General features: G+C 42.7%; 37 protein-coding genes (2 of these 37 cut by a window edge). 20 read left to right on the top strand and 17 right to left on the bottom strand.

Annotated features, from left to right (window positions below; all coding sequences use genetic code 11):
* The 3 genes from FO442_RS08955 to FO442_RS08945 form a co-directional block, all read left to right on the top strand.
* A protein-coding gene (locus FO442_RS08955) for an alpha-2-macroglobulin family protein (protein WP_144332819.1) crosses the window boundary here: on the top strand, window positions 1–3,565 show its 3' portion. The gene continues 1,982 nt to the left of window position 1, outside the view; the window shows 3,565 of its 5,547 coding nt (coding positions 1,983–5,547); its start codon lies off the left edge, out of view; the stop codon is at window positions 3,563–3,565.
* 319 nt (window positions 3,566–3,884) lie between these two features.
* The gene (locus FO442_RS08950; protein WP_144332818.1) at window positions 3,885–4,349 is read left to right on the top strand and encodes an Mpo1 family 2-hydroxy fatty acid dioxygenase; all 465 of its coding nucleotides are present in this window, start codon (window positions 3,885–3,887) and stop codon (window positions 4,347–4,349) included.
* A 379-nt stretch (window positions 4,350–4,728) separates the two neighbouring features.
* Window positions 4,729–5,193, top strand: a complete 465-nt coding sequence (locus tag FO442_RS08945; RefSeq protein ID WP_144332817.1) for an Mpo1 family 2-hydroxy fatty acid dioxygenase — start codon at window positions 4,729–4,731, stop codon at window positions 5,191–5,193.
* 284 nt (window positions 5,194–5,477) lie between these two features.
* Here FO442_RS08945 and FO442_RS08940 read toward each other — a convergent pair whose 3' ends face one another.
* On the bottom strand, window positions 5,478–6,221 hold the full coding sequence (locus FO442_RS08940) for a LytR/AlgR family response regulator transcription factor (RefSeq protein ID WP_144332816.1): 744 nt from the start codon (window positions 6,219–6,221) through the stop codon (window positions 5,478–5,480).
* Window positions 6,222–9,212, bottom strand: a complete 2,991-nt coding sequence (locus FO442_RS08935) for a sensor histidine kinase (protein ID WP_186280008.1) — start codon at window positions 9,210–9,212, stop codon at window positions 6,222–6,224. It lies immediately after the preceding gene.
* A gap of 206 nt (window positions 9,213–9,418) precedes the next feature.
* Here FO442_RS08935 and pbpC point away from each other — a divergent pair, with 206 nt between their 5' ends.
* Together pbpC and FO442_RS08925 are read left to right on the top strand one after the other, a co-directional pair.
* On the top strand, window positions 9,419–11,749 hold the full coding sequence (pbpC, locus tag FO442_RS08930) for a penicillin-binding protein 1C (RefSeq protein WP_186280006.1): 2,331 nt from the start codon (window positions 9,419–9,421) through the stop codon (window positions 11,747–11,749).
* Window positions 11,750–11,879: 130 nt separating this feature from the next.
* On the top strand, window positions 11,880–12,185 hold the full coding sequence (locus FO442_RS08925) for a hypothetical protein (protein ID WP_144332813.1): 306 nt from the start codon (window positions 11,880–11,882) through the stop codon (window positions 12,183–12,185).
* Between the two features lie 141 nt (window positions 12,186–12,326).
* On the opposite strand, the gene FO442_RS08920 is transcribed toward FO442_RS08925, so the two are convergent.
* The 4 genes from FO442_RS08920 to FO442_RS08905 form a co-directional block, all read right to left on the bottom strand.
* Window positions 12,327–13,778 (bottom strand): hypothetical protein, encoded by a 1,452-nt coding sequence (locus FO442_RS08920; protein ID WP_144332812.1) that lies wholly within the window; start codon window positions 13,776–13,778, stop codon window positions 12,327–12,329.
* A gap of 168 nt (window positions 13,779–13,946) precedes the next feature.
* Window positions 13,947–15,398, bottom strand: coding sequence for a hypothetical protein (locus FO442_RS08915; RefSeq protein WP_144332811.1), 1,452 nt, complete (start codon window positions 15,396–15,398; stop codon window positions 13,947–13,949).
* 3 nt (window positions 15,399–15,401) lie between these two features.
* Window positions 15,402–15,686: a hypothetical protein gene (locus FO442_RS08910; RefSeq protein WP_144332810.1), complete on the bottom strand. Its 285-nt coding sequence runs from the start codon at window positions 15,684–15,686 to the stop codon at window positions 15,402–15,404.
* Window positions 15,687–15,895: 209 nt separating this feature from the next.
* The gene (locus FO442_RS08905) at window positions 15,896–18,523 is read right to left on the bottom strand and encodes a valine--tRNA ligase (RefSeq protein ID WP_144332809.1); all 2,628 of its coding nucleotides are present in this window, start codon (window positions 18,521–18,523) and stop codon (window positions 15,896–15,898) included.
* Between the two features lie 129 nt (window positions 18,524–18,652).
* Between FO442_RS08905 and FO442_RS08900 the strand changes: the two genes are divergently transcribed.
* Window positions 18,653–19,336 (top strand): TIGR02117 family protein, encoded by a 684-nt coding sequence (locus FO442_RS08900; protein ID WP_144332808.1) that lies wholly within the window; start codon window positions 18,653–18,655, stop codon window positions 19,334–19,336.
* 104 nt (window positions 19,337–19,440) lie between these two features.
* On the opposite strand, the gene FO442_RS08895 is transcribed toward FO442_RS08900, so the two are convergent.
* Both FO442_RS08895 and FO442_RS08890 read right to left on the bottom strand, forming a co-directional pair.
* Window positions 19,441–19,932, bottom strand: a complete 492-nt coding sequence (locus tag FO442_RS08895) for a hypothetical protein (protein ID WP_144332807.1) — start codon at window positions 19,930–19,932, stop codon at window positions 19,441–19,443.
* 44 nt (window positions 19,933–19,976) lie between these two features.
* Window positions 19,977–22,088, bottom strand: a complete 2,112-nt coding sequence (locus tag FO442_RS08890; protein ID WP_144332806.1) for a Tex family protein — start codon at window positions 22,086–22,088, stop codon at window positions 19,977–19,979.
* Between the two features lie 221 nt (window positions 22,089–22,309).
* On the opposite strand from FO442_RS08890, the gene FO442_RS08885 reads away from it, so the two are divergent.
* The 3 genes from FO442_RS08885 (at window position 22,310) to FO442_RS08875 (ending at window position 24,295) form a co-directional block, all read left to right on the top strand.
* The gene (locus FO442_RS08885; RefSeq protein ID WP_186280004.1) at window positions 22,310–22,690 is read left to right on the top strand and encodes a septal ring lytic transglycosylase RlpA family protein; all 381 of its coding nucleotides are present in this window, start codon (window positions 22,310–22,312) and stop codon (window positions 22,688–22,690) included.
* Between the two features lie 112 nt (window positions 22,691–22,802).
* Window positions 22,803–23,864, top strand: a complete 1,062-nt coding sequence (locus FO442_RS08880; RefSeq protein WP_144332804.1) for a CaiB/BaiF CoA transferase family protein — start codon at window positions 22,803–22,805, stop codon at window positions 23,862–23,864.
* On the top strand, window positions 23,861–24,295 hold the full coding sequence (locus tag FO442_RS08875) for a GNAT family N-acetyltransferase (protein WP_144332803.1): 435 nt from the start codon (window positions 23,861–23,863) through the stop codon (window positions 24,293–24,295). The genes FO442_RS08880 and FO442_RS08875 overlap by 4 nt, the downstream gene beginning before the upstream one ends.
* Here FO442_RS08875 and FO442_RS08870 read toward each other — a convergent pair.
* Entirely contained in the window at window positions 24,287–25,786 is a 1,500-nt protein-coding gene (locus tag FO442_RS08870) for a histidine kinase dimerization/phosphoacceptor domain -containing protein (protein WP_144332802.1), read from the bottom strand. The two genes, FO442_RS08875 and FO442_RS08870, sit on opposite strands and share 9 nt — an antisense overlap.
* A 351-nt stretch (window positions 25,787–26,137) precedes the next feature.
* On the opposite strand from FO442_RS08870, the gene FO442_RS08865 reads away from it, so the two are divergent.
* Window positions 26,138–27,916, top strand: a complete 1,779-nt coding sequence (locus tag FO442_RS08865) for an acyl-CoA dehydrogenase family protein (protein ID WP_144332801.1) — start codon at window positions 26,138–26,140, stop codon at window positions 27,914–27,916.
* Between the two features lie 138 nt (window positions 27,917–28,054).
* Window positions 28,055–30,421 (top strand): T9SS-dependent choice-of-anchor J family protein, encoded by a 2,367-nt coding sequence (locus FO442_RS08860; protein WP_186280002.1) that lies wholly within the window; start codon window positions 28,055–28,057, stop codon window positions 30,419–30,421.
* Window positions 30,422–30,627: 206 nt separating this feature from the next.
* Here the strand turns inward: FO442_RS08860 and FO442_RS08855 are convergent, their stop codons facing one another.
* Window positions 30,628–30,987, bottom strand: coding sequence for an NADPH-dependent FMN reductase family protein (locus FO442_RS08855; protein WP_144332799.1), 360 nt, complete (start codon window positions 30,985–30,987; stop codon window positions 30,628–30,630).
* A gap of 89 nt (window positions 30,988–31,076) precedes the next feature.
* On the opposite strand from FO442_RS08855, the gene FO442_RS08850 reads away from it, so the two are divergent.
* From FO442_RS08850 to FO442_RS08840, 3 genes are all read left to right on the top strand, one after another.
* Window positions 31,077–31,685 carry a ribonuclease HII gene (locus tag FO442_RS08850; RefSeq protein WP_144332798.1) on the top strand — a complete coding sequence of 203 codons (609 nt, stop codon included), beginning with the start codon at window positions 31,077–31,079 and terminating at the stop codon, window positions 31,683–31,685.
* 81 nt (window positions 31,686–31,766) lie between these two features.
* Window positions 31,767–33,935 carry a hypothetical protein gene (locus tag FO442_RS08845; protein WP_144332797.1) on the top strand — a complete coding sequence of 723 codons (2,169 nt, stop codon included), beginning with the start codon at window positions 31,767–31,769 and terminating at the stop codon, window positions 33,933–33,935.
* Between the two features lie 10 nt (window positions 33,936–33,945).
* On the top strand, window positions 33,946–36,378 hold the full coding sequence (locus FO442_RS08840; RefSeq protein WP_144332796.1) for a DUF5723 family protein: 2,433 nt from the start codon (window positions 33,946–33,948) through the stop codon (window positions 36,376–36,378).
* A 68-nt stretch (window positions 36,379–36,446) separates the two neighbouring features.
* Here FO442_RS08840 and FO442_RS08835 read toward each other — a convergent pair whose 3' ends face one another.
* The gene (locus FO442_RS08835; RefSeq protein ID WP_246073833.1) at window positions 36,447–36,788 is read right to left on the bottom strand and encodes a winged helix-turn-helix transcriptional regulator; all 342 of its coding nucleotides are present in this window, start codon (window positions 36,786–36,788) and stop codon (window positions 36,447–36,449) included.
* A gap of 113 nt (window positions 36,789–36,901) precedes the next feature.
* Between FO442_RS08835 and FO442_RS08830 the strand changes: the two genes are divergently transcribed.
* A complete protein-coding gene (locus tag FO442_RS08830; protein ID WP_144332795.1) occupies window positions 36,902–37,294 on the top strand; it encodes a DoxX family protein in 393 nt (130 codons plus the stop codon).
* Between the two features lie 95 nt (window positions 37,295–37,389).
* Here FO442_RS08830 and FO442_RS08825 read toward each other — a convergent pair whose 3' ends face one another.
* The 4 genes from FO442_RS08825 to FO442_RS08810 form a co-directional block, all read right to left on the bottom strand.
* A complete protein-coding gene (locus FO442_RS08825) occupies window positions 37,390–39,795 on the bottom strand; it encodes a PKD domain-containing protein (protein ID WP_144332794.1) in 2,406 nt (801 codons plus the stop codon).
* A gap of 20 nt (window positions 39,796–39,815) precedes the next feature.
* Window positions 39,816–40,169, bottom strand: a complete 354-nt coding sequence (locus FO442_RS08820) for a hypothetical protein (protein WP_144332793.1) — start codon at window positions 40,167–40,169, stop codon at window positions 39,816–39,818.
* A gap of 167 nt (window positions 40,170–40,336) precedes the next feature.
* Window positions 40,337–47,239 (bottom strand): Ig-like domain-containing protein, encoded by a 6,903-nt coding sequence (locus tag FO442_RS08815; RefSeq protein ID WP_144332792.1) that lies wholly within the window; start codon window positions 47,237–47,239, stop codon window positions 40,337–40,339.
* A gap of 23 nt (window positions 47,240–47,262) precedes the next feature.
* Complete coding sequence (locus FO442_RS08810; protein ID WP_144332791.1) at window positions 47,263–47,616, bottom strand: hypothetical protein; 354 nt, start codon at window positions 47,614–47,616, stop codon at window positions 47,263–47,265.
* Window positions 47,617–47,818: 202 nt separating this feature from the next.
* Here FO442_RS08810 and lnt point away from each other — a divergent pair, with 202 nt between their 5' ends.
* Window positions 47,819–49,417, top strand: a complete 1,599-nt coding sequence (gene lnt / locus FO442_RS08805) for an apolipoprotein N-acyltransferase (RefSeq protein WP_144332790.1) — start codon at window positions 47,819–47,821, stop codon at window positions 49,415–49,417.
* Window positions 49,418–49,455: 38 nt separating this feature from the next.
* Here lnt and FO442_RS08800 read toward each other — a convergent pair whose 3' ends face one another.
* Together FO442_RS08800 and purB are read right to left on the bottom strand one after the other, a co-directional pair.
* Window positions 49,456–51,003 carry a hypothetical protein gene (locus FO442_RS08800; RefSeq protein WP_144332789.1) on the bottom strand — a complete coding sequence of 516 codons (1,548 nt, stop codon included), beginning with the start codon at window positions 51,001–51,003 and terminating at the stop codon, window positions 49,456–49,458.
* Between the two features lie 31 nt (window positions 51,004–51,034).
* A complete protein-coding gene (purB, locus tag FO442_RS08795; RefSeq protein ID WP_144332840.1) occupies window positions 51,035–52,387 on the bottom strand; it encodes an adenylosuccinate lyase in 1,353 nt (450 codons plus the stop codon).
* 142 nt (window positions 52,388–52,529) lie between these two features.
* Here purB and FO442_RS08790 point away from each other — a divergent pair, with 142 nt between their 5' ends.
* From FO442_RS08790 to FO442_RS08775, 4 genes are all read left to right on the top strand, one after another.
* Window positions 52,530–53,381: an EI24 domain-containing protein gene (locus tag FO442_RS08790; protein ID WP_186280000.1), complete on the top strand. Its 852-nt coding sequence runs from the start codon at window positions 52,530–52,532 to the stop codon at window positions 53,379–53,381.
* A 139-nt stretch (window positions 53,382–53,520) separates the two neighbouring features.
* A complete protein-coding gene (locus FO442_RS08785) occupies window positions 53,521–54,882 on the top strand; it encodes a PD40 domain-containing protein (RefSeq protein ID WP_144332787.1) in 1,362 nt (453 codons plus the stop codon).
* A 66-nt stretch (window positions 54,883–54,948) separates the two neighbouring features.
* Entirely contained in the window at window positions 54,949–56,949 is a 2,001-nt protein-coding gene (locus FO442_RS08780; RefSeq protein WP_144332786.1) for a DUF4139 domain-containing protein, read from the top strand.
* 56 nt (window positions 56,950–57,005) lie between these two features.
* Window positions 57,006–57,671, top strand: partial view of a mucoidy inhibitor MuiA family protein gene (locus FO442_RS08775; protein WP_144332785.1) — the start only. Its footprint extends 1,344 nt past the window's final position; the window shows 666 of its 2,010 coding nt (coding positions 1–666); the start codon lies at window positions 57,006–57,008; its stop codon lies beyond the right edge, outside the window.

Genomic DNA, 57,671 nt, shown 5'->3' with positions numbered 1-57,671 from the left:
TTCGGGTTATGAAACAAGCAAAATCACCAAATCACAGGGAATAAACGGACATTACGACTTCCGGACTTCCACCCGTTCGGATGGAAAAACAGGAATTTACACCGCACGGGTCATGGTTGGGTCCCGCGAATTTATCAAATACCTGAAAGTCGAAACGGTAAAACCAAACCGCTTAAAAATCAAATTGGATGTTCCGCTTAGTTCAGACAGTCTGCTTCGATTGGAATCTTATTGGCTTCACGGTGCTCCGGCCAAAAACCTGCGTGCAACGGTCGATGTGGAATATCAATCTACGAAAACAGTTATTCCGGGATTCCCGAAATTCGAATTCGATTCGCCGATCCGAAAGATCCATTCGGACAAAACCACTTTATTTGACGACGATTTGGATGCAAACGGAAAGGCTTCCTTCAAGCAAGAAGTTTCTTCATTGTCACAGGCTTCCGGAATGTTGAACGCCATTTACACCATGCGCGTTTTCGAACAAGGTGGAAACTTTTCGATCGATCGTTTTTCTAAAATCTATTCTCCTTACAAGCAATACATAGGATTTAGGACACCTGACCTGGAAGCTGACAACTCTTTGATTTCAGGCAAAAAACACACTTTTGATGTGGTCATGGTGAATGCTGCCGGCACGATTTTGAAAAAACCTTCCAAAATCCGTGTGAAGATTTACCGCATGGAATGGAGATGGTGGTACGAAAGCGGTGATGACGACCTTGGAAACTTTATGGCACGCAACGGAAACATGCTCGTTTACGATTCCCTGCTGAATGCTTCGAGCGGAAAAACAGCCTTCCAATTCGGACTCAACGCCACAGATTACGGTCGGTTTTTAGTCACTGTGACCGATGAAGAAGGTTTCCACCAAGCCGGAAAAATCATTTCCATCGATGTTCCTTATTGGAGCCGCGGGAACCAAAAAAACAACGAATATGCTTCCATGTTGAACTTTTCTACCGATAAGAAAAGCTATGTCAAAGGTGAAATCGTGAAACTGAGCATTCCTTCTCCTGCTTCGGGTAAAGCCCTGATATCGGTTGAAACGCGCACGAAGATTGTGAAGAAATTCTGGGTCAACACCATCAAAGGCGAAACAACCTGTTCCTTCGAAACCACAGAAGACATGGCTCCGAATGCGTACGTTCACGTTAGTTTGATCCAGCCGCACAGTGCCACAACCAACGATTTGCCGATACGCATGTATGGAATTGTTCCCATTATCGTGGATGATCCGGCAACGCACCTCCATCCTGAAATTGCTGCAGCAAAAGAGTGGCGGCCAGAATCAACGGCTAAAGTCACCGTTTCCGAAAAAAATGGCAAAGGAATGACTTACACATTGGCAATTGTCGATGACGGTTTATTGGACCTGACGCGCTTCCAAACACCGAATCCCTGGAATACATTCTACGCAAAAGAAGCATTGGGAATCAAAACGTGGGACATGTATGATTATGTGATCGGAGCATATTCTGGGAAGTTGAACCGTTTGTTGAGTATTGGTGGGGACGGATCAGCAGACGATGGTGCAGGTCCGAAAGCCAATCGTTTCAAACCGATGGTGCATTTCTTAGGACCTTTTGTTTTACCGGCAGGATCTTCCAAAACCCACCAGGTTGAACTTCCAACTTACATCGGATCCGTCCGCGTAATGGTCGTAGCTCACTCCGCAACAGCATTCGGAAATGCCGAAGAAACGGTCACCATCAAGAAACCGTTGATGGTTCTCGGAACTTTACCTCGTGTAATTGGTCCAAGCGAGACCATTCAACTTCCGGTAGACGTTTTCGCTATGAAAGACAATATTAAAAACGTCGATGTCCAGGTAAGCTGCAACGACCTACTGGCTGTAAACGGTGCCAAAAACCAGGGAATCAAATTTACTGCAGAAGGAGATCAGATCGTGAACTTCGAACTGAAAGTCGCGAACAAATTAGGCATCGCCAAAATCAAGATCTTTGCAAAATCGGGAGCGGAAACGGCAACCCAGGAATTTGAGGTCGATGTCCGCAGTCCGAATCCGCAGGTATTGGAAAGTGAGACCAAAGTGATTGAGCCCGGTTCTACTGCCAGTTTCACGATGGAACAAGATGGAATTACCGGTTCTCACTCCTATTCTCTGGAGACCAGTCAGTTCAGCTCTATCAATCTCAGCGGACGCATGGACGAACTGATCAATTACCCGCACGGATGCATTGAACAGACCACTTCAGCCGTGTTTCCGCAGCTTTTTGCCATGGATGTCATGCAGTTCAGTGAAAAAGAAAAGAAAGAAATGTCGGCAAACATCAAAGCTGCCCTGATCAGGTACCAGAGTTTCCAGCAATACGAAGGTGGTTTCGCCTATTGGCCAGGCAACCGGGAAGCCAGTGATTGGGGCTCCAATTACGCCGGACATTTCATGATCGAAGCCGAACAACATGGGTTCACACTTCCTGCAAATTTGAAGTCGCGCTGGATGGAATACCAGAAAAACGAAGCAAATAACTGGACAGCAGATTCCTACCAGGGATATTACAATCACGCGGAAGAATCGCACCAATTGATCCAGGCTTACCGTTTGTATACGTTGGCTTTAGCCGGAAAACCGGAATTGGGAGCCATGAACCGACTGAAAGAAAACAGCAAACTGGGAGTTACTGCAAAATGGCGATTGGCAGCAGCTTATTACCTGGCAGGTCAAAAGGATTTGGCTAAACAAATGACACGAAACTTACCTTTCACTCCGGTTTCTTACCGCGAATACAGTTATTCCTACTGTTCTACCCTGCGCGACAAAGCCATGAACCTGGAAGCAGGATTGATGATCGATTCCAAATCTACAGACCAACTGGAAAAGGAAATCACAGACGTTTTGAAATCGAACCAGTGGTTGAGTACACAGGAAGCAGGTTATTGCATTCTTGCTCTCACAAGCGGGAAACTGAAGAACAACGGAAACTTACAATTTGAGGTTAATTCCGAAAAGGTTACTTCTTCCAAATGCATGATCACGAAAAATTATACGGAAGCCGATGGAACGAAACTGAAACGTTTAACAGTTCGCAATACCTCTTCGAAAAAGATCTATGTGACTTTCTGCACGAAAAAAGTACCGCAGATCGGCAAGGAGAAAAAGATCCGAAGCAACCTGGATATGACCATCAGTTACACCAACTTATCGGGTGTTTCGATTGATCCTTCCAAAATTACCCAGGGAACGGATTTTATCATGGAAGTCAAACTGAAGAATCCTACCAAAGATCAGTTCTACCGCGAAATGGCTTTGAACCAGATTATGCCGAGCGGTTGGGAAATCCACAATGCGCGCTTGTACGATGAAGAAAGTACTCCGAACATTGATTACCAGGATTACCGCGACGACCGGGTGTACAGTTATTTCAAACTGGCGCCGAATGAAACCAAAATCTTTAAAATCCAGCTGAACGCCTCGTATTTGGGAAGATTTTACCTGCCGGCTGTATTCTCGGAAGCGATGTACGATCATTCGGTCAATGCCCAGGAAAAAGGCCGCTGGGTGGAGGTGACGAAAATTGTGAAACAACCTAAATCATCCTGATAATTAGCGAAAAGGCTGTCCGGAATTGGACAGCCTTTTAGTCAAATCTCTTTATCCTACTTACCTTACAGCTTTCGCACTAACGTTTGTCGCTGTTTCGTCTTCACCCGCTTTTCGGCCTCTTTCCAAGGCAGAAAAAGTAGGCAATAATCCGCGACAGCGGATGAAGACGAAGCTGGCTCTTTTGCTACTTTTTGGGCTTTCAAAAAGTAAGAGAACAAAGGGGAATCATTACGAATAATTGAAAATTAACCGGGTAACCTCTGATTTTTATTGCAAAGGAAAGGGGTATTTCGTAACTTGTTTTCAAAACACATCCATGAAAACACTCGAAGAATGGTTTGCAGAATATTCGGTCAGTCACCAAAACGCCACGAATAAGCAGATTCATTATATCTGTGTGCCGGCGATTTTCTTTTCGGTGGTCGGATTATTAATGAGCATTCCCAATCGCGGATTAATCTCTCTCGTGCATTCCGATAATTTCTTGTATGTAAACTGGGCAGTTGTTGCTTTAATTCCTGTACTCTATTTCTACCTGCGTTTATCCTGGAAAATGGCATTTTACATTTTGATCTTCTCAACGATCTGTGTAATCGGTAATTTCTACCTTTCAATGACCGGTCCTCTATGGCTGAGCTCTCTCATTATTTTTGCCGTTGCATGGGTCGGGCAGTTCTACGGACATCAACTAGAAGGTAAAAAACCGTCATTCCTAAAAGACATACAATTCCTGTTGATCGGTCCGGCATGGATCCTGGACAACTGGTTTGGAGGAAAATAACTCCCCCCCAATTACTCGACAGTGAAAATTTTGTAGAATCTACTAAATAACACCCGACCTTCAGGACGTTCGGTAGAAGTGACGGCCAGCCTGTTCGGTTACCAATCCCGGAAAGTGCTATCCCGGCAGTAGTTTTTTTCAAACACTGCGGGATAGCATTTTGAATCCTGATTCCGCCTTTCCGTGGATAGGTCCGAACAGGCTGGTTGGCTGAAGGCTGTAATTGGGAAAAAGGCATTTTTGCCTACTTTTTTTGCCTCGGAAAAAAGTAGGAGAACAAAGGGGAATTATTGTGTATTATTAAAATCTACCGAGGAAACACTGATTTTACTATTGCAAAAGCAATCCTCATTTCGTAACTTGTTTTCAAAACACATCCATGAAAACACTCGAGGAATGGTTTGCGGAATATTCGGTCAGTCACCAAAATGCAACGAACAAGCAGATTCATTACATCTGCGTTCCGGCGATCTTCTTTTCGGTGATCGGACTATTAATGAGTATTCCTAACCGCGGATTGATTTCACTCGTGCATTCGGATAATTTCTTGTATGTAAACTGGGCTGTTGTGGCTTTAATTCCTGTACTCTATTTCTACCTGCGTTTATCCTGGAAAATGGCTTTTTACATTTTGATCTTCTCAACGATCTGTGTAATCGGTAATTTCTACCTTTCAATGATCGGTCCTTTGTGGCTGAGTTCTCTCATTATTTTTGCGGTTGCCTGGATCGGACAGTTCTACGGACACCAAATCGAAGGAAAAAAACCTTCGTTCTTCAAAGATTTGCAATTTCTATTGATTGGTCCCGCGTGGATTTTAGATAAGTGGTTCGGAGGGAAATAGCTCCCCCCCCAATTACTCGACAGTGAAAATTTTACAGAATCTACCAAATGACACCCGACCTTCAGGACGTTCGGTAGAAGTGACGGCCAGCCTGTTCGGTTACCAATCCCGGAAAGTGCTATCCCGGCAGTAGTTTTTTTCAAACACTGCGGGATAGCATTTTGAATCCTGATTCCGCCTTTCCGTGGATAGGTCCGAACAGGCTGGTTGGCTGAAGGCTGTAATTGGGAAAAAGGCATTTTTGCCTACTTTTTTTGCCTCGGAAAAAAGTAGGAATAATGGCGTTAAAGCTGTTCCAGCATCTTCACCACATCAGCCCGCTTCCGTGTAGAAACCGGGATCATTTTTCCATCCGACATGATCAGATGCCCGCCTTCTACTTTTACAAACTCCCGGATCATTTTCGTGTTCACCAAATGGGATTGATGCACCCGGAAAAAGCCCAATTCACCCAAAATATCTTCGAAATCCTTTAGCGTTCTCGATACCACAATCCGTTTCGAATCCCTGAAAAAGAATTCCGTATAATTTACATTGCTTTCACAGCGAATGATATCTGCAATTTGCACAATGTGGATTTTATCCTGGGCATGCAAGGCCAATCGTTCCTGTACTTTATGGCTTTGTTTCAACGATTCGTTCAATAAGCGGTAATTGTCCTGCTCATTGTGATTGTGGCTGCGGAACTTTTTCAACGCTTCCGTCAATTCATCCGGATCAACCGGCTTTAATAAATAATCAATGGCTGCATAACGGAAAGCCTTAATGGCATGCGCATCACTGGCTGTGATGAAAATGATCTTGAACGGAATTTCCGGTAAAATGTCCAATAAGTCGAAGCCCGACCCGTCCTGCATCTGAATATCCAGGAACAAAATATCAATCTTCGTATGCTTCAATAGTTTGGCTCCTTCTACTACTCCGGAAGCTTCACCGACCACTTCAATATCCGGAGCATAAACCTCCAGGTCTTTTCTGAAAGTAATACGTGCCTGTTCGATATCATCAATAATTACTGCTCTGATCATTTACAAGGGTATAAAAAGTTGAACCTCCGTTCCGATAACAGTTCCGTTGTCGTCGTACAAATCTACAATTCTTACCTGATGTCCGTTCGAATTGGCACTCAACAAATCCAATCTTTCTTTCGTGACATTAAAACCGCGCGAAACATGTGGGTCGTTGCTGGCCTGTTGGTTTTTAGCAGCCGCTTCCCTCCCGATTCCATTATCCCGGATCACACAGGTAATTCCATCGTCTTCTTCTTTAAACCAGCAAGTAATTTTCCCTCTACGGGAATCATCCGCATCGTACTTGAATCCATGCTTGATCGCATTTTCCACGAAAGGCTGAATCAACATCGGCGGAATTTGAATGAAACTTGATTCCGTTTCCAAATCGGCAATAATCTCATATTCGAAGCGGTGGCCGTTACAGAACTGCTCAATTAACAGGTAGTTTTCCAATGTCGAAATTTCTTCTTCCAGGGAAATGGTTGCATTTCGGGAATTGTCCAAAATCTGGCGCATTAAGCGGGAAAATTTCGCCAGGTAATACCGTGCTTTTGTTTCATTTTCGGTACCGATCAAGCCTTGAATAGAGTTCAATGCATTGAAAATAAAATGCGGATTCATCTGCAAACGCAGGGCTTTTTGTTCCAATTCTAATAAGTTGCGGGCAAATTCCGCCTCTTTTTGCGCTGCTTTTGCTTTTGTACGGACACGCTTGGTCAGGAACTGAACTATTCCCAAAAGGAGCAAAACCCCGGCAAGAATCTCGATCAAAATAAACCAGGTGGTTTTCCAAAACGGAGCAGCTATCGTAAATTCGATGCGTTCGGGAGTTGGATTGATAAAACCGTCTTCATTCCGGGAGCGCAATAAAAACACATATTTTCCCGGCGACATATTCGAATAGGTAATCCGCTGGTCTTTGGTCCATGGTGACCATTTATTTTCGAAGCCGCTCATTTTCCAGGAATATTCCACCCCTTCCGGGTTCTTCAGATTAATTCCCTTGAAAATAAAGCTCAGGTGGTTTTGATCATAGTCCAAATCAAAGGGCCGGTAACTATTCCAGGGAAGCATGTTATTTACAAAGCCTTTTGTACTCAATGACTCATAAAACAATTGTACATCTAAAATACTCAAAATGGGAGCTGTTTTGTTCAATTGCAAATTCGATCGGTTGTAGCAGCTCGCTCCGTTGATTGTTCCAAACCAAATTTTCCCGTCTTTATCTTTCCAAACACTGTTTTGGCAGGTTTCCACCCCCAAAAACCCATCACTTTTCCCATAATGACGGATGCTTTTGACTTCCAGGCTTTCATTGAGATCGATCACATCCAATCCGGATTCCGAACCTAAAATCAAGTTTCCCCGCAGATCGAATACCATCAAATACACATTTGACGAATGCAATCCTTCCTGAATGCTGATCTTCTTGATCACTTTCAATTTAGAGCCAACCGAAACACAATTGATTCCCGATCCTGCGGTTCCGACCCAAATACGGCCCTGTGAATCTTCAACGATGGAACGAATCGCATCCGAACTCAATCCGTTCATCTTCGTTAAAACCCTGCTTGTCCCCGTTTCCGGATCATAACAGGCCAATCCCGCAGATTCCGATCCGTACCAAACCAATCCGCGGCTGTCCACGTAAACGGATGTCAGGCGCATGTGGATCACTCCTTCCCGAACAGTCAGCACTTTCACCGTTTTACCCTGGTCTGTGATACAAACCAATCCCGAGCCGGAAGTCGCAGCCCACAAGCGGTTTTTACTGTCACAAACCATTTGGCGCACGTAATATTTGTGCGTAGGATCTATCCAGCTGAATCCACCGGCAGAAAGCATTCCTATTCCTTGTCCTTCCGTCCCGAAATACATCAACCCATCGTGATCTTCCGAAATTGCTTTCACTTTTACAGCTTCGAAACCATTTTGAAGATTATGCTGGGAAAAGTTTCCTCCATCCAAAACACTTACTCCGTTTTGAGCCGTTCCAAACCACAATTTTCCGGAATGATCCCTAAAGATCGAATAGATGAAGTTTCCTCCCAAACCGGAACTCGTTGAGTAATGTGTAAACAATTTCCCGGCAAACTGCGAAACCCCGCCGCCGGAAGTTCCGATCCACAAATCACCCCAGGTATCTTTTATAACCGATCGAACGTGATTATTTCCCAATCCGTTTCGCTCGCTGTACATTGTAAACTCTTTGGTTTTTCGATCCACCTGGACCAACCCCAGATTGAGTGTTGCCAGCCAAACAGTTTGATTCTCATCGATTAAAATATCGAATACCGTTTGTTTATAGAGTTCACGTTTCAGGTCAATTCTGAAATAGTCCTTCCGGTTGTAAACATACACACCATCACCATAAGTCCCGATCCAGATTGCCCCTTGCTGGTCTTCTGTAATGCAGGTAATCGCATTTTTCATGACACGGCTCCGCTTTCCATGATCGGTCACATTCCAGCTTCCGATTCCATCTTTCCGCTTCGCAGAAAAGAGTCCGTTCCCTGTCCCAAACCACAATTCACCCGATTTATCAAAAAAGATGGCATTCACAGTTCTTTCCCCGATTCCCAATGTATTATTCAGTGAGCGGATTGAATCGCCATAAACGGTGAAAATTCCATGATTGGTTGCTAACCAAATATGACCGAAAGGATCTTCAGCTACATTAAAAACAGCAAAATGATTTTCAAAACGAGGCACTTTGATCGTTCTGAATTCTTTTCCATTGTATTTGGATAATCCATCATTTGTCCCAACCCACAGTACTTTATCTCGTCCCTGGTGCAAAGAGTAAATGTAATTATTGATCAATCCCTGCTTATCGGTGAACGATTCGAAATTCTGACCGTCGAAACGCGATAGACCGCCGCCTCGTGTTCCGAACCACAAATATCCTTTATGATCCTGAAGCGAACAATATACTTGTGATTGACCCAATCCGTTTTCTACGGAGAAATTCCTGAAACTGGCCAACTGGCCGAATCCGAAACTCATCGAAAACACGAAAAAGAATACAACTAAAAACTGGTTTTTGCGCATCAAACTTTAAAGAATCTTGTGTTGATGAAATTACTAAAACTCTGCAAATAGCTGCTTTTTAAATAATCAAAATACACATGCACTTTTCAGCGATTGTATCACGAATAATAAACATACCGAAATCCATCTTTTCCGACCACTTACTTTCAGTAAAAAAACGGATGAAAGAACGGCTTTTTTGGTTAAGAGAGCAATACCGCTGGAAAAAGCGGGCAATCAAACGCGTTTTATTTTATTCATTCCTCATTTGGTATATCCAGGCACTTCCTTCTGAATTGTTCAACGACCCATACTCTACCGTTTTGGTTGGCAAAAACGGAAAACTACTTGGTGCACATATAGCAAAAGACGGTCAATGGCGCTTTCCGCCAAGCAATCGAACTCCGCATAAAATGGCCGTTTGCCTGGTCACATTCGAAGACAAGAATTTTTACTACCACGCCGGAGCAAGCATTAAAGGTATTTGTCGTGCATTTTATCAAAATATGACTCGCGGGAAAATTGTCAGCGGGGGCAGTACCATCACTCAGCAGGTGGTTCGATTGATGCGTAAAAATCCTTCCCGGACTTATTCTGAAAAGGTTTACGAGATCATTCTTGCCACACGACTGGAATTCAGCTATTCCAAAGAAGAAATTCTAAACCTTTATACAGCCAATGCTCCCTTCGGGAACAACGTAGTTGGAATTGATGCCGCATCCTGGCGCTATTTCGGTCGGGCACCGGAAAATTTGAGTTGGGCAGAAAGTGCGACTTTAGCCGTGCTTCCCAATGCTCCGGGACTCATTTACCCGGGAAAAAACCATCAAAGTTTACTTAGAAAGCGAAACAGATTGTTGAAAATGCTCTACGAACAAGGCGAGATCGACAAATTGAACTATCACTTAGCCTTAGAAGAACCGCTTCCCGACAAACCACTTCCACTTCCTCAAGAAGCTCCCCACCTATTGCAACGCTGCATCATGCATTGCCAAAAAGGACAATTGATCCGGTCAACGATTCGCGAAGAGGTTCAAACCATGGTGAATAATGAAACCGAACAATATGCCCTTCGCATGAACGAATACGGAGTTTTCAATGCTGCGGTTTTGATCACTTCCGTTGAAACAGGCGAAGTAATTGCTTACAAAGGAAATTTAAACCGTGCGGACGGTGATCATGCTTATGATGTAGACTGCATCCAGGCTCCTCGGAGTACAGGAAGTATTTTAAAACCTTTGTTATACGCCAAATCCATGGAATCGGGATTAATTACTCCCAAACAATTATTATGTGATTTCCCCTCCCGTTTCGGAACGTTCGCACCTAATAATTTCAACCGCCAGTTTTCCGGAGCTCTTCCCGCCAATAAAGCGTTATCGAAAAGTTTGAATATTCCGATGGTCTTCCTGCTTCGTGAATACGGCCAGGCAAAATTCCACAATGATCTGAAACATTTCGGTTTCCGGAACATGAACAAGAATTCCGGTCATTATGGGTTGTCACTGATCCTCGGAGGAGCTGAAGCTTCCGTTTGGGAAATCAATGCCTGCTACAATTCCATGGCTCAACAGCTTCAAAATCCGGATCCTTCAAAAATCCATTATGTCGGTAAAAGTGAGGATGCACCCAAATTGCATCTTGACAAAGCTTGTATCTATACCACCTTCGATGCTCTGATAGATGTAAACCGGCCGGATGAAGAAAATAATTGGCGGGCTTTTGAGTCTTCCCAGAAAATCTCGTGGAAAACAGGTACGAGTTTCGGATTCCGGGACGCCTGGGCAGTTGGTGTTACGCCCAAATACGTTGTTTCGGTTTGGGTAGGAAATGCCGATGGAGAAGGAAGACCGGGTTTAACAGGTGTAAAGGCGGCTGCTCCATTATTGTTTTCCATATTCAGAAACCTGGAATCTCCCCGGAAATGGTTCTCCAGACCTTTGAACAAGATGACACGAACCGAGATCTGCAATGAAAGCGGACAAATATCGAATCGCCATTGCGAACATACGCATTATGAATATGTTCCTTCTACCTGTTTGATCAGTAAGAACTGTTCATACCATCAATTAGTCCACGTGAATCGGGAAGGAACATTTCGTGTGAATGCCGATTGCGAAGAAAGCAGTAACATGAAACACAAATCCTGGTTTATTTTGCCTCCAAGCATGGAGAAATATTATGTACAGCAAAATCCGGGCTATCATCCGGTTCCTCCATTCGATCCCAAATGCACTTCAAACAAGCCTGAAAACATCATGAGCTTCATCTACCCGAAACGGCAAACCAAAATTTACATTCCGCGCGAATTGAATGGTTTAAGGGGAAAAGTCATATTTGAAGTAGCACATACCAGGCAAAACAGTACGCTTTACTGGCACATTGATGAGGAATTTGTCGGAACTACCTCAGACATTCACCAGATTTCCGTTCAACCGGAAAAAGGCAAACACCGGGTAACTGTTGTGGATGAAACGGGCGTATTATTATCCGAATTATTTGAAGTGCTTTAATGCTCACCTCCTCAAAACGACTATTCAATCTATGAAAGCTACAGTTAAGATTTTTTAAGGATTTTGATTACAACTTTCATCTTTTTACTGCGTTAATTGAGAAAGAAAACAACGCTAAACTTTGTCACTCATGAACAGTACAACGATCAATCAATTGGAAACATATAAAGCTATTGAAGCTGTTTGTGTGAGTAACCACGCTTGTTGGTCGAATGTCAAAGAATTTCGCGGAGCATTTTCCCGGTTTGCACTCAAAGTGGCTCAATTGGATATCCTTTCTGAAAACGAGAGCTCTTCATTGAATCCACGTTTGGAATACTTGATCAAAGAAATCGAACACATCCTCAAGGTGCATTTCGACCGGTATTTTGACTATTTGCAGCAAAAAAACAGCGAAATCTATCAGGTTTACAATCGCATTCGGAGAAGCAGTTAATGGAATTTACTTATCTCGTTTTGTAGCGCAGGATGATAGGTAACTCCTGCTTCTTCCGATTATTCCGAATATCCAATGAATTTTTAAATTGGTCCGTAGTTAAAACAGGTTGAATTAAATAATTCAACCTGTTTTGTTTCTTTAAAATTTCATTACTCCATATTGCTCCTCTTTCCTGTCCCTGAAAAAAACGAGCATCTCATTCCGATCATAATTGACTTCACAATAAAACGGAATTACAAAAAGTGGTTGCACATCCGGTTTCAGCATAAGTTCACGTTTAAATTCACCTGACTTCAAGTCAATTTCAACCTTTACAAAACCTGTTTTTCCTTTCCTGTTTCCACACACCTCTACTTCTTTCGGATTTAAAAACTCACCCGTTGATGCGTAATTTCTCAAATCATCATTAAAAAACAAATAGTATGTATTATTTAAACTATACCCCATTAACGATCCAGCTATACCACCATCATTGATAGAATACTGTCTTTTCGGAAGTTTAACTACCCATTCTGCATTTCCATCCTCTTTCATTTTAAATACATAAGCTGTTTCATATGAGTAACTGGTACTGTTATTTCCATTTGAACTTTGTATCCATTTTTCAAAAAACTGTTCTACCAAAACGATCAAACTACCTTCATTGTCCAGACTAACTTCCCGGATATACTCATTCTTAGCATCTAAATTCGGATTACAATAAACCCACTTTGTTTCTTTATTTTTTGCAAGATCAAGTATTGAAAAACAATATCCGTTCTTTTTACTCCTCTCATCATAAAAATTCCCTAACAAAACCAATTGATTGCTATTGGTATTATAAATTTTAAAGTTGGCATGAGCTTTATCACTTAAATCAACAGTGAATTCGTTTTCTTGCCCTCCTTTAAAGAATTTAATCTGATAAGATTCCAATTGATTGATTTCCTTTCCCTTCTCATTCTTTTTATTGGTAGCAACTCCAATAACATATTCTCCCTCGTTTGTTAAAACTGAATTATTTAAATTTTCTGCAGTTTGGTATTCTCCTTCCTGTATTAAGGAAAACTCAGAATTAAAGACTTTGAACATCAGATTATCCTGTTCTCCCTTCCTTCCCTTTTTTAAATATTCCACTAACAGGAATTTTTTGTTTTGTGAAAGTTCGTAAGTAAAGTATCCCCTATCTCTTTTACTATCTTCCAGTTGAAACTCGGCTATTAAAACGGGTTCACCAATTGCCTTACATGTTTTATCATATAATTGATAATAAAAGCTCTCCGATGTCTTCTCAGTTTGCATTAAAACAACGACCAATTTGCCATTCAAACAGAAATTTCCAAAAACACCGCCTTTCCCTGTTTCCAATTTTCGCTGAATTTTTCCTTCTGCAACTTTTGTCATATTTTCATAACGTGCTAAAGTAAATTCTGCCAAATTGGTATATAAAGCTGTTTTTACGTAAGAATTTGTATAAAAACTTCCTCCTTCATCCCATATCAGATCCGGAGCTGCAGATTCTTTATCAACCGCCCCCCATTCAATAGTCTGGGCACTTGAATAAACGCTATGCATCAAGCAAAGCAATAGTAGTAACTTAAGTAGTTTCATAAAATGTTGAATATTAGTTCACAAATATAAACGCAAACCATTCAATATCAATGAAATTAATTTCATTAAATCATTTTCAATCAAAAACAGGTAGTGATTGATTAGTGAATTTCCATAAAAACAAAGAGTCCACCGAAGCAGACTCTTTTATCGTTAGTTTCAAATTCGTTACCTCATTAACTGAATCAGTTTAATACGTTCTATTCCGCCATCAAAGTCAACAGTCTCCAAAATATACACACCATCCGGCAGATTCATATCAGCAAATGCTGTTTTAACGTTCAGGTCTTCCCCGTTCGCTTCCTTGATCAAACTTCCGCTTTGATTGTAAATACGCATCGTTTTAATTCGCAAAGCATCCAGGCTGAAGTTGCAGGTCGTTACATCAAAAGTTGTTCTTTCACCATTTATATCGACTTCAGTCAAGCGATAATAGTTCGTCCCGACAATCGGTTGGTTGTCATAGAAAAAGTAATCTGTCGGTAAAGAGCTTTCCCCTTGTGCTTTCGATTGGATCAAGGGAAAAAAGTTAGTGCCGTCCTCGCTTTTCTCCAGGATAAAGTAATCGGTGTTTCTCTCCGAAAGAGTTGTCCAGGCAACAGCTAATGCACGCTCATCCTGTTTGCAGGAAAAGTCTTTTAACTCCACAGACAATGGAGTACAGTTCAATGAAGCACCACCGGTTAAGTTCCAGTCCAGGGTAAATCCTGCTGCTGTTGGTGACCACTGATTTACCATGAGGTAATAAATTTCTCCCGATGTAACAGGCAGAGTACTAACCCAAGCATCTCCAGTCACGTCTTCAGATACATCTACAGCGCCATTTCCAAGTCCGGTATTATTGGAGTTTGCCGCATACGAGCAACGAATAGGGCTTCCTAAAGTACCACATGTAGCTCCGGGACCGTAAAGTGCAAAATCGTAGTCATCTGCATTATTGGTAGGATCAATGGTCAAACCAAGCGTTCCGCTATTTGAAACCTGGAATTTATACCAGCTGGAATACACTTCACCTCCTGCTCCGGTACATCCTACACACGATTCAGATGCCAATCCCGGACCGGATACCGTTGAAGAAAATGGTGAATCGGCACAAATCTGAATGGCATTCACACAATCCTGGTTGGAAGTTCCCGTGGGGCCACCTGCACAAGCTACACAAGAAAGTGTTGCCGCCCAGCCTCCCAGCTGCACGCTTCCATCCGTCGTATGACGAAAAGTCAGGCATCCACTTGGCGATGTGGAAGTAATTGTTCCGGGAGAAGTGGTGCAATTATTATACAAAGCAGGCGAATTTTGCGCCGGTCCATTCAAAATCTGTAAATAGTCACAACAACTGTTCGGACCGGAACAAAGGAAATAGGTATCGTTCATACTGAATGAAGTAAACGTTGCCCGGATACACATTCCGGCCGTACTTGGACAAAACGTACGATAAATCGCATTGATATTCGCTGCATAATTCCCTCCTGAACCACCATTATCGTAGTATGTTCCGGAACATGTATTGACCATGCAGGCTCCGGCATATGTATTCGCAATTCCTGTAGTCGGATGGGTATAAGTCTGAGCCGGCAGCGCACACGGAACCAGCATCAAAAGGATAAATAGGATTCTCATGACTTAGTGCTTATTTTGTTGACACTTCACATCCGAATAAAGTACAATGGTGTAATTACTTGCAGGATCAAAAATCTCTACATCCACTTCGCGTGCACGTTGAGCAGTTAATTCTACATAGGGAATAAGTAATAAGCGATCACTGTCAGGTTGCGGTACATCCTTAATTTCATATTCAATACCCAAAAGCTGCTGAACAGGATACGCCAAAGGAATTTGTTCTTTACTCGTTTGTGCCTTCGCCTGGAGAGAACAAACGACTAACGCAAGAAATAGTAGTATTTTCATAACAAGTTGCAGTTTAATCCAATACAAAATTACGCAATTATCTTGATATGAAGTAATTAAATTGATTTTTTCAATTTTCTCAACTAATTTGTTCTTTCTTTTTGCACACCGTAATCTAACTAAATCGATGTATTACCGATGAAAATTTCACAAAAAAAGGAGGTACTTGTTTTTGACAAATACCCCCTTTTATTGCTTTTTTTGAGTTCTTAATTCAAACTTGCCAGTTTTTCTTCCAAAATGGCAATCTTTTGTAAAGCATCTGCTTCTTTCTTGCGCTCATTTGCCAAGACTTGCTCCGGAGCTCCGCTCACGAATTTCTCGTTACTTAGTTTTCCCTGAACACTTTTCAAGAAGCCTTTGGTATAATTCAATTCTTCTTCCATTTTTTCCTTCTCTGCAGACACATCAATGGCGTCTCCGAAAGGAATGAAATACTCATTGGATTGAACCAGGAACGAATTCGCATTCGGAATCTTGTCATTTGTATATTCCATCAGGGAAAGATTCCCCATTTTCAAAATAACCGCATCAAATGAAGCATCCAATTCCATGTTCTTCTTCACGAATAATTCAATGCGTACTTTGTTGGCAATGTTATTCTTCTTGCGGATATTGCGAATATTTGTCACCACTTCTTCTGCCACTCCAAACTGCTTTAAAACAGCTGCATCATACTTCTCAACCGTTGGCCATTTTGCAATAATAATGTCCTCACCTTCTTTGCGTTCTCTCAACAAATGCCATAATTCTTCTGCAACAAATGGAGTGAACGGCTGCAGCAAACACAGTAATTTTTCAAAGAAAACGATCGTCTGATTCAAGGTTTCCTGATCAATCGGCTGCTCGTATCCCGGCTTGATCATTTCCAAATACCAGGCACAGAAATCATCCCACACCAATTTGTAAATCGCCATCAACGCTTCTGAGATCTTAAACTTCGCCATCAACTCATTGATGTTTTCCAATTCCTGGTTGAAACGTGCATGAAACCATTCGATTGCTTTGATCGAAGCCTTCGGTTGTTCGATTGGTTTTACTTCCCAACCTTTTATCAAGCGGGCCGCGTTCCAGATTTTATTCGTAAAGTTTCTTCCTTGTTCACACTGACTGGAATCAAAAGGCAAATCGTTTCCTGCCGGAGAAGAGATCAAAATCCCAAGGCGAACACCGTCCGCTCCATATTTCTCGATCAATTCAATCGGATCAGGAGAATTCCCCAATGACTTGGACATTTTACGTCCCAACTTATCGCGAACGATCCCGGTATAATATACATTTCTAAACGGCAGTTCCCCCATGTATTCGTATCCGGCAATAATCATACGTGCTACCCAGAAGAACATAATCTCCGGAGCAGTTACCAAGTCATTGGTCGGGTAGTAATATTTAATTTCCTTATTTCCGGGTTGCGTCAATCCGTTAAAAACAGAAATAGGCCACAACCACGAAGAGAACCAAGTATCCAATACGTCTTCGTCTTGTTTCAAATCACCTGCCGAAATGGTTTTTCCCGCTTTTTCAGAAGCCAGTTTAAGTGCTTCCTCACCGGTTTTTGCAATGACAAAATCTTCCGGGTTTTCACCAAAATACCATGCCGGGATGCGATGTCCCCACCACAATTGACGGGAAATACACCAATCCTTCACATTCTCCATCCAGTGACGGTAGGTATTCTTGAATTTATCCGGGTGAAATGAAATATTTCCATTCATTACATTTTCCAAGGCCGGTTGTGCCAATTCTTTCATGGAGACAAACCACTGCAAAGACAAACGCGGCTCAATCACACAATTTGTTCTTTCGGAATAACCGATTTTATTGATGTGATCTTCGACTTTTACCAAATATCCTTTATCATCCAGCTCCTTTGCAATTTCCTTACGCACATCGAAACGGTCCATTCCGGCATAATGTAAACCATGCTCGTTTACAACTCCATTGTCGTTGAAAATATCAATAGTCTCCAAATCGTATTTTTTACCCAATTCGTAGTCATTCACATCGTGTGCAGGTGTTACTTTCAAACATCCGGTCCCGAATTCCATTTCTACGTATTCGTCACAGATAATCGGAATTGTTCGGTTGGCAATCGGAACGATCGCATGTTTCCCATGCAAATGCTTATAACGCTCATCATCCGGGTGAATACAAATCGCGGAATCTCCTAAAATTGTTTCCGGACGTGTCGTTGCAATAGTTAACCACTGATCATCCGTTCCGGCCACTTTGTAGCGAACATGAAACAATTTCGAGTTTACTTCTTTATGAATTACTTCTTCATCAGAAAGTGCCGTGCGCGCTTCCGGATCCCAGTTGATCATGCGAACACCGCGGTAAATCTTTCCTTTATTGAACAAATCAATGAATACATCAATTACGGAATCCGAATACTCCGGATCCATTGTAAAAGCAGTTCTCTCCCAATCACAGGAAGCTCCCAACTTTTTTAATTGCTGTAAGATGACACCCCCGTACTTTTCTTTCCAGGCAAAAGCATGTTTCAAAAACTCCTCACGGGAAAGATCTGATTTTTTGATTCCTTCTTCACGCAATTTGTGAACGACTTTCGCTTCTGTAGCAATGGATGCATGGTCCGTTCCCGGAACCCAGCATGCGTTTTTACCCTCCATTCGTGCTTTGCGAACCAACACGTCCTGGATGGTATTATTCAACATGTGTCCCATATGCAAGACACCCGTTACATTCGGCGGAGGAATGACGACAGTAAACGGCTCACGATCATCTGGTTCTGAATGAAAGTAACCCTTAGCCATCCAGTGGCTATACCATCGTTCTTCTGCTGAACGGGGTTCGTACGTTTTTGGAATTTCCATGTTGTTTCTGTTAATTAAGTTGCAAAGGTACTAAAACGGGGCAATTTATCAAGACAGGAAAGTCCGCATTTCCAATATTTTTGAATCGGGGAAATCTGATTATTTTTCTACATTTGTTTAAACGAGCTTATGAAAAAATTCGGAAGTACACTCTTTAAAAGCCTTCGTGTTTTCGTTGAATTACTGTTCGCATTTATCAGTTTGTACATCCTCATCTTTCTGTTTATTTCACCATTCAGTATTCCTGCTGAAGATACCAACGACCCCAAAACAGAAACAATCTACCTTTCAACCAATGGCATTCATTCGGATGTTATCCTTCCGATTCATCATCCGTTAAAGGATTGGGAAAAAACATTGAACCTGGAAAAAGGATTGGCTGTGGATACGTTTCAAACACATCTGAAATTTGGATGGGGAGATAAAAACTTCTTCATGAAAACCAAAGAATGGAGTGATATGGAGGTCGGAACGGTTGTCAATACGGTATTCGGAAGAGGCCCGGGAGCCATGCACCTGATATTGTGTACGCCGAAAGACCTAGATCGGTCCAGCATGATTGAACTTCACCTGACAAAAGACCAATACCGGCGACTATGCACTTTTATACATTGCAGTTTCCAATTTGTGAATGGAAAAGCACAAGCGATTGAAAACCACCCGTATGGAACTTATGATTTCTTTTTTGATTCCACTATTGAGTATAATATGACGTATACGTGTAATACCTGGACAAATAATGCATTAAAACATGCAGGGCAAAAAGCGTGTGTCTGGACACCTTTTAAAGACCCTATCTTTTCAAAATATTAAAACTTACCCTGGTAAGTGGTGGATAATCTTGCACTTATCCCCAGAATATAAAAAAACCCTGATTCGTAAAGACAATTCAGGGGTTTACATACTATCGTTCAGAATTATTTCTTTCCTTTTCCGTTTCCATTTCCCTTGGATTTCCCGGAATTTCCATTGGACTTGCCATTACCGTTTCCATTACTCTTAGCACCGGAATTTCCTTTCGATTTATCCTTTGCTTTTCCTTTCAAAGCATGAAATTCAGCAGAACCAGGTTTGATTCCCAATTCTTTTGCCATTGCTCCCCACCCTTTTGACTTACTTGTCTTATAAACGGAAATCACATCTTCGATCGGTCTTTTTGCGATATTCGAAATCTGAAATGCCATAAATACATCTCCGGCATTCATACCAACTTTAAAACAAGTTTCTACTTTAGGAAGACCCACATTAAATGTTTTAGCAAGATTTGCTTTGAAAAAAGTCAGATCCTTGTTCGCGTCATTATTGACAATTTTCAAACTTGCATCCAATTCAACATCCCCTGATCTGTAATCCTGACCTAATGCCACTCCTGAAACCAAGATCAGCGCTAAAAAAATCGTTTTCTTCATACTCGTTGTTTTTTAAAAGGTAAGTATACACTTTTTATACCATATTAATTCAATCGCTGCAACCCGATGCGCTTTCTGACTTCGTCAATTTCTACCACACGCACTTCCACGTGTTCATGCAGGGAAATAACCTGTGTCGGATCTTCTACATAATGGTCTGCCAATTGGGACTTATGGATCAACCCGTTTTCTTTAATTCCGATATTCACAAAAGCACCGAAATTGGTTACGTTGGTGACGATTCCGTTTAAGATCATTCCTTCTTTCAGATCGGAAATTGTTTTGATCCGGCTGTCGAACTCTAGGATCTTTGCTTTCTTTCTCGGATCCCGTCCCGGTTTTTTCAATTCTTTGATGATGTCAGTAAAGGTGAACGAATCAATCTCTGAAAAATCAGCTTGCTTGATCTCATTCAATTTCGCTTCATTCCCGATCAGATCGTTCAGGCCTATTCCTAATTTCTTTGCCATTTGATTTACAAACTTGTAACTCTCAGGGTGAACTGAAGAGTTGTCTAGTGGATTTTCACCATCACGGACCCGCAAGAATCCTGCTGCCTGCTCGTAAGCCTTATCTCCCAATCGCTTTACTTTTTTCAGCTCCTCGCGCGATTTGATCCCACCATTTTCAGTTCGGTAAGCCACGATGTTTTCTGCCAGACCGATTCCCAACCCGGAAACATAGCTTAGTAAATAAGGAGACGCCGTATTCAAATCAACTCCGACTGCATTCACTGCTGAAACAACCACATCGTCCAAAGCATCTTTCAGGGAGGTTTGATTGACCTCATGCTGGTATTGCCCCACTCCAACAGATTTCGGATCGATCTTCACCAATTCAGCCAACGGGTCCATCAAACGACGACCTATTGAAACAGCTCCACGAACCGTTACATCGTAATCCGGGAATTCTTTTCGGGCAATCGGGCTTGCGGAATAGATAGAAGCACCGTCTTCACGTACTACATATACTTCCAAATCCCGGTCGAAACGAATATGCTTGATAAACGATTCCGTCTCTCTACCGGCGGTTCCGTCTCCGATAGCAATTGCCTCAATTTTGTATGCCTGAACCAATTGTGCAATTTTTGAAGCTGCTTTGTCGCGCTCATTTTGTGGCGGATGCGGATAAATCGTTACATTCGTCAATAATGATCCGTGTTCATCCAAACACACAACTTTACATCCTGTTCGGAAGCCCGGGTCCAAAGCCAATGTACGCTTATTTCCGACCGGCGGTGCAAGCAGCAACTGTTTCAGGTTGGTTGAAAACACCGAAATTGCCTCCTTATCCGCTTTTTCTTTGGCTTGTGCCAATAATTCGTTTTCAAGTGAAGAGCACATTAAGCGGGAATACGATTCCTTACAGGCTCTAGCTACCAAATCACCACATTCATCATCCGTTTTAACAAAAAAACGTTCCAATGATTCCAATGCATCCTCTTTATCCGGTTGAGCCTTTAAGGATAAAATACCTTCCCTTTCCGCCCGAATGATTGCCAGGAAACGGTGAGAAGCTGTTTTATATAACGGTTCGGAAAAATCAAAGTAATCACGGTATTTCGCACCTTCCTCTTCTTTACCTTTTACCAATTTCGAGGTAAGTACTGCTTTTCGTTGGAATAACGTTCTGACACGTCCGCGGGCAATGGCATTTTCATTGATCCATTCTGCCATGATATCGATCGCTCCTTGGATGGCCATCTCTTCATCTACCACTTCTCCCTTCAGAAAACGTTCTGCCATTTGCTCCGGATCGCCACCACGTTGCGACATGATCATGCGGGCCAAAGGCTCAAGACCCAACTTCTTCGCTTTGTCTCCCTTCGTTTGGCGTTTTTGTTTGTATGGTAAATACATATCTTCCAGAACAACGGAATCAAAACACGTCAACAACTTGTTCTTCAATTCATCCGTCAGCTTCCCCTGTTCTTCAATAGACGCAATCATGGTTTGCTGGCGCGCGATCAACTCATCGTATTTTTTCGCTAAATCCCTGATCTGAGCAATCTGAACTTCATCCAACCCACCCGTCATCTCTTTCCGGTACCGGGATATAAACGGAACTGTTGCTCCTCCTTCCAGGAGTCCGATTGTATTTTGAATAGCTTTTTCAGTTAATCCTGAAGCATTTATAACGAATTCATTTTTTTGCATGGATACAAATATAGAAGTTCATTAAAAATGTCTTTCACAAACATCGGAATCAACATAAAAAAGAATCACGTAATTGCTGCAAAACAAGCATTTAAACAGGTTAAAAAATGTTTGCTTTTGTTTCGAAGAGTAAGCGGTTCATTGTTAACGAATTGTAAAATATGCTGTTAGTGGGATCAGCTTTCCCTATCTTAGCTTCCCAACTTTTAAATGAAGGCAGTTTGAGATATTGGATTTTTGGAATAATTACATGTGGTTTCCTGCTGAGTTTTCAGCTTCAGGGACCATTTACACAAACAGGCAATGCAAGCTATTACTCGAACAAGTTTCAAGGCAGGAGAACAGCTTCCGGTGCAATATACCACAAAGACAGCATGTACTGTGCTCACAAATCATTGAAGTACGGAACGATGCTGAAAGTCACCAACCTGAAAAATGATTCCATCGTTATTGTAAAAGTGGTGGACCGCATGGGAAAATCTTCTCCACATATCATTGACTTAAGCATGGCAGGTGCCCAAAAACTGAACTTTGTCCGGAATGGAATCACCAAAGTAAAGGTAGAAGAAATCACTCCGGTTCCCGTTGCTAAGGCTGACTAATCCTGTCGCATGATGACTTATTTTAACTTCCCGGTACTGCAACACCAGTCGGAAAGCTGCTGATCGCGTATCAATCTTCAAAAACTACCGCTTTTTCTTTTAATTTTAGGGCATGTTTGAAGATCTGATCGTTCTTGATTGCTCCACGGTTTTGGCAGGCCCTTCTGTCGGGACCTTTTTTGCGGAATTGGGTGCGCGTGTAACAAAAATCGAAAATCCCGCAATTCCGGATGTAACCAGGAGCTGGAAACTGGCATCGGAAGATAGAAACGTTGCCGTTTCGGCCTATTTTTCATCTGTCAATTACCGTAAGAATTATTTAAAACTTGACTTTAAGAATGAATTTCAGCGCAATCACTTGATTGATCTGGTTAAAACCGCAGATATTTTTCTCAGCAATTTCAAAAAGGGGGACGCGGAAAAATTTGGTTTGAGTGATACATACCTCCATACCATTAATCCGCAATTGATTATCGGGAAAATTTCAGGTTTCGGTTCCGCAAGTGACCGCGTAGCTTACGATCTCATTCTCCAGGCTGAAACCGGTTTTATGTCGATGAACGGAACTCCCGAATCCGGGCCGGTTAAAATGCCCGTTGCCTTGATCGACGTTTTAGCCGCACACCAATTGAAGGAAGGTATTCTGGCTGCTTTATTGCAGCGAACGAAAACACAAAAAGGGGCCGTTGTGTCTGTTTCATTGTATGATGCTGCGATTGCTTCACTCGCAAACCAAGCCTCGAATTATTTAATGCAGGGATATATTCCGCAAAGGATTGGCAGCTTGCATCCGAATATTGCACCGTATGGAGAAATCTTCATTACCAATGATGGGAAATTGATCACTTTTGCAATCGGGAGTAATAAGCATTTTGAGTTGCTGTGCGATTTTCTGGGACTTGGACATTTAACTTCAGACAGGCGCTTTTCGGAGAATGTGGAACGTGTGAAAAACCGATCGGAACTCGCTGAAATAATCCAGGAAATTATTTCACGCTGTGATGCAAACGATATCCTGGAATTTATGCACCGGCATTTTGTCCCCGCCGGACTTATCCGGAATCTGGAAGAAGTGTTTAAAGAAACTTCTGCCCGGGACCTGGTACGAAGCGAAACAATTGACAACACACCAACCAAACGGGTATCACAAATTGCTTTTCAATTAAAATCATGATAGCAGTTAAAACTCCGGGATCAGAAAAAGAATGGGATGCATATTATGATCTGCGTTACCGTATTTTAAGAGAACCATTGGGAAAAGAACGAGGCTCTGAGCGAAATGAGGGAGACCAAACAGGAATTCATTTTGCACTTTACGAAAATGATGTGCTCATTGCTGTTGCACGATTGGATTGCGTGCATGAAACCATTTGTCAGGTGCGTTTTGTAGCCGTCGAATCCCATTTACAGGGCAAAGGATACGGCCGGAGAATCATGACTGCTGTGGAAAATGAAGCGCTTAAGCGAGGATATCACAAATTGATTCTTCATGCTCGTGACTATGCGCTTCCATTCTACGAAAAATTAGGTTATATCCTCGTAGGACCTTCCTACAAACTGTTTGATATGCTGCAGCATTTTGAAATGTTCAAGGTTTTAGCGTAGGGAAAACGAAACGCAGATTTTCATCCCATTTGTGCCATCTATATCTAAATTGCCATTCAGGTGCTCAACCATTCCGCGAATAATCTCAATACCACTTCCGGCTAATTCCCGGTTTTCCTTGATTCCTTTTCCGTTATCTGAAATCTCCAGCACGCCTTTAGGGCCCTTCATTTGAAAATCGATGCGGATCACACCGATTTCATTTTCTCCGAATGCATGCTTATAGGAGTTCAAAACCGCTTCATTAATGATAACCCCGATCGACATGGCAAGGGAACTTTTCACCTCGCAACTGTCAATACTGGTTAATAATTGCAATTGCTTCTGAGGGAAGGAAAGACTTTCGCGCAAACTCTGGACCAGACGGTTGACATACTGATTCAATGAGATCCGCAAATTTTTCGAATTCTCAGTCAGCATTTCATGCAAACTCAGGATACTTTGTACCCGGTTTACCGAATCCAGCATCAGATTCTTATGATAGGAATCCCTAGCCTTGCTAACCTGGATATTCAACAAGCTGGCCGTGATTTTTAAATTATTCACTATTCGATGATTCGTTTCAATCAACAGGCGTTTTTGCTGTCTCAGTGCAGCCTCCAATTCATGCTGGGCAACCTTTCTTTTATATGTTTCAACAGCCAGTGAAACCATTTGTGCTGCAATCAAACCGAACTTTTGATCATTTAAAGACCAGACCCTGGTTTGTTTGACTTGTTCAAAGCAGATCACTCCAATAATGCTTCCTTCGGAACGCAGTGGAATATCCATGATCGAAACAATCCCGTTGGGCACCAGGTAGGCATCATTCAGTTCAGAAGTATACGGCGAAGTTTGAGCATTGGTTGCCAATATGATCTTCTCGGTTTCAAAAAGCATAAAATAAGTAGGCATTTCAATAACCGGCAGCGATTCCTGGGGGATCATTTTCCCCACACGTGTATCGTAATTTCCAATGCACTCAATATGCTCATGAGAATCATCGAAAAGCCAGGCATTGACACGGGTCACTCCAGCCGCTTTGGAAGACATCTCAAGGATTTCATAAATTGCGTCGTGAAGTTTCCCACTCCGGATTTTCTTAGACTTCGAAAGCAATTCGATTGTTAAGGTTTTACGCAGTAAATCCCTCCTTCTGCGTTCAATGTGTGTCGCATCAACTAAACTGCCGAGTACCAGGTAATCTTTTTCATCGACTTTCCACGCTGCCATGCGCATCCGAGCAGAAAAAACACCTCCTGCTCGCTTTAGGACCACTTGTAAATCCATGTACCGTGATGTATTCAGGTCACTCAGAAAATGCTCTATTCGCTCATGTTCGTAAGTCAAATGTTCAAAAATGGTGGTCCCGACAATAGATTCTTTATTCAGCAATTTTTCCAGTTCAAATGATGCATGAAGAATCTTCCCGTTTTGGTCAAAAATAACCAGACTCTCATCCATTCCCGAGATGAGCTTACGCAATGTAGAAAGAATATCTTGTTGTGCCATAGCAGTTTACTATGGTCAAATGTAGTCCATTTTTTCTTACCCGGGTGACAACCGGGACTAAGTTTTTAGTAAATTTATCGTTCGTTGCATTACAATGAGTAAACTGCTGTTTTTATGCTAAATTCCCGTAAATTAACAGACATATCAATTAAACAGGTTCCCTTCGTTTAGGTCTTGTGTCTTTTAAGCTTCCAATTTCTGTGGAACTTTTAGTTCAACTAAACAACAACGGGGACGGAATAGTTGGGATTGCATTTTATATAAAATAAAAACATTGTTATGCTTGCATAGTATTAATTTATTTTCTATTTTAGACCCAAGGAAAAATGAAACTTAAAACAATATAAAATTATGTCACAAGCTATCAAAGGCGGAGAATTCATTATCCGCGATGTTACCAATCAAGAAATATTCACCCCGGAAGAATGGTCGGAAGAGCAACGCATGATTGCCCAGACTTGTGATGATTTTATTGAACAGGAAATTACACCGCTTTTGGACCGGATTGATAAGATGGAAGAAGGATTGATGCCATCTTTGCTCCAAAAAGCAGGAGAATTGGGCATGCTCGGTTTATCCGTACCGGAAGATCTGGGGGGAATGGGTGTCGACTTTAAAACATCCCTTCTGGCAACCGAACACCTTGGTAAAGGTCATTCCTTCTCCGTAGCTTACGGTGCACACACCGGAATCGGCACCTTGCCGTTATTGTATTACGGAAATGCAGAACAAAAAGCAAAATACATTCCGAAACTGGCAAGCGGAGAATGGAAAGCTGCTTATTGTTTGACTGAACCAAGTGCCGGATCAGATGCCAATTCAGGGAAAACGAAAGCGGTTCTTTCACCGGATGGGAAACACTATGTATTGAACGGGCAAAAAATGTGGATTACCAATGGAGGATTCGCAAATTTTTTCACTGTTTTTGCTAAAATCGACGATGACAAAAACCTGTCGGCATTTTTGGTAGAAGCAGATTCGGAAGGAATCAGTTTAAACCCGGAAGAAAAGAAAATGGGAATCAAAGGATCATCAACACGCCAGGTATTTTTCAACAATGTGAAAGTACCCGTTGAAAACATGCTTTCTGAACGCGAAAATGGTTTTAAGATCGCCCTGAATATTCTAAACATCGGCCGCATTAAATTGGCTGCAGGAGTATTGGGTGGAGCAAAACAAACCATTACCGACTCCATTCGCTACGCCAATGAACGCGAGCAATTTGGCAGACACATCTCAAAATACGGAGCAATCCGTTACAAACTTGCAGAACAAGCCATCAGAGCATATGTAGCTGAATCTGCCATTTACCGCGCCGGACAAAACATCGATGATGCCATTCAGGCATACGTAGCCGGTGGAATGGAAAAAGGACCTGCTACCTTAAAAGGAATTGAGCAATTTGCTCCAGAATGTGCGATCCTGAAAGTGGCCGGATCTGAATGTTTGGATTATGTTGCCGATGAAGGAGTTCAAATTTTCGGTGGAATGGGATATTCCGCGGAATCCTCCGTTGAAAGAGCATACCGCGATTCACGGATCAACCGGATTTTTGAAGGAACAAATGAAATCAACCGTTTATTGATCGTCGACATGGTATTGCGCCGCGCCATGAAAGGGGAACTGGATTTAATGGGACCGGCGATGAAAGTGGCCTCCGAGTTAATGAGTATTCCTGAAATGACGGAATTGGGATCACATCCTTTGGCCGCGCAGCGTCAGGCACTTTCCGGATTCAAAAAAACCATCCTGATGGTTGCTGGTTCAGCGGTTCAGAAACTGATGCAAACCATGTCGAAGGAACAAGAAGTACTCATGAACATTGCTGACATAGCTATTTGGATTTATCAGGCCGAATCGGTATTGTTGCGTGTAGAAAAATTGATCGAAAAACAAGGTGAAGCTGCCGCTGCAATTCCGATTTCCATTGTCAAAACTTATTTCTATGACGTGGCGGAATTGATCGACAAAGCGGCTAAGGATGCTATTTACAGTTTTGCAGAAGGAGATGAATCACGGATGATGGTTACGGGAGTCAAACGATTCACCAAAATCGATCCGATCAATCCGAAAAACGAACGGCAAGCCATTGCGAACTATTTGATTGACAAAAATGCCTATACGTTGTAGTTCCTTATTTCCAACTGGCACTGCATGAAATAAAAGCCATTCGTTAAATAACGAATGGCTTTTTTTGATCTGATCAGGTCACTTGATTTTTTCTAATGGCTAATAATGAATACCTTCGTACACTATTACTTAATTATTATGAAAAAACACATCCTATTCATTGCTTCACTTTTGAGCTTCATCGGGTTTTCACAAACCTATTACCTGGAAGATTTCGACGGAATTCCAGGCTCAACTGCGGGTGGTGCAGGTACTTACACCTTTGCCCCCGGTTTTTTACTGAGAAACGTTGACAACAGAACACCTGATGCCCAGGTAGCATATATAAACGAAGCTTGGGAACGAAGAGAAGACTTCGGATCGAATGTTGCCGATTCTGTAGCATTCAGCACCTCCTTTTATTCTCCGGTTGGAGCTGCTGATGACTTTATGTGGACACCTGCATTAACAATACAGGCAAACACCCTCCTTTTTTGGAATGCAAAAGCTTATGATGCAACCTATCCTGACGGCTACGAAGTAAGAATCATGACCGCTCCGAATACTCCGGGAGGAGGAACTGGAGTTCTTGGAAATCAAGTGAGTGCCTCAACGGTTATTTTCTCTACGGCATCCGAAAGTTCATCATGGACCAGTCATTCCGTTCCGTTAAATGCATATACCGGCCAAACGGTTTACATCGGTTTCAGAAACAATTCGAATGATAAATTCATTCTGGTAATTGATGACATCGAATTACGTGTCGTTAGTAACTATGACCTTTCAGTCACTGCAACAACAGAAAATCCTTACACAAAAGCTCCTGCTGATCAGTTAACAACTTCTCAGAACTTTAAACTGGAAGGGGTTATTGCGAATTATGGCCAGCTTGCTTGTTCAAATGTCGCTTTGGGATGCCAGGTCATCAAGGATGGCGTACTATTAACAACCCTCACAAGCAGCACAATTCCAACGCTCGCACCGGGTGCTTCTGCCACATTTACAGAAAACTATTTTCCTACAACCAATGGGACTTACAGTTTCAAATATTTTCCAATTGCAACTGAAGCAGATGTGGCCAACTTAAACGACACCGTTCTTTCTGCTCAGTCTCTCACCGTTGCTGACCCGGAAATGGCGCGCGATAACGGAGTTATTGTAGGTCAACTAGGGATTGGCGCAGGATACGTTGGTTACCTCGGCCAGGTTTTTAATATTGAAAACACCACTTCAGTATCCGGTGTAAACGTTTATTTCAACCGGGGATATGCCGGTAAACAATTGGCTACTGCTATTTTCAATACGAATGCCAGCGGAGTTCCTACAACGATTTTCGCATCCACTGACACCTTGCTTTACATTGATGACAGTGCACGAATGTACACCCTTCCAATACACGGAGGACCGCTGACACTTGCTCCCGGTAAATACGGATTTATTCAGATTGAATTTGACTCCACATTGGCTCTTGCGCAAACATCTGCCGTCTTTCAAAACAATACTGTCTTTGTTCAATGGGCAGGGAACGGGCCGAACTTTGTACCCGTGGAAACTTTCGGGCCAAGCTTTGGAAAAGCATTTTATATCAGGCCTCAATTTGATGTGTGTTTCGGTGAAATCGGAGGAGTCTTATCCGATTCAACAAACTCAACCTGTGGGCTTCCGAATGGTGATGCGACTGTAACTTTAGATCCCGGATATTCCGTAGAATGGGAAGATTCCTCTACCAATACAGTTATTACAGGTTTAAATGCAGGCTTTTATACCTATACGATTTCAAATACGGATTGTTCATTCATTGATTCGGTGGAGATTACTACAACCTCGGTTCCGGATGCCACAATCTTGTCTTCAACAAATCCATTGTGTATCGGTGATTCGGGAGAAATAGAAATTGCTATTCAAAATGGCCAGGCACCTTATACCGTTAGCTGGAATATTCCGGGGGATTCAACCGTGTTATCGGCTCCTGCGGGGACTTACACTGCAACAGTTACAGACGCAAACAGTTGCACCACAACTATTTCAGGCAGTTTAACAGACCCAACTCCAATAATGGCAAATGCCTCATCTGCAAGCAGTACATGCAGTACCTGTCCGGATGGAAGCGCAACCGTTTCTCCTGCAGGCGGAACAGCTCCATATACTTATCTTTGGAGTAACGGCAGCACATTGAATTCAATAACGAATACACTTCCGGGTACATACTTTGTGACTATTACAGATGCAAATGGCTGCGAAATAACCGATTCTGTTATCATCGATTTCTCTTCTCTTGGAATCAACGAACTGGCACAATTCGGTGTAATGGTTTATCCGAATCCGATGACCGATTTCATACAGATAAAATCGACAAAGCAATCCATCGGACACATCCAATTAATTGATAATTCAGGGCGACTGATTTTGGAGAGCAAGATAAATAACAACATCGGAACCGTTGAAACAAGTCAATTGGCAAAAGGTCATTACCTGCTGATTGTAACGACTGGTGAACAAATTTTCAAAGTTCAGTTAGTCAAATAACAACCGGAGGTAGCGAGCATAAAAACGCCCCGGCATACGTCGGGGCGTTTGTTTATCCGGAACAGCCGGTTATCACCTCATGTGATGGAAAGCAGCTTTTATACAATCAAAAAATCCCGACCTGCCATGCAAATCGGGATTCAATTTATGAATTGATATATCTTTTAAAACCGTGTTAACGTGTTGCTTTCTATCAATGCTCACTCTTATTTCAAATACCGGTCTTTCATATCCTGGAAAGTCATATTCTCCCCTCCGACAGAAATGGTGCGCAAATCCAAAGCTACCAATAGACGGTTCACCACGTTCAGATTCGAATCTTCATTCTTCAACAAAGTTACCTTCAGAACATCAGTCGATTCATTAAAAGCAACTGTGAAATAGTCTTTGTAATAGCCTTTTACAGCATCCACTTTTTCAGCGGTAATGGATTCAGGAACTGAAAATTCATATACTCCGTTTGATTTTCCTGTTTTCAATTGAGATTCACTAATTGAAGCGGAATTTTGACTAAAGGCAAAAGAACTTGCCAAAGACAAAACGAACATCATTATTAACTTTTTCATAATTCTATAACAGTTTATAAGTAGACGTAATAAAAAACCTAAAGGTTGTTTTGTGATAAATATACAATTATTTTGATAACATTTGTCGTATGCAATTATTAGACCATTTTGATGAAACGAAGCTGGAAGCAGGTTGCGATGAAGCCGGGAGAGGCTGTTTGGCCGGCCCTGTGGTTTGTGCTTCCGTGATACTTCCAAAAGGGTTTTCGCACCATCTCTTGAACGATTCTAAACAAATTTCCGAAAAAAGCAGGAATTTATTACGCCCGATTATTGAAAAAGAGGCACTTGCATTCTCCGTACAGTTTTTACAACCGGATGAAATTGCCGAATTAAACATTTTAAAAGCTTCTCTGACCGGTATGCATCGCGCTGCTATGGACCTGAAAGTGAGACCTGAACTTCTGCTTATCGATGGAAACAAGACCTTACTTTCAAATGAAATTCCTTCTGTGGCTATCATAAAAGGAGACGGGAAATACAAGAACATTGCAGCAGCCTCTATACTTGCAAAAACATACCGGGACGAATACATGGAACGACTTCATGAAGACTTTCCTCACTACCATTGGAATGTAAACAAAGGATATCCAACCAAAGTTCATCGGGAAGCAATTGAACTGCACGGAGCCTGTGCACATCACCGCCTGGGTTTTAACCTACTCGGAAAAGGACAATTATCCCTGTTCCTGGAGTAAACACTTTGCTGTTAACTACTTCACAAGAAAGATGCAAAACGCGCCGAATGAAGCATTATTTTTGATGAATAGTCAGAAATTATGCTCAATCGTTCACTCATTATTTTTCTGGTAATCTGCTCGCTGGGCTGGATTAGTTATGTAGGTTTCACGCTTGTTGAAGGAGCAAGTGCACCACCGACTCCCGAAAACACCTTCTCTCAGGAAGACGATACCATTATCGTGGTACACAACCCCCTGGAAATTGATTACAACAGCGCAATTGTTTCGTCTCTTCAAAAAATCCCCTTCTACTCTATTTTATTAAACCAACCGGAACGAATTCAGCATTTCTACTTTTCCACGAACCGGGACTTGGTGCTATTGGAACGAAGCAAGCCATGGACCAGTGAAATTATAAAGAGTTATGCAGAGCAGCTTTCCCTGTCTTCGACTATTTCAACCCATAAACACCTCTCGCTATCCAATGACTGGAAAGGGGAGTTCCATGGAAAATTTCTTGTTTTGTATCACGGAAATTGGGAACCCGCATTAAAAAGCGTTACTTCCTGGAAATACCTGGACCGGAAAAGCAGTTTGTCATTGGTTTACAAAACAACAGACAATACATATGAAATCGAAGACTCTTATTTCATTTCGAATCACCAGGTGAAATACATTACACATACCGGGAGCAATCCGCTGCCTTTGGTCAACGACCAGGAGTTATTCCAGGAACTTATTCCAGCAGATTTCGACTCTTATACATTCTATGAAAAAAATTACCTGCTTACCAAATTCCCCGTCAAGTCTGTTCTTAACGAATGGATGGATTTCGGTTTGGCACTGATTGTCAGTCAAAAAGACAGCTGTTTGATTACGGATTATAAACCCGGACAGGATCCGCTGGCCATTCTAAGTGAATTGGATCATGTGGATTTATCCGATAAGCAAAAACAAGCCACTCTGAAAGGATATTCTTTTCCTTTTCTTCAAGCCGATAAAAAAGTCTACCTGGAAATTTTCAATAACTGCGTGCTTATCTCCAATTCGCAACAAAGCATCAATCGAATAATCGGCACGTATGAAGCCGGGGCAACCCTGGAACAATCCACCACCTTAAAATTCAAACTGTTCAACGATAGTCCGCAAAAAGTATCGTATCGTCATTTTGACCGGGAACAACAAGTCACATTAAGTCGCCTGACGGGAACAAATCACACGACCGTTCAACTGTTAAACGGACAAGCCTCTTCTTCAGAATCCGATTCGAAAGAACTTCCCAAATTGAACCCCTTGCGACTGGACGATAACCTACGCAGTTTAAACCCGATTCCGGGATCCAACTACCTACTGGCAATTACACAATCCAACACCCTATATCTGGTCGGGAACAAGCAAATCCTTTGGAGTAAGAATTTAGATTCGGAACCTACCGGAAATCCTGTTTTAATCGGTAACGGAATTTTCCTGAGCACCAAAAAAGGGATCCACGGTTTTGACAGGTCCGGTAACAACCTGGCAGGTTTCCCCATTTCGTGCAATGAAGTTACGAGTAACCTGTTTTCATATTACTGGAACGGAAAGGATTATATTTCCTTTATTGCTGACGGGCAAATCCAGTGCGTTGGAACCAACGGAAAACCCAGTTATAAAGTTGGGGTGAACGGGAACCTGCAGCGAAATTCCCAATTAGTTATCCAGGGAAAAAAAGGGGATTTAATTGCACATATTTGTACGGATTCCAATTGGTCGAGTATTTCCATCAAGCGCAAACGTGTCATCAAATCACAAAATTTAAGTGAGGGTGAGTGGCACCTGGTGAAAGTAAACGGAACGATCAGCCTTCTCGGATTGGCCAAAAAACAGTTTGTCCGCCTCACTGAAAACGGTACCCGGGCAATGTTGGTAGGAAATGTTTCTTCAATCCTGAGCACCCAGCATTTCGGTGACGAACAACTTTTCTTCCTGAATCAGCAGAATACCATTTATGTCATTAACGGAACGGGGACTATTCTCGGACAGTTTAACTCCACGATATCAACCATTGACGACGCTTCCCTGATTAAATTACCGAATGGTAAAACTGTTGTTGGGATAATCGATGGAATTGCCAATAATTGTTATATTTATACAATACGTGGAAATGAATTAAACAAAGAAAACTACGAAGGATCAAATAAAATTGTTTTCCAAAGACAAGCAGATGGGACGATTTTGTTAGTTTCGCAGGCAAATGGTTATTTAATTCGTTATCCATTGAACTATTAAAAGACTACTTATGAAGAAACAGTTATGTAAATTAACTTTCTTAGCTTTTTCATGCGTTACTACTATGACCGCATTTTCTCAAAATTATTTGGGTGTACACAGTAGTAACTATGCCGGAGTTATGGGATTAGACGTGCAGCCTGCCAGCTTCGTCGACGGAAGATTCATTGTCGACATCAATCTGGCAAGCGCAAATGTCGGGGCCTGGCAAAATGCCAAGTATTTTAAAACAGATGTCATGCCGAAATGGTGGTTGAAATCTTTCAAGAAAGATACCATGTGGATGAAGCCGGACAGTACCTTGTACGATCGTTCCATTTTTGATTTATACGACTACAACAAAACAGGAGTCAAAACAAGAGGAGTTTATTTGAACTATCAAATTGATATCCTGAATTTTGCATTCCACATTAATCCAAAAATCGCCATCGGTTTCGCTGCTAAAAGCAGAATGATCACCAACGTGGATGATATCGATCCGAAACTGGCAAAACTGGCACAGGAAGGATTGGATTTCGCAACATTGTGGAACTTGCAGCTAAAAGACAAATTAGTCACTACAAACATGATGGCATGGAACGAATATGGCATCAATTACGGACAGGTGGTGATGGATAAAGGAGAACATTTTCTCAAAGTCGGCGGCCGGGTTAAACTATTGCAGGGAGTTGCTTCCGCATATGCCTATACGGATGAGCTGGATTATGAACTCCTGAACAAGGATACGGCAACTTCCTTAAAAGGAAACTTTAAATATGGTTATTCGGATAATCTGGACGATGATTTGAAGAACTTTCACGCGAAGGACTTCTTTAAATCGGCATCGAAACTTGGATTTGGCTTGGATTTGGGGGTTGTTTACGAATGGCGTCCGAAATACAAACAGTACAAGTATGAAATGGATGGCGAAACAGATCTTTGGATGCGGAATGAAAATAAATACGAGTTGCGTGCCGGAGTTTCCATTTTGGATATCGGTGGTATGAAATTTACGAAAGGTGGTAAAAGCCGTGACTTCTCAGTCAATACCACGACGCTTGACTTGCGTATTTTTGACAAAGCAAAATCGTTCGCTTCTTTCGATTCGATCATTGACAGTTTAATTACCAACGATACCGGCTGGAACGCGAACCAGGGAACCGGAGCATCTTATTATATGAACACTCCGACTGCTTTGAATATCCAATTGGATTACCATATCTGGAAATGGTTCTATATTAATGCTACCGGTAACATCAACATGATCGGTAAGAAAAACCCTTCACGTGTAAAAACTCCGAACCAATTCGCGATTACACCAAGTTTCGATTATGCCTGGTTTGGATTATACGTTCCTGTCTCCGTGAACAACTATTCCGGCTGGAAAGCAGGTATCGCTTCAAGACTCGGGCCAATTACCGTTGGAGTAGTTGATTTCAACTCGCTTTTTGCAAGAGGAAAAGTGCGTGGAACCGAATTCTTCCTTGGACTTCGCTTACCGATTCTTTATACAAAACCGGATGACAGAGATGGCGATAAGGTTTCAGACAAGAAAGATGAGTGTATCGAAACTCCAGGTGTTTGGGCGTTCAAAGGATGTCCTGATACGGATGGGGATGGAATTAAGGATGTGGAAGATTTGTGTCCTGAAACTCCTGGATTACTGGAATTCCAGGGATGTCCTGACCGTGACGGTGACAAAATTCCGGATAAAGATGACGCTTGTCCTGATTTAGCAGGTTTAGCAGCTTTCAGAGGATGTCCTGACACAGATGAAGATGGAATCATCGATCCAAACGACAGCTGTCCTACTGTGAAAGGTTTACCGGCATTCAACGGTTGTCCTGATCGTGATGGTGACGGAATCCAGGATTCTGAAGATGCTTGTCCGGATCTTCCTGGTCCGTTGGCTAACCAGGGATGCCCTGATACGGATAACGACGGATTGTTCGACAACGTAGATAAGTGTCCTACTGAATATGGTTCAAAAGAAAACAATGGTTGTCCTTGGCCGGATACGGATGGAGACGGATTGTACGATAAAGACGACGATTGTCCTACCATACCGGGTGTCATTGAAAATCGCGGTTGTCCTAAGATCGAGAAAGAAGAACAAGAGATTCTGAATACTGCATTTGAGAACCTGGAATTCGCATCAGGTAAAGCAGTAATTCTTGCAACTTCATTCAAATCATTGGATGACCTGGCTGCATTGTTAATCAAAAAACCAGAGTGGAAATTACAAATCGCTGGTCACACGGATAGCAAAGGTGATCCGAAGAAAAACATGAAACTTTCCAAGGATCGCGCTGAGTCAGTTAAGAAGTACTTAGCTGATAAAGGTGTGGATGTAACACGATTGAAGGCTGAATGGTATGGTCAAACCAAACCAATTGCAACAAACGCAACGCCTGAAGGTCGTCAGAAAAACAGACGTGTAGAAATGAATGTGATCTTCCAATAGAAAATCAATAAAATCATACAAAACGTAGGGCCGGAAAATTTTCCGGCCCTACGTTGTTTTATACCATTTTATTTTCCCAATACCTCTTTGCGATGGGCAAGGCCCCAATAATGCAATTCCTCGATCACTTTTTCCAGGGATTTCCCGTGTTCTGTAATCGTATATTGTACCGTCGGAGGAAAGGTATCAAACACTTCTCGCGTAATCAGTTTATTGGACTCCAACAATTTCAATTCGCGAGATAAAGTCTTGTCTGTAATCCCCGAAACCTCTCTGCTTAACTCCTTGAATCGCTTGGATCCGCCAGACAATGCAAATAAGATCAACAATTTCCATCTTCCTTCGACAGCTTCCAACGCATCTTTAATCGACAAAATATTCTTGGGGCATCCTCCTGTTGATAACATCATTTTCCTTTTAATCCAATACTTCCCATTTGGATAGTGCTATCCAAACAGGAAGTACTTTCGTTTGGATAGCAAAGCTACCTATTTTTATCCGATAATTAAAAACAGAACAAACAATGAAAAAAACAATGCATGTACTCCTTTGGGTCGCTCAATTTCTTCTTGGAATCACATTAATCTGGGCAGCATCCCTCAAACTGTTTCAACCGATCGAACAATTAAAAACAATGTGGCCCTGGACAGGTGAAATTGCTCCGGCATTGGTTCGGTCAACTGGTGTAATCGATCTGTTGGGAGCTTTGGGAGTTCTTCTGCCTTCCCTATTCCGTTTCAAACCGCTTCTGGCCTCCATTGCGGCATTCGGGATTGTATTATTGATGATCAGCGCAAGTGTCTTTCATGTTTTCCGGGGCGAAACTCCTCAGATAGGATTCAATATTATCTTCGGATTAATAGCCGGGTTTGTCGCTTACGGAAGATGGAAACTCGCTCCTATTCCATCCAAATAATCAAGGGATTTTCAAAGGATAAAAAAAGGGACGCAACGTATTGCGTCCCTGAATGATTATCAATCGCGAATCGGATATCGAAACAGTACCTTCACTTATTTCAGCAAATTCACATGTCCCACATATTCATGGTGATTGTCTTTGTTACGTTCCTTAATGACAATTTTCCAGGTGTAAACACCCTCTTTGCACAAATGCCCCATGTAGGTTCCGTCCCAACCGTAATCCAGGTTATGCGACTCAAACAACACTTCTCCCCATCGATCGAAAATCAGCAAAGTGTAATTCTGACTGTCAAATCCGGAACTGAATACCGGGAAGAAAATATTGTTGTGTTCATCTCCATCCGGAGTGAAGGTATTCGGTACATAGAAAATCAAATCATCCACAACCGAAACAACTACAATGGCACTGTCATTACAACCGCTTTCATTGCTTGCATGTAAAATCACGTGATAAACACCTGTCGTGTTTGGATATGCATGCGTTGGATTCGTTGCAGCAGATGTCGCACCATCTCCAAATTCCCAAACATAAGCCGTTGCATTCGAAGACGTATTGGTAAAATTAAATACCGGGTATAAAATCGATTGTTCATAAACGTTGACCCCGAAAGATGCATTTACCTGTGGTGAAATAGTAATCATATCACTTTGTGTCAATGATCCGGTACAGCCGTTTATATCCGTAACCGTCAGGGTTACATCATAAATTCCCGAAGCGCTGTATTGTTGGGTTACAGATCCACAACCGGTCTGAGTTCCCCCTCCTTCGAATGTCCATACACAATTAACCGATCCCGGGCTGGTATTCGTGAAGGTCACAGAAACAGGAGCGCATCCACCAATAACGTTGCTGGTGAATTGAACAGGTAAAGAAGTGTATGTGACTACAACGGGTTCAACATCAGAACATCCCCCAGGGCTTGAAAGCCGGATGTAATAAGTTCCTGCCGTAGTAATTGCATTTGGAGATGCCAATGGAACAGTACAGGCTGCATCTGAGAAATATTCGAGTGTTCCGGAACCTGCATTAATCGTAGTCACACCCGGAGCTGTTAAGTCAACTGTTTCCGGAGCACAAACTGCCGCCGGATCCGTAACCGTAATATCCGGACCAGGCACCACCGTTACGGAAGTTGTTACCGTAGAATTACAACCTGCCAATGATGTTAGTGTGCACTGGTAGGTAAATGTTCCTGTTGTAGTTGGTGTAATGGATAGCGTATTCGATGTGCCAAGTACCGTTCCCGGATTAGAAGTTTCCACCCAGGAATAACTCGCTGCCCCAACGGGAGCAGTCAACACAGAAGTTTGGAATTGACAAACATCCGGCGGGGAAACAATCTCCATCGGTGCACACGTTGCATCCAGGTAAGCATATGCATAATGCGCTCCCTGCGAACAATCCCCCACAGTAAATCGAATCGTAATACACGAACCGATATAAGGTGTCAGATCCAGCATGACAGGTGTCCAATCCTTCCAGAACACACCTGTATTCCCTATTTGCGTAAATCCTGGAATTCCAGGACCACCGGTAACCAATAAATTACCGCAGGCGATCGGGTTTCCGAAACAATCCTGCGCATCGATTTGAAAATAAGGCTGTTCTTGAGCAAGGTGTGGAATCGTATCTCCGGTTGTCTGGTCAATGTTATAAGCATTTTGTAATACCGCAGCATAATAATAAGTAAACAAGGCATTGGAAGACGTTACCTGGAATTTCTGCTCGATCCTGGAGCCCCCGTATGCACCGTTCGGACCATCTCCCAAACGAATGGAATTGGTATTTCCCGGGACAAGCGGACACACCTGATCAATTGGAGCCTGGATATCTACACCTCCGGTCGTTATAGTGTGTTGCCCGGAGTTCATGGAAAAGAACATCGGGGTATAAATCGGTGTTAAATCACCTGCCGAACCGGTTTGCATGGAATGTCCCCAGGAACCCAACCAACCGGATGCCGAACCTGAATCAAATCCAATATTTGTACAAGCGGGTTGAGTCGGACTTGGCGGAACTGCCGGAATGATAGTAGTAATTTGGATAGCATAATCGAATCCATTCAAATTGCCACCGTCCACCATAAAATAATAGCAGTCACCTGCTACCGGATCAAATGGAATTCCGTAAGTCCCTGAATCATCGCCAAAAATCTGTGTTTGTGCCACAGCCGTCCCGGTAAATGCATCGAAAATGGTAATCTGCGGCAATACAGGATTCGCCGTCCCACCCGGAGTAAAGGAAATTGTTGTCCAGATCGTTGCACTGGAAGTAGCACAATAATAATAGAACCAATCCGGTCCGTCGTCAAATCCCGAACTTATGTCATCGTAATCATTTGCAGCGAAAGTTGTTGATCCAAGCGCATTCAAAGGTAAGGAGATGGGAGAAAAACTGGCACTGGTAGGATCATCAGCACCCTGGGAAAACCCCGTAAAACTCAGGAGAAAGAATACAGGCAAAAGGACATGGGTCCAATGAATATTTTTTTTCATAAAAAAGGCGGTATTCGATATTATCTTGATTTTGGATTTCTGTAGATATACAACATTTCCATCCGTTGTATAAATGGAAAGATCATTTGATTGGTAGTAGCTCCTTTGAACTGAATGGAAATATCGAGTCCGTTGATATCAACTTGAGTAATTGCATTCAGGGATTCCATGTAATTCTCCAATTCAGCTAAAACTGTAGTTTCAAGCGGAGACTTTAAGTGGTAGATGATCGTAGAAGACCCCACTCCCGAAATATTGGGATTGGCGTAGACATGATCTTCATGTGTTTCAGACTGTTGACCGTAAGCTGTAATCGCAGAAAAAAGGAAAAACGCAGCAGTAAAGTTCAAACAGTTAATGAAATGCTTGTTCATTAAATGATTAATTTAGTTCAGTTCTGCAAAGTTGACGAAAAAAAGAGAGTTGGGTTGTCCATTTTGTTGAAATTAATCCTTTTTTAACATTCATCCACTTTCAATTAACAGTAAAGGCGGTTCCATACTTACAGAACCGCCTTACTTATCTGGTACTTTCATGTATATTATTTCAGGAGATTCACATGACCGACGTACTCGTTATGTTTGTCTTTATTGCGTTCTTTAATGATAATCTTCCAGGTATACGTGCCTTCTTTACACAACTGCCCCCTGTAAGTTCCGTCCCATCCGAAATCCACATTATGCGATTCAAATAAGACCTCTCCCCATCGGTCAAAAATCAATAAGGTATAATTCTGCCCGTCAAATCCCGAACTGAATACCGGGAAGAACACATTGTTGAACTCATCTCCATCCGGAGTGAAGGTATTCGGTACATAGAAAATCAATTCGTCTATGACGGAAACTACTGCAACTGCACTATCTAAACATCCGGCTGCGTTAGATGCATACAAAATAATATGATACACGCCGGGTTGATCATCGTAAGTATGAATTGGACTGGTTTGGCTTGAAGTACTTCCATCACCGAATTCCCAGGTATACGATGTGGCATTGGTCGAAGTGTTTGTAAAATGGAATACCGGGTACAAAATGGATTGTTCGTAGACGTCTACTCCGAAAGACGCATTGACTTCCGGATATATCGTGATCATATCGGTATTCGTCAGCGTATTGCTGCAACCATTCGCATCTGTAATGGTTAAGGTCGCATCGTAAACACCTGCAGATCCGTATTGTTGCGTAATTGGTCCGCACCCTGTTTGTGTTCCTCCACCTTCAAAGGTCCAAACACAGTTTACGGAATTCGGACTGGTATTCGTAAAAGTAATTGAAGCGGGTGCACATCCGTCGATAGCATCACTGGTGAATGAAATCAATGGCAACGGATTGATCGTAACCGTAACGAGATCAGTAGCCTGACAACCCAACGCATTGGTAACGGTTACGGTATATTGGGTTGTTCCTGCAATGGTAGTGCTTACCGTCGGATTAGAAATCGTTGCATCGCTCAATCCGGTCGTCGGATTCCAGGAATAGCTATTTCCTGCAACTGCTGCCGAACCGATCTGATTTCCAGTCGATGAGTTAATACACAAACTAATATCAGTACCCGCATTTGCCGTAGGATTATTACTTACTCCAATTGTAAATGTTACGCTTGATCCCGAACAGCCGTTCAATGTAGGGATAACCGATATTGTTCCACTAACAGGTGTCGTTCCCGGGTTAACTGCTGCAAAAACGGGGATATTACCATTTCCGTTTGCACCAAGACCGATTGCTGTATTTGAATTTGTCCAGCTGTAAGTCGCCCCGGCTGGAACGGATGTAAACACCGGAATACTCACATTATCTCCCGGACATACCAGCATGTCTGCAACCGGGTCCATTACAGGATTCGGATCAACGGTTATAGTGACAGAACCCGTTAAAATATTGGTGCAGGAAGCAGGAGCCGCGGATTGAGCTGAAACAAGGGTATAAGTAATCATATTATTCAAAATACCAGTGTTCACCGTTGCATTTCCCGCAGCATTCAGAACCACGTTCGAGTTACTCGTCCCATTGGAATAAACAATCGTCGCATTCGGGGTTCCTGAAAGAGTAAAGGTTGTTGAATTCCCCGCACAAATTGTAGAAGCACCGGAAATGGTTGCTGTTGGCAAAGCGTTCACGACCACTGTAACTGTTTGCGAACAGCCATTGCTATTGGTATAGGTAATGGTAGTGTTTCCGGCGGAAATTCCGGTTACCAAACCTGTATTCGAAATCGTTGCAATCGCTGTATTGGACGAAGTCCATGGTGCGGATGCATTTGCAGTTCCTGAACCCGTTAATTGGGTTGTTGAACCGGCACATACACTCAGGTTCCCGGTAATTGTCGGTAACGGGTTAATCGTTACGACTGCCGTGCTTTGACACGAAGATGCATTGGTAAACGTAATGGTAGTTGTTCCGGCAGAAACTCCGGTCACCAGCCCCGTATTTGAAACGGTAGCGACCGCTGTATTGGAAGAGGTCCATGGATTCGTGACATTGGCTGTTCCGGTTGCAGATAGCTGGGTCGTCGCACCGATGCATGCACTTAATGTTCCGGTTATTGCAGGATTTCCAACTACATTCAAAGACATCGTATTGGAACAACCATTGGAATTGGTATATGTAATCGTGGTAGAACCAACCGAAATACCTGTTACCAAACCGGTATTTGAAACAGTTGCAACTGCAGTATTGGAAGATACCCACGGATTCGTTGCATTGGCTGTTCCGGAACCTGTCAATTGAGTCGTTCCACCCATACATACATCTGAACCTGTAACAGTAGGAAGCGGATTCACGGTCACAACTTTTGTATCCAAACATCCGCTGGAATTGGTATACGTTATGTTTGTTGTTCCGGCTGTGAGTGAAGTAACCAATCCGGTATTGGAAACAGTCGCCACGGCGGTATTGGAAGATACCCACGGATTCGTGGCATTAGCTGTTCCTGTTCCGCTTAGCTGGGTCGTAGCACCAACACAGACAATCAGGTTACCTGATATTGTTGCACCGGACGTGATTGTTACTGCTTGTGTCACCGTACATCCACTCGAGTTCATATACGTAATTGTACTTGTTCCCGCCACAATTCCTGTTACCAAACCTGTTGAAGAAACAGTCGCCACCCCAGTATTGGAAGAAGCCCATGGGGTTGCAGCTGCCGGAGTTCCGCTTCCCGCTAATTGAGTAGAAGATCCCGCACAAGCAGTAAAGGTTCCACCAATTGTTGGTGTTGGATTGACTGTAATGGTAAAGTTCTGTGGGGTTCCCGGACAACCATTCAATGTTGGTGTTACCGTGATAGTCGCTGTAACAGGCGAAGCGGTTGCATTCGTGGCTGTAAATGCTCCGATGTTACCTGTGCCGCTTGCGCCCAACCCGATCGAAGTCGTGTTATTCGCCCAGTTGAAAGTAGTTGTAGCGGTATTATTTCCGGTGAAAGTAACTGCGGTTGTCGATGCATTTGCGCAAACAGTTTGCGATGCCGGAGCGTTCACTGTCGGAATAGGATTTACCGTAATAGTAAAGTTCTGTGGAGTTCCGGGACAACCATTCAATGTCGGTGTTACCGTAATAGTCGCTGTAATCGGAGAAGCCGTTGCATTCGTGGCTGTAAATGCTCCGATGTTCCCTGTGCCGCTCGCTCCCAACCCGATCGAAGTCGTGTTATTCGTCCAATTGAAAGTGGTCGTCGCTGTATTATTTCCGGTGAAATTAACTGCAGTTGTCGATGCATTTGCACAAACAGTTTGCGGCGCAGGTGCATTTACCGTAGGTAATGGATTGACTGTAATAGTAAAATTCTGTGAGGTTCCCGGACAACCATTCAACGTTGGTGTTACCGTGATAGTCGCTGTAACAGGCGAAGCGGTTGCATTCGTGGCTGTAAATGCTCCGATGTTTCCTGTACCGTTTGCGCCCAACCCGATTGAAGTCGTGTTATTCGTCCAATCAAAAGTGGTCGTCGCTGTATTATTTCCGGTGAAAGTAACTGCGGTTGTTGATGCATTTGCACAAACGGTTTGCGGTGCCGGAGCGTTCACGGTCGGAATAGGATTTACCGTAATAGTAAAGTTCTGTGGGGTTCCGGGACAACCATTCAATGTTGGTGTTACCGTAATATTCGCTGTAACCGGAGAAGCTGTTGCATTCGTAGCTGTAAATGCTCCGATGTTTCCTATACCGTTTGCGCCCAACCCGATTGAAGTCGTGTTATTCGTCCAATCAAAAGTGGTCGTCGCTGTATTATTTCCGGTGAAAGTAACTGCAGTTGTCGATGCATTTGCACAAACAGTTTGCGGCGCAGGTGCATTTACCGTAGGTAATGGATTGACTGTAATAGTAAAGTTCTGTGGGGTTCCCGGACAACCATTCAATATTGGTGTTACCGTGATAGTCGCTGTAACAGGCGAAGCGGTTGCATTCGTGGCTGTAAATGCTCCGATGTTCCCTGTGCCGCTTGCGCCCAACCCGATTGAAGTCGTGTTATTCGCCCAGTTGAAAGTAGTTGTAGCGGTATTATTTCCAGTGAAAGTAACTGCGGTTGTCGATGCATTTGCACAAACGGTTTGCGGTGCCGGAGCGTTCACGGTCGGAATAGGATTTACCGTAATAGTAAAGTTCTGTGGGGTTCCCGGACAACCATTCAATGTTGGTGTTACCGTGATAGTCGCTGTAACCGGAGAAGCTGTTGCATTCGTGGCTGTAAATGCTCCGATGTTACCTGTGCCGCTCGCTCCCAATCCGATCGAAGTCGTGTTATTCGTCCAATTGAAAGTGGTCGTCGCTGTATTATTTCCGGTGAAAGTAACTGCAGTTGTCGATGCATTTGCACAAACGGTTTGAGCAGCTACCGCATTCACCGTTGGAGTCTGGGTAACTGTAATTGTTGCCGAACCCGACTGGTTTTGCGAACATCCCATTGCGCTGGTCACACTGACTAAGTTATAGGTAAATGTACCTGCTGTTCCGGTTGGAGCATTAAGGGTTGCAGTTGTTCCCGCTCCGCTGCTTACCGTTTGGTTAGCACCACCGTTGATGTTATAAGTGAACGTATACGGAGCTGTTCCGCTTGCTCCCGTAAAAGTAATGGTCGGAGCAGCTGTATTCTGACAAACTGTCGTCGTTCCTGCGATAGTAGCTGTAGGAAGTGGATTTACGGTAATAACTACATTATCCGTTGATGTACAACCTCCAATCGCATTTGTTCCTGTTAAGGTATAAGTGGTCGTAGTTGTCGGTGAAACGGTCGGGGTGAGCGTCGTTGAATTGGTCATATTCGTTGTTGGTGACCATACGAAAGTTGTCGGTACATAATTATTAAATGTAATCGACCAATCAGTTAAAGTCCCGATATCACCTGTTGCAAGATCATATACCTGCAAGGTCCAGGTTCCATTCACAGCACATGAATTTAACAACGAAAATGCTTGCTCAGGAGTAAAGCTGCCTGTAAAAGGTGCTGCTCCCGTTGTAACCGATGGAGCCCCCGAAGGAACAAAAGTGGTATTCGTATAATTAGCTCCGGACCCTCCGTTATCTGAAGTAAGATCAATTGTACTTCCGTTCGGACAAACAAGCCAAACGGTAATGTCACCGTCATATGTATGTGTGATGTTCATATTTACTGAAACAATCGGCAAAACTCCCGGCGTTTGGGGGCTAATCCCACTGACAACTATCGGTGAATTCACAGGTGTCACACTTCCGTCATTCAATACAAAATCGGTTGTATTTGTAAATGTTACTGGATTGTTGTAACCGGCCGGCGTGAGGGTTGCATTCAAATTCACACTCGCTCCCGTACAGATTGATTGATTCGCTGTTACAACATTAGCTGTCGGACTGGCATTTACAGTTACAGTAACCGGTTCAATCTCATAGCAACCATTCGCATTCAGAATTTGGATATAGTATGTCCCACTAGTCGACACCGCATTAGGAGAAGCGATCGGGACTGTACATGCAGCATCCGAAAAATAACCGATTGTTCCGGAGCCGGAGTTAATGGTTACGACACTTGAACTGGTCAAATCAACTGTTCCGGGAGAACAAACTGCCGGTGGGTTAGTCACAGTAATTTGCGGTGTCGGCAAAACAGTAACCGATGAAGTCAAGGTCGAGTTACATCCCGTAATTGATGTCATCGTACATTGATAGGTAAATGTTCCTGTTGCAGTTGGAGTAATAGATAAAATATTCGATGTGCCCAATATGGTTCCCGGTGAAGAAGTTTCTACCCAGGAATAGGTCGCAGCTCCTGTCGGAGCAGTTAATGTCGAAGTTTGAAATTGACAAATATTCGGTGGAGCAACAATACTCATAGGTGCACACGTTGCATCGAGGTAAGCATATGCATAGTGAGCACCTATAGAACAGTCACCCACAGTAAAGCGCATGGTTACACAAGATCCGATATATGGAGTTAAATCCAGCATAACCGGTGTCCAGTCTTTCCAATAAGTTCCGCTAGTTCCGATTTGAGTAAACCCGGGTATTCCAGGGCCTCCTGTCACCAATAAGTTTCCACAAGTAATGGGAGTGCCGGCACAGTTTAGCGCTTCGATCTTAAAATAAGGCTGCTCCTGGTCCGTGTGTGCTGTTGACCCGGAGGCTCCACCATCCTGAATGACCAGGGCATAATAATAAGTAAACAGGGCGTTTGAGGCGGTTACCTGGAATTTTTGTTCGATACTGGCGCCACCATAAGCCCCGTTTGGTCCGTCACCAAGCATCAGTGAATTGGTATTTCCGGGAATCTGCGGACAAACCGTTTGAATCGGGGCCTGTAAATCCATTCCCGGAGTAGTAACGGTATGATGACCGCCGGTTGTGTTGTAAAAAATAGGTGTATAAGTCGGAGTTGGTTGCGGAAAAACACCTGTTTGCATGGAATGTCCCCAGGAACCTAACCATCCGGAAGTTGAACCTGCATCAAAACCAATATTGGTGCAAGCCGGTTGTGTCGGATTAGCAGGATGGGCCGGAGTGGTATTTGAAATTTGAATGTTGTAATTAAATCCCGGCGGACCGCTTATTCCATCGTTATCAACTACAAAATAATAACACTGTCCTGTCAAGGGGGTAAATGGTATTCCATAAGTTCCGGAAACATCGCCAAAAACCTGAGTTTGAGCAAGTAAAGTTCCTGTTGCATCCAAAACAGTAATTGACGGCATAACCGGGTTTGCCAATCCACCCGGTGTAAACGTGATCGTGACCCACAATGTTGCATTTGTAGGAGCACAATAATAATAGTACCAATCCGGACCATCATCGAACGTCGTTCCGGCGGCATTGTAATTATTTGCCGCTGAAGTGGTTGAACCCGCTGCATTAAAAGGAAGGGAAATCGGAACGGAGGTAGCACCTGCCTGTGTATCCGCTCCTTGCGAAAGAACGGAAAAATGGAAAAGGACGAATAGAGGTAAAATTAAATAACCCCAAAAAGTAGTTGTTTTCATACCGGAGAGCGTAGTATTAAGTATTATCTGATTTTTGGATTTCGATAGATATAAAGCATTTCCATTCGCTGAATGAACGGATAGATCATTTCATTCGTCGTGGGTTCTCTGAACTCAATGGAAATATCCAGACCGGTTACATCCACCTGAGTGATTGCATTCATGGATTCCAGATAAATTTCCAGTTCATTTAAAATAGTAGTTTCTATCGAAGAGCTGAGATGGTATACCACAGTTGGAGATCCAATACCGGAAATATGTGGATTTAAATAAACCCCATCATCATGTCTTTCAATCTGTTGGCCAAAACTATTCAACGCGGAAAAAAGAGAGAGCGTAGTAGTAAAGCACAAACAGTTAATGAAATTCTTTTTCATTAAAAGAGTATTTTAGTTCTTGACAAATGTGACGAAAAAAAGGTTTGCTAGTTGTCTCTTTTTGAAAGAAATTCCATTTTTTAACAATTTATTTTCAATTTTATGTGTGATAATTCACATTTAAACCGCCCGATTCGTCTTTGTTTTCAAGGCATTCGTCGAAATAGACGCTTCATCATCAAACAAATTGTAATTTCGTAGTATGATAGAAAAAATCATTCAAAAAAGACTAAATCGCTGGTTACTAAGTATTTTATCGGGAATTCTTTTAACCGTTTCATTTCCCGAAACCGGAAATCTCACTCCTCTCACCTTCTTAGCATGGGTTCCACTGCTCTTGGTTGAGTCTTATTTTCATTCGAAACGGAAAGCTTTCAGTCTTTTTCTCCAGGCTTATTTGGCTTTTTTCATTTACAATGTGGGTACAACCTGGTGGGTTTATTACGCAAGTGAAGGAGGTGCATACATGGCATTCTTTGCAAATAGTTTATTAATGGCACTGACATTTTTGGTCTACCATTTACTGAAACGAAAATTGGGTTCAAAATGGAATGGTCCTATCCTGATCTGCGTATGGCTGAGCTTCGAATTTTTGCATTTTCACTGGGAATTATCCTGGCCCTGGCTTACTTTAGGAAATGTTTTTGCTCCACGAACTTCCTGGGTTCAATGGTATTCCATTACCGGAGTTCTGGGTGGCTCGCTTTGGATACTCGTCATGAACCTGCTCTTCTACAAGTTGATCATTCGACCGAAAAACCTTCTGAGAAACACGTATTTCATTTTGTCACTGCTTATTCTTATCCTTCCATTGTGCTTATCACTCATCCTTTATGTCTCGAAAAGTACAGAGGGGATACCCTACAACGTAGCGATTATCCAACCCAATATTGACCCGTACGGGGAAAAATTTGTATTGGGAAATGAAGAACAACTGAAGTCGATTTTGGATCAGGCAGACCAGGCGGTCTCCAAAGAAACCCAACTGGTAATCGCACCCGAAACATCTCTTTATCCCACTTCCAAAATTTACGAAACAGGCTTACGCAAGGAAACGTTCTTTTACGTAATCAACGAGCATCGTGCTAAATGGGCGAATGCGGGTTTATTGATCGGAGCAACCACCTTCCAGGTCTTTGACTATAAAAATTCGGCTGCAAGCAAATTCATTCCCCCATTGAATGCCTACGTGGAGGATTACAATTCCTCTATCCTCTTCGACAATACTCCCAATCCTAAAATCATTCATAAATCGAAACTCGTATTGGGTGTGGAGAAAATCCCTTTCGTCGGAATGTTTCCGTTCCTGGAAGAATTGGCAGTTGAAATGGAAGGTGGATCGGGAAGTTTGGGAACAGAAACCGAACCAAAAATTTTTGAGAAAAACCGGGTCAAATTTTCTCCGGTAGTTTGTTACGAATCCATTTACGGCGGTTTTTTGGCAAAGCAGGCAAAAAATGGCTCCCAATTTATAGCAATTATTACCAATGACGGTTGGTGGAGAGATACGCCGGGTTACAAGCAGCATTTTCAATTTGCCCGTCTGCGCGCAATCGAAAACAATAAATACGTGGTTCGATCTGCAAACACCGGGACATCGGGAATTATTTCCAATCGCGGAGAAATTTTGAAACAAACCAACTGGTGGGTAAAAGATCAATTTAATTACACGATTCAACTCAACTCCAAACAAACACTTTACCAGGTATTGGGCGATTTTATCGGATATTTTGCAGTAGTCGGTTTCGGAATGTTCCTGATCTTAAGGATCCTGCGTATTTTCCGGAGAAAAAGAAACTGACGCAATTCCGGGGTAAGAAGCAACCTGTTGCGAAAGGGCTACTCAAAAGTAAGAAACCCATATTTATCCCGCTTGTTGGAAGCGGCAAAAATCACCTGATGCGTGCTGTAATTCACACAGGAAAGTTTCAGGCAAACAAAGGCTTCAATTGCATCGTAGGGCGAAAACATGACTCGCTGGGTTTCACCGCTTTCCAGATTTACGCGCGCTTTTGCCAAACAATATTCTTTGTACCTCAGGGTATTTGAAAAGGGAATCCGAGTTCCCAAATACTCCCCGATTTGGTCGTAATTTTGGATATGATCGTTAAAAAAAATGACCAGGTTTCCTTTGCTTACGTAACTTATCAGGGAAGAAAACTGGCCAAAATCATTGACAGATTCCTGCTTCTTGGGAATTTTCCGGAACCAGTTCAGTTCCCCCGCATGTGAGAGCGAATACACAATGCAATCGTTGTAATTGTAATAATTCGTTACCTGGTTCATCCCGCGCGAATCGGTGGTATTCACTTCGTAGATGTAGTATTGCTCGGCCAGTACATTGATCGAACCGTCGGGAAGGAGGATCACATTCCGGAAAGCATAATTCAGTAGTTCTCCGTTGATATTCTGGTAACTGTAAATATCATCCGTTTGCGGATTTTCCTGGTCCAGGATTTCCGCCGGAAATTCCAGGAACTTAGGCAATTCCAATCTATTTGAATCCAGGGAAAAAGACGAATAAAATACTCCTTTGGCGCCCCTGGAATCTTCTCCGCCCCAGGTACCGGTAACGATCGCATTGGAATCATTCGAAGTAATCACAAAATTGTAGACTTTTCGCTGCTCCAAATCCAGCTCGTACATCTTCAGGGAATCTCCGGGACTCATGTGGATTAACACCGATTTATCTACCTGTCCGAAATCTTTCCAGACACTGTAATATGCTTTGGAGAAAACAGATACCCCCAAAAAATAATCTCCTTTATCCGTCAAATGTCTCGCTTCAACAGCAGAAAGATTCGACTCATAAGGGATTTCGTACTCTCCTTCACGCACAGAAACCATTTGCTTGTTCAGAATGTTGTATCCGAAACGATCGAATGGTTCTTTCTTCGCCGGGATCAGGTAATCCACCACTAAAAAATTGTTTTCGGGAGAAACTTTCGTTGTCACCAATACATTCCTGCTCCAGCCTTTCGGAATCACATAGGAAGCTACCACCAATGGCGGACCAAAAGGATCCACATCATCATCGTATTCCTGCATGTACAAGGTCACCGACGGGCCGATTTTGTCGGAAAACAATCCGAATAAGCGATTAGAAAACAAGAACATGTCTTCCAAAGTCACCATTTTCTGATCAATTCTGGGCTCAATCCGTTTGGAAAAGATCTCTTTTCCATTCTCAAAACGCGAAATTTTAGCTGAAGGCATCAAGGATCCGTTGCCATAATGGAACGTAAAGAAAATTCCGTTGTCCTTCGGCAGAATTGCAATCGTATTCGGGCGCGCCAGGTTTTCCGGTCCCCAATCAATTTGAGGAGGTACTTGTCCCCAAAAGAAATTGCTCAGTAACAGAAAAAAAATGAGTTGAAGAAATCGCAAGGCTTTTTTTCTGTAATATAATAAAAGTTCCTTACACCAGCTTCACCCCGGTATAATTTGAAGGCGTGATTTTCTTTAAACGTTCTTTCATTGCAACATCCACTTCCAGTGTATCGATAAAATCATGCACCGTTTGCTGTGTCACTTTCTCATTTTTACGCGTCAACCCTTTCAATGCTTCATATGGTTTTGGAAAACCGATACTTCTTAAGATTGTCTGGATCGCTTCTGCCACGACCGCCCAGTTATCTTCCAGGTCCTGCTGGATTGCAGCTTCGTTCAAGAGTAATTTATTCAATCCTGCAATCGTTGCTTTAAATGAGATCAGCGAATGTGCAAGCGGCATCCCGATTGCTCTTAACACCGTCGAATCGGTTAAGTCACGCTGTAGTCTCGACACCGGCAATTTTGCAGCCAAATGTTCATACAGGGCATTGGCAATCCCGATATTTCCTTCGGAATTTTCAAAATCGATTGGGTTTACTTTGTGTGGCATCGCTGAAGAACCAACTTCCCCTTCTTTCAATTTTTGCTTGAAATATTCCATGGAAATATAGGTCCACATGTCGCGGTCTAAATCCAGGATAATGGTATTGATGCGCTTTAAACAGTCGAACAGGTTCGCCAACTGGTCGTAATTCTCTATTTGGGTTGTCAGCTGACTTCGTTTCAGTCCCAATTGCTCATTGACAAATCGATTAGAAAAAGCGACCCAGTCCGTATCCGGAAAAGCAACCTGGTGTGCATTGAAATTTCCGGTTGCCCCTCCAAATTTAGCTGCGTAAGGAATTGTTTTCAAAATTTCAAGTTGTGTTTCCAAACGGTAAACAAATACACCGATTTCTTTTCCCAAAATTGTCGGAGAAGCCGGCTGACCATGTGTTCGTGCCAATAATGCAATTCCCGACCAGTCCTTGGTATATCCTTTCAAAACAGAAATCAATTCATTCAATGAAGGAATGTATACTTCATTTACCGCTTCTTTTAAACTCAATGGGATCGATGTATTGTTGATATCCTGTGAGGTTAACCCGAAATGAATGAATTCCAGGTAGTTTTCCAATCCCAGTTGCTGCATTTTATCTTTCAGGAAGTACTCAACCGCTTTTACATCGTGGTTTGTTGTTTTTTCGATTTCTTTTATCGCCAAAGCATCCGCTTCCGAGAATGCCGTAACGATTGCTCTCAGTTTGGGAAAAATAGAAGTTGACACTTCTTTTAACGGACCAATTCCGGCTTCGACCAGCGCAATGAAATACTCAACCTCTACATGCACCCGGTATTTAATCAATCCGAATTCGGAAAAATAAGGGGCCAGCTCGCTCACTTTAGAACGATAACGTCCATCTACCGGACTGATTGCTGTTAAAGACGTGAGAGACATTGCATTACTCATATTTTCTTTTTTTGGGAAGGTGCAAAGATAGTTCTTTATAATGGAAAATGGAGAATTGAAAATTGAAAAGAAAAGGAGACTGAACACAATCGAAGTTCCCTTTCAATCCGGAATTATATTAAATTTGAGTATGCGATTCATCAGGAACCTGTTTATCGGTTATAAAGCTTACATCAAGGCATTTCGTTTAATCGTCGATTACAAATTGTATCTCTACATTATTTTTCCCGCCATCCTGATGCTGGGAATCTACCAGCTTGGTTTCATGATTCACCTGCACGAGCCCAAAGCAACGGCAACAAGTATGAATGGCATCATTTGGTATTTGATCAAATTGCTTTTCGAAATTTTGATTGCAACCACCCTGATGCGTTTTGCAAAATACCTGGTGGTAATCCTTTTGGCACCATTATTCTCAAAAATTTCCCAAAAAGTCGAATTTATCTTAACAGGCAACCGCTACCGGTTCAACTTTACACAACTGGTTAACGACATCAAACGCGGTTTGAAAATCGGAGTTCGGAATATCATGTGGGAAGTGTTCTTTTTTACGATTATCTTCCTGATCGGGGTTATCGGCTGGGGGGATTTTAGCAGCAGCCCGGTGCGACATGTGTTGTTCTTTATCAGTTTCTATTATTACGGTTTCTCGTTCATGGATTACATTCACGAACGTTTGCAGATGAATGTGCAGGAAAGCACACAACTGGCCAGGGAAAATCGCGGCATTGCTCTTTCGATCGGTTCTGTTTATTCCATCCTGATCTGGAACTTTATCGATTTGAACACCCTGTTCGATTGGTCGGGTTTCGGTGCAGACCCGGGACAATTCCTATTGACGTTCACCAGCAACTTGGGGCTTTGGTTTTGCGCTTCCTTCGCGCCTATCTGGGCGATTGTTGCTGCAACGATTGCCATGCATGACATCCTGGATCTCAAAGCACACGCAAGAGACGCATTCGCGGAAAACACTTTAAAGTAAAAGGGGGCAAAGCAGTTCAAAAGTTCAAAAATCGAAACCATTGAACATTTCAACCTTTTGAACCTTTGAACAATCAACCGATAGGTTGTTTTTTGATTTTTTTATCTTACTTTGTCTTCGAATTATACAACATCGACATATGAAAATCCTATTTGGAACTTTATTATTACTACTCTGCGCAACCAAATCGTTCGCTTTTACTTCTATTCCAAAGGATAGTGTAACAGGAATCATTGACAAGTCTGCTGCTTTGATCAAAATTGATCAGGGGAAACAACTGGTCGGAGAAAATAAAATCCGTGAAGCACTATTGGTATTCCGTGAAGCTGCACTAAAAGATCCGAACTCATGGAAAGCCTCTTTTTGGATTTCTTACTGCCATTACCGCCTGAAAAATTTCGGCTACGCAAAACAATATGGCCTGGAGGCCATTGCAAAAGGTCCGGAGGACGTAGATGCGGAAGTTTACGACATTCTTGGCATTGCCTGTCATAACATCAATGAATTGGATTCTGCGGAGCAGTATTTCCAGTTGGCTTTGACCCATCTATCCAAATCACGGGCAAAAGAATTAAATACGGAAAGTAAACTGGCTTCCGTCCGGTTTGCAAAACAATACAAAGGAACCGCCAATCTGAGAATGCCTTTAATGGGCGATGTAAATTCGGGATACAATGATTACTCACCGGTTTTCAGCTCGGACGGAAAACGCATCTATTTCACTTCCAGAAGAGCGAATACAACCGGTGGAATGATGAACCCGGATGATCAGGAATATTTCGAAGATGTTTACACAGGGGTTTGGAATGAGAAAATGCTGAAGTATGACAGTATCAACAACGATGTTGAACGGATTAACGGTCCCGGATTCGAATCCATGTCCTGGCTTTCCAAAGACGGTCTGCATGCTATTGTAACGATAAACAATACAGCAACCAACGCGAAAAAAATAACCGGATCTTCCGATATTGCAGAAGTGGAATTTACCAAAAAAGGGAAATGGAATGTTCCGAAAGTCATTCCAAACAAATCCATCAATACCAGTTTCTTTGAAGGCTCTGCAACGGTAACTGCAGATGGAAACACCATGTATTTTGTTTCGGACAGAAAAGGTGATAAACGTTCCACAGACATCTACGTGGTCCAACGAACCGGAAAAACCTGGGGAGAGGCAAAAATTCTAAGCGATAGTGTAAACACCAACATGCGTGAAACTACTCCTTTCATTTCTCCGGACGGAAGATTCTTGTTCTTCAGCTCTGAAGGACACATCGGAATGGGTGGATTGGACATATTTGTTTCTGAAAATACCGGAACAGGCTGGACAAAAGCTAAGAACTTAGGCCCTTTAGTGAATTCAGTAAACGACGATACCCATTTTGTGATCTACAAAGAATTGGGGAAAGCATATTTAAGCGGATTAACAATAAATGATAAGAAAAGTAGTATCGACATCTATGAAATAGATTTAAGCAAATTGATTTTACCGGTAAAACTTTAATCTTCTATTGAACGAATTGAACACATAAACGTACCTGAATGGGTACGTTTTTTTTTATAGCTAATTATGAACAAATTAATACTCTTACTACTTTTCCCCGTTTTTGGCTGGAGCCAGAAGGAAACCAAAGCAGAAGCCCCGATCCGGAAAGTGACTGTTTTCAAAGAAGGAGCGCAGGTAGAACATGCAAAAGAACTCAGCCTGGGAACCGGAAAACAATTCGTTGTATTCCAAAAACTAACCGATTTTTTGGACCCCAGTTCCATTCAGCTGAAATGCTCCGAGTCAGCCACGATCTTAAGTGTCCGGACCAGAAAGAATTTCGACGATAAAACGATTGCCGAAACGGAGTTAACTGAAAAGAACGACCGCAAAAAAGCATTGGAGAAGCAGGAGCGTACTCTGCGTGATGAATACAAAGTCCTGCTTCTGGACGAACAGCTTTTGATGAAGAACAACAGCCTGAGCAGTCAGCAGCAGGCCATGAAAATTGCAGAATTGAAAGAAGCTTCGACCTTTTTCCATGCAAAGCTGTCCGAGATCAACACCCGCAAATCACAATTGGATTCCGAGATTGAAGCCGTGGTCCGCAAGATCAATACCATCGAACAGGAAATCAATACCCGCAAAGGCTTACCGGTGGTGAATTACACGGAAGTGGAAGTGGAACTGGATGTGGAAAAAGCCGGAACAATCGAGTTCGATTTCACCTACATCACCCACAAAGCTTCCTGGAAACCGTATTACGACATGCGAAGCAACGGAGTTGGCGCACCGGTTTTGCTCGAAGCCAAAGGTTTGGTGACACAAAATACCGGGATCGACTGGAAAAATGTAAAACTCATCCTTTCCACCAACGATCCGTACGACAATACCCAGGAACCAAAAATCGATCCGTGGTATGTGAATTATTATACACCGGCTCCCAGAAAACAGGTTGTTGAACGTTACATCCCGGAATACAATTTTGACGGCGAAACCATCCACGGAGAAGTAACCGATGCAACCACCGGCGAGCCGTTGGCTTTTGCAAAAATTTCCATGAACAACAACCCGTTAAACAGCTTTACAACAGACGCCGCAGGACACTTTACATTCTCTGTTCCAAGAGGCGAGCGCAGTTACACTATTTCCTATTTGGGATACCGTGCTCAATACGTAAATATCAATGCTCCGTACATCAAAACACAACTCTATCCGGAAGCGATCGCTATGGAAAAGCTTGAAAACATGTTCCCGACCTCAAGCAATATCAGTCGAGTAACAACAGGTCAGGAAATCTATCTTACCGATGCCTTAGGAACAACAGAATTGAGTGAATTGGAATTGACAGCGGGTATTTCTGCCGATCGCAAATTACGTTCAAAAGGTAAAAAAGCAGAAGCATATAATTTCTCACATAATATGGATAGTACTCCGGGACTATACGATGCTTCTATCGCCAACCAGGTAGAAAAAGACCTGCGCATGGAATTCCAGATCGAAACTCCGTTCTCGGTTCCTTCAGACGATGCAGACCACCGTGTGGCCATTGCCACTTATCAAATGAAAGCCGATTACGAATACCACGCTGTGCCGAAACTGGATGAATCGGTGTATTTGGTGGCGCAGATTTCCGGATGGGAAAAATTGAACCTTCTAAATGGAGAATCAAACCTGTACTTTGACGGAACGTATATCGGTAAAAGCTACATCGATGTGAATTCTTCGAAAGATACCCTGAGTTTTTCTTTAGGAAAAGACAAGAAAATTGTTGCTTCCCGAAAACGCAGTGAGGAAATGAGTAAAACCCGCCTGCTTGGAAACCGTTACAAATACGAAGTAACCTGGGATTTCACCATTCGCAATAACGGGGGAGCTTCCATTCCGATCATTGTGAAAGATCACTTCCCGATCTCTGTCAATGACGATATCAAAGTGAAACGCGGAACATTCGACGATGCTGATTTGGACGAAAAAACCGGGATCCTGACCTGGAAATTCACCACGAACAAAGGAGAAACAAAACAGTTCAAATTTGATTACCAGGTAGATTACGGGAAAAGCCAACCGGTTTATTTGGAATAATCTTATGGAATTACACAAAATTTTCATCATTGTATAGAACAACAGATTTTAAGCTCATGAAAAAAATAATTTTAATCCTGGTACTTTTCCCCGTTTTTGGCTGGAGCCAGAAGGAAACCAAAGCAGAAGCCCCGATCCGGAAAGTCACTGTTTTCAAAGAAGGAGCGCAGGTAGAACATGCAAAAGAACTCAGCCTGGGAACCGGGAAACAATTCGTTGTATTCCAAAAACTAACCGATTTTTTGGACCCCAGTTCCATTCAGCTGAAATGCTCCGAGTCAGCCACGATCTTAAGTGTCCGGACCAGAAAGAATTTCGACGATAAAACGATTGCCGAAACGGAGTTAACTGAAAAGAACGATCGCAAAAAAGCATTGGAGAAGCAGGAGCGTACTCTGCGTGACGAATACAAAGTCCTGCTTCTGGACGAACAGCTTTTGATGAAGAACAACAGCCTGAGCAGTCAGCAGCAGGCCATGAAAATTGCAGAGCTGAAAGAAGCTTCGACCTTTTTCCATGCAAAGCTGTCCGAGATCAACACCCGCAAATCACAATTGGATTCCGAGATTGAAGCCGTGGTCCGCAAGATCAATACCATCGAACAGGAAATCAATACCCGCAAAGGCTTACCGGTGGTGAATTACACGGAAGTGGAAGTAGAACTGGATGTGGAAAAAGCCGGAACAATCGAGTTCGATTTCACCTACATCACCCACAAAGCT

The organism is Fluviicola chungangensis (genome assembly GCF_007558725.1).
GTDB lineage: Bacteria > Bacteroidota > Bacteroidia > Flavobacteriales_D > Crocinitomicaceae > Fluviicola > Fluviicola chungangensis.
The sequence above is the reverse complement of the archived record's forward strand: the minus strand, read 5'-3'. Positions and strand labels throughout refer to the sequence as shown.

What these genes read in the sequence shown, in the direction of transcription:
- FO442_RS08820 (WP_144332793.1), bottom strand. Translation starts at nt 40,169, where the DNA reads ATGAACAAGCATTTCATTAACTGTTTGAACTTTACTGCTGCGTTTTTC.
- FO442_RS08940 (WP_144332816.1), bottom strand. Translation starts at nt 6,221, where the DNA reads ATGATCAGAGCAGTAATTATTGATGATATCGAACAGGCACGTATTACT.
- FO442_RS08920 (WP_144332812.1), bottom strand. Translation starts at nt 13,778, where the DNA reads ATGAAACTACTTAAGTTACTACTATTGCTTTGCTTGATGCATAGCGTT.
- FO442_RS08900 (WP_144332808.1), top strand. Translation starts at nt 18,653, where the DNA reads ATGAAAAAATTCGGAAGTACACTCTTTAAAAGCCTTCGTGTTTTCGTT.
- FO442_RS08880 (WP_144332804.1), top strand. Translation starts at nt 22,803, where the DNA reads ATGTTTGAAGATCTGATCGTTCTTGATTGCTCCACGGTTTTGGCAGGC.
- FO442_RS08835 (WP_246073833.1), bottom strand. Translation starts at nt 36,788, where the DNA reads ATGATGTTATCAACAGGAGGATGCCCCAAGAATATTTTGTCGATTAAA.
- FO442_RS08790 (WP_186280000.1), top strand. Translation starts at nt 52,530, where the DNA reads ATGCGATTCATCAGGAACCTGTTTATCGGTTATAAAGCTTACATCAAG.
- FO442_RS08910 (WP_144332810.1), bottom strand. Translation starts at nt 15,686, where the DNA reads ATGAAAATACTACTATTTCTTGCGTTAGTCGTTTGTTCTCTCCAGGCG.
- FO442_RS08815 (WP_144332792.1), bottom strand. Translation starts at nt 47,239, where the DNA reads ATGAAAACAACTACTTTTTGGGGTTATTTAATTTTACCTCTATTCGTC.
- FO442_RS08950 (WP_144332818.1), top strand. Translation starts at nt 3,885, where the DNA reads ATGAAAACACTCGAAGAATGGTTTGCAGAATATTCGGTCAGTCACCAA.
- FO442_RS08915 (WP_144332811.1), bottom strand. Translation starts at nt 15,398, where the DNA reads ATGAGAATCCTATTTATCCTTTTGATGCTGGTTCCGTGTGCGCTGCCG.
- lnt (WP_144332790.1), top strand. Translation starts at nt 47,819, where the DNA reads ATGATAGAAAAAATCATTCAAAAAAGACTAAATCGCTGGTTACTAAGT.
- purB (WP_144332840.1), bottom strand. Translation starts at nt 52,387, where the DNA reads ATGTCTCTCACGTCTTTAACAGCAATCAGTCCGGTAGATGGACGTTAT.
- FO442_RS08855 (WP_144332799.1), bottom strand. Translation starts at nt 30,987, where the DNA reads ATGAAAAAGTTAATAATGATGTTCGTTTTGTCTTTGGCAAGTTCTTTT.
- FO442_RS08925 (WP_144332813.1), top strand. Translation starts at nt 11,880, where the DNA reads ATGAACAGTACAACGATCAATCAATTGGAAACATATAAAGCTATTGAA.
- FO442_RS08845 (WP_144332797.1), top strand. Translation starts at nt 31,767, where the DNA reads ATGCTCAATCGTTCACTCATTATTTTTCTGGTAATCTGCTCGCTGGGC.
- FO442_RS08935 (WP_186280008.1), bottom strand. Translation starts at nt 9,212, where the DNA reads ATGAGTTTCGGATTCGGCCAGTTGGCCAGTTTCAGGAATTTCTCCGTA.
- FO442_RS08840 (WP_144332796.1), top strand. Translation starts at nt 33,946, where the DNA reads ATGAAGAAACAGTTATGTAAATTAACTTTCTTAGCTTTTTCATGCGTT.
- FO442_RS08830 (WP_144332795.1), top strand. Translation starts at nt 36,902, where the DNA reads ATGAAAAAAACAATGCATGTACTCCTTTGGGTCGCTCAATTTCTTCTT.
- FO442_RS08875 (WP_144332803.1), top strand. Translation starts at nt 23,861, where the DNA reads ATGATAGCAGTTAAAACTCCGGGATCAGAAAAAGAATGGGATGCATAT.
- FO442_RS08870 (WP_144332802.1), bottom strand. Translation starts at nt 25,786, where the DNA reads ATGGCACAACAAGATATTCTTTCTACATTGCGTAAGCTCATCTCGGGA.
- FO442_RS08895 (WP_144332807.1), bottom strand. Translation starts at nt 19,932, where the DNA reads ATGAAGAAAACGATTTTTTTAGCGCTGATCTTGGTTTCAGGAGTGGCA.
- FO442_RS08825 (WP_144332794.1), bottom strand. Translation starts at nt 39,795, where the DNA reads ATGAAAAAAAATATTCATTGGACCCATGTCCTTTTGCCTGTATTCTTT.
- FO442_RS08945 (WP_144332817.1), top strand. Translation starts at nt 4,729, where the DNA reads ATGAAAACACTCGAGGAATGGTTTGCGGAATATTCGGTCAGTCACCAA.
- FO442_RS08850 (WP_144332798.1), top strand. Translation starts at nt 31,077, where the DNA reads ATGCAATTATTAGACCATTTTGATGAAACGAAGCTGGAAGCAGGTTGC.
- FO442_RS08780 (WP_144332786.1), top strand. Translation starts at nt 54,949, where the DNA reads ATGAACAAATTAATACTCTTACTACTTTTCCCCGTTTTTGGCTGGAGC.
- FO442_RS08890 (WP_144332806.1), bottom strand. Translation starts at nt 22,088, where the DNA reads ATGCAAAAAAATGAATTCGTTATAAATGCTTCAGGATTAACTGAAAAA.
- FO442_RS08785 (WP_144332787.1), top strand. Translation starts at nt 53,521, where the DNA reads ATGAAAATCCTATTTGGAACTTTATTATTACTACTCTGCGCAACCAAA.
- FO442_RS08905 (WP_144332809.1), bottom strand. Translation starts at nt 18,523, where the DNA reads ATGGAAATTCCAAAAACGTACGAACCCCGTTCAGCAGAAGAACGATGG.
- pbpC (WP_186280006.1), top strand. Translation starts at nt 9,419, where the DNA reads ATGAAAGAACGGCTTTTTTGGTTAAGAGAGCAATACCGCTGGAAAAAG.
- FO442_RS08865 (WP_144332801.1), top strand. Translation starts at nt 26,138, where the DNA reads ATGTCACAAGCTATCAAAGGCGGAGAATTCATTATCCGCGATGTTACC.
- FO442_RS08860 (WP_186280002.1), top strand. Translation starts at nt 28,055, where the DNA reads ATGAAAAAACACATCCTATTCATTGCTTCACTTTTGAGCTTCATCGGG.
- FO442_RS08810 (WP_144332791.1), bottom strand. Translation starts at nt 47,616, where the DNA reads ATGAAAAAGAATTTCATTAACTGTTTGTGCTTTACTACTACGCTCTCT.